At 61.9% G+C, this 57,671-nt stretch carries 48 protein-coding genes and 1 pseudogene (2 of these 49 running past the window's edge); 21 read left to right on the top strand and 28 right to left on the bottom strand.

Annotation, left to right across the window (positions count from 1 at the left end; translation table 11 throughout):
* The 6 genes from M0D64_RS18630 to M0D64_RS18605 form a co-directional block, all read right to left on the bottom strand.
* Positions 1–103 carry the start of a peptidoglycan DD-metalloendopeptidase family protein gene (locus M0D64_RS18630; protein ID WP_266258803.1) on the bottom strand. 848 nt of this gene lie to the left of the window's left edge, so the window shows 103 of its 951 coding nt (coding positions 1–103); it begins with the start codon at positions 101–103; the stop codon falls past the left edge of the window.
* Positions 104–730: 627 nt separating this feature from the next.
* Positions 731–1,147, bottom strand: coding sequence for a hypothetical protein (locus M0D64_RS18625; protein ID WP_266239175.1), 417 nt, complete (start codon positions 1,145–1,147; stop codon positions 731–733).
* A gap of 124 nt (positions 1,148–1,271) precedes the next feature.
* Positions 1,272–2,531, bottom strand: a complete 1,260-nt coding sequence (locus M0D64_RS18620; RefSeq protein WP_266258850.1) for a cytochrome c — start codon at positions 2,529–2,531, stop codon at positions 1,272–1,274.
* On the bottom strand, positions 2,531–3,322 hold the full coding sequence (locus M0D64_RS18615) for a (2Fe-2S)-binding protein (protein ID WP_266258802.1): 792 nt from the start codon (positions 3,320–3,322) through the stop codon (positions 2,531–2,533). Before M0D64_RS18615 ends, M0D64_RS18620 begins: the two co-directional genes overlap by 1 nt.
* Positions 3,319–6,147 (bottom strand): xanthine dehydrogenase family protein molybdopterin-binding subunit, encoded by a 2,829-nt coding sequence (locus tag M0D64_RS18610; RefSeq protein WP_266258801.1) that lies wholly within the window; start codon positions 6,145–6,147, stop codon positions 3,319–3,321. The genes M0D64_RS18615 and M0D64_RS18610 overlap by 4 nt, the downstream gene beginning before the upstream one ends.
* A gap of 446 nt (positions 6,148–6,593) precedes the next feature.
* A complete protein-coding gene (locus M0D64_RS18605; RefSeq protein ID WP_168435748.1) occupies positions 6,594–7,349 on the bottom strand; it encodes a DeoR/GlpR family DNA-binding transcription regulator in 756 nt (251 codons plus the stop codon).
* 123 nt (positions 7,350–7,472) lie between these two features.
* Here M0D64_RS18605 and M0D64_RS18600 point away from each other — a divergent pair, with 123 nt between their 5' ends.
* Both M0D64_RS18600 and M0D64_RS18595 read left to right on the top strand, forming a co-directional pair.
* Positions 7,473–8,060, top strand: coding sequence for an NUDIX domain-containing protein (locus M0D64_RS18600; protein ID WP_266258800.1), 588 nt, complete (start codon positions 7,473–7,475; stop codon positions 8,058–8,060).
* A 357-nt stretch (positions 8,061–8,417) separates the two neighbouring features.
* A complete protein-coding gene (locus M0D64_RS18595) occupies positions 8,418–8,717 on the top strand; it encodes a hypothetical protein (RefSeq protein ID WP_154561476.1) in 300 nt (99 codons plus the stop codon).
* Between the two features lie 85 nt (positions 8,718–8,802).
* Here M0D64_RS18595 and M0D64_RS18590 read toward each other — a convergent pair whose 3' ends face one another.
* Positions 8,803–9,975, bottom strand: coding sequence for a porin (locus tag M0D64_RS18590; RefSeq protein ID WP_154561478.1), 1,173 nt, complete (start codon positions 9,973–9,975; stop codon positions 8,803–8,805).
* Between the two features lie 578 nt (positions 9,976–10,553).
* Here M0D64_RS18590 and M0D64_RS18585 point away from each other — a divergent pair.
* Positions 10,554–11,663, top strand: coding sequence for an OpgC domain-containing protein (locus M0D64_RS18585; protein WP_266258799.1), 1,110 nt, complete (start codon positions 10,554–10,556; stop codon positions 11,661–11,663).
* Positions 11,664–11,736: 73 nt separating this feature from the next.
* Complete coding sequence (locus tag M0D64_RS18580; protein ID WP_266258798.1) at positions 11,737–12,597, top strand: alpha/beta hydrolase family protein; 861 nt, start codon at positions 11,737–11,739, stop codon at positions 12,595–12,597.
* Positions 12,598–12,668: 71 nt separating this feature from the next.
* Here the strand turns inward: M0D64_RS18580 and M0D64_RS18575 are convergent, their stop codons facing one another.
* A complete protein-coding gene (locus M0D64_RS18575; RefSeq protein ID WP_171927002.1) occupies positions 12,669–13,751 on the bottom strand; it encodes an AI-2E family transporter in 1,083 nt (360 codons plus the stop codon).
* Positions 13,752–14,096: 345 nt separating this feature from the next.
* Here M0D64_RS18575 and M0D64_RS18570 point away from each other — a divergent pair, with 345 nt between their 5' ends.
* Both M0D64_RS18570 and M0D64_RS18565 read left to right on the top strand, forming a co-directional pair.
* Positions 14,097–14,381, top strand: coding sequence for a DUF3331 domain-containing protein (locus M0D64_RS18570; protein WP_028197253.1), 285 nt, complete (start codon positions 14,097–14,099; stop codon positions 14,379–14,381).
* Positions 14,382–14,751: 370 nt separating this feature from the next.
* On the top strand, positions 14,752–17,316 hold the full coding sequence (locus M0D64_RS18565) for an adenosylcobalamin-dependent ribonucleoside-diphosphate reductase (protein WP_266258796.1): 2,565 nt from the start codon (positions 14,752–14,754) through the stop codon (positions 17,314–17,316).
* Between the two features lie 62 nt (positions 17,317–17,378).
* Here M0D64_RS18565 and M0D64_RS18560 read toward each other — a convergent pair whose 3' ends face one another.
* The 4 genes from M0D64_RS18560 to M0D64_RS18545 all read right to left on the bottom strand — a co-directional run bounded on the left by M0D64_RS18560 (position 17,379) and on the right by M0D64_RS18545 (position 23,188).
* Positions 17,379–18,329: a DmsC/YnfH family molybdoenzyme membrane anchor subunit gene (locus M0D64_RS18560; protein ID WP_171927004.1), complete on the bottom strand. Its 951-nt coding sequence runs from the start codon at positions 18,327–18,329 to the stop codon at positions 17,379–17,381.
* A gap of 11 nt (positions 18,330–18,340) precedes the next feature.
* On the bottom strand, positions 18,341–19,087 hold the full coding sequence (locus M0D64_RS18555) for a 4Fe-4S dicluster domain-containing protein (protein ID WP_171927005.1): 747 nt from the start codon (positions 19,085–19,087) through the stop codon (positions 18,341–18,343).
* A gap of 101 nt (positions 19,088–19,188) precedes the next feature.
* Positions 19,189–22,110 (bottom strand): molybdopterin-dependent oxidoreductase, encoded by a 2,922-nt coding sequence (locus M0D64_RS18550; RefSeq protein ID WP_266258795.1) that lies wholly within the window; start codon positions 22,108–22,110, stop codon positions 19,189–19,191.
* Between the two features lie 145 nt (positions 22,111–22,255).
* Positions 22,256–23,188, bottom strand: a complete 933-nt coding sequence (locus tag M0D64_RS18545) for a 2-hydroxyacid dehydrogenase (protein WP_266258794.1) — start codon at positions 23,186–23,188, stop codon at positions 22,256–22,258.
* A gap of 269 nt (positions 23,189–23,457) precedes the next feature.
* Between M0D64_RS18545 and M0D64_RS18540 the strand changes: the two genes are divergently transcribed.
* Entirely contained in the window at positions 23,458–24,963 is a 1,506-nt protein-coding gene (locus M0D64_RS18540) for a sensor domain-containing diguanylate cyclase (RefSeq protein ID WP_266258793.1), read from the top strand.
* Between the two features lie 80 nt (positions 24,964–25,043).
* Here the strand turns inward: M0D64_RS18540 and M0D64_RS18535 are convergent, their stop codons facing one another.
* Together M0D64_RS18535 and M0D64_RS18530 are read right to left on the bottom strand one after the other, a co-directional pair.
* Positions 25,044–25,346, bottom strand: coding sequence for a putative quinol monooxygenase (locus M0D64_RS18535; protein WP_093638511.1), 303 nt, complete (start codon positions 25,344–25,346; stop codon positions 25,044–25,046).
* A gap of 204 nt (positions 25,347–25,550) precedes the next feature.
* The gene (locus M0D64_RS18530) at positions 25,551–25,874 is read right to left on the bottom strand and encodes a hypothetical protein (RefSeq protein WP_266258849.1); all 324 of its coding nucleotides are present in this window, start codon (positions 25,872–25,874) and stop codon (positions 25,551–25,553) included.
* 207 nt (positions 25,875–26,081) lie between these two features.
* Between M0D64_RS18530 and M0D64_RS18525 the strand changes: the two genes are divergently transcribed.
* Together M0D64_RS18525 and M0D64_RS18520 are read left to right on the top strand one after the other, a co-directional pair.
* Complete coding sequence (locus M0D64_RS18525; protein ID WP_266258792.1) at positions 26,082–26,423, top strand: zinc ribbon domain-containing protein YjdM; 342 nt, start codon at positions 26,082–26,084, stop codon at positions 26,421–26,423.
* A 52-nt stretch (positions 26,424–26,475) separates the two neighbouring features.
* On the top strand, positions 26,476–26,649 hold the full coding sequence (locus tag M0D64_RS18520) for a hypothetical protein (protein ID WP_266258791.1): 174 nt from the start codon (positions 26,476–26,478) through the stop codon (positions 26,647–26,649).
* Here the strand turns inward: M0D64_RS18520 and M0D64_RS18515 are convergent.
* A complete protein-coding gene (locus M0D64_RS18515; protein WP_266258790.1) occupies positions 26,646–28,046 on the bottom strand; it encodes a heavy metal sensor histidine kinase in 1,401 nt (466 codons plus the stop codon). The two genes, M0D64_RS18520 and M0D64_RS18515, sit on opposite strands and share 4 nt — an antisense overlap.
* Positions 28,043–28,714, bottom strand: a complete 672-nt coding sequence (locus tag M0D64_RS18510) for a heavy metal response regulator transcription factor (RefSeq protein WP_093638501.1) — start codon at positions 28,712–28,714, stop codon at positions 28,043–28,045. The genes M0D64_RS18515 and M0D64_RS18510 overlap by 4 nt, the downstream gene beginning before the upstream one ends.
* 184 nt (positions 28,715–28,898) lie before the next feature.
* On the opposite strand from M0D64_RS18510, the gene M0D64_RS18505 reads away from it, so the two are divergent.
* The 3 genes from M0D64_RS18505 to M0D64_RS18495 all read left to right on the top strand — a co-directional run bounded on the left by M0D64_RS18505 (position 28,899) and on the right by M0D64_RS18495 (position 31,035).
* Entirely contained in the window at positions 28,899–29,531 is a 633-nt protein-coding gene (locus tag M0D64_RS18505; protein ID WP_154561502.1) for a hypothetical protein, read from the top strand.
* A gap of 101 nt (positions 29,532–29,632) precedes the next feature.
* Entirely contained in the window at positions 29,633–30,265 is a 633-nt protein-coding gene (locus M0D64_RS18500) for a cytochrome b/b6 domain-containing protein (RefSeq protein WP_266258789.1), read from the top strand.
* Complete coding sequence (locus M0D64_RS18495) at positions 30,262–31,035, top strand: molybdopterin-dependent oxidoreductase (RefSeq protein ID WP_266258788.1); 774 nt, start codon at positions 30,262–30,264, stop codon at positions 31,033–31,035. Before M0D64_RS18500 ends, M0D64_RS18495 begins: the two co-directional genes overlap by 4 nt.
* A gap of 20 nt (positions 31,036–31,055) precedes the next feature.
* Here M0D64_RS18495 and M0D64_RS18490 read toward each other — a convergent pair whose 3' ends face one another.
* Complete coding sequence (locus tag M0D64_RS18490) at positions 31,056–32,042, bottom strand: AraC family transcriptional regulator (protein WP_266258787.1); 987 nt, start codon at positions 32,040–32,042, stop codon at positions 31,056–31,058.
* A gap of 320 nt (positions 32,043–32,362) precedes the next feature.
* Here M0D64_RS18490 and M0D64_RS18485 point away from each other — a divergent pair, with 320 nt between their 5' ends.
* Both M0D64_RS18485 and M0D64_RS18480 read left to right on the top strand, forming a co-directional pair.
* A complete protein-coding gene (locus M0D64_RS18485) occupies positions 32,363–33,415 on the top strand; it encodes an NAD(P)-dependent alcohol dehydrogenase (protein ID WP_266258786.1) in 1,053 nt (350 codons plus the stop codon).
* A gap of 843 nt (positions 33,416–34,258) precedes the next feature.
* The gene (locus M0D64_RS18480; RefSeq protein WP_266258785.1) at positions 34,259–35,215 is read left to right on the top strand and encodes a LysR family transcriptional regulator; all 957 of its coding nucleotides are present in this window, start codon (positions 34,259–34,261) and stop codon (positions 35,213–35,215) included.
* A 31-nt stretch (positions 35,216–35,246) separates the two neighbouring features.
* Here the strand turns inward: M0D64_RS18480 and M0D64_RS18475 are convergent.
* Together M0D64_RS18475 and M0D64_RS18470 are read right to left on the bottom strand one after the other, a co-directional pair.
* A pseudogene (locus M0D64_RS18475) lies at positions 35,247–35,477 on the bottom strand (nucleoside hydrolase); the annotation flags it as partial.
* A 68-nt stretch (positions 35,478–35,545) separates the two neighbouring features.
* Positions 35,546–36,490 (bottom strand): hypothetical protein, encoded by a 945-nt coding sequence (locus M0D64_RS18470; protein ID WP_266258784.1) that lies wholly within the window; start codon positions 36,488–36,490, stop codon positions 35,546–35,548.
* 125 nt (positions 36,491–36,615) lie between these two features.
* Between M0D64_RS18470 and M0D64_RS18465 the strand changes: the two genes are divergently transcribed.
* The 4 genes from M0D64_RS18465 to M0D64_RS18450 all read left to right on the top strand — a co-directional run bounded on the left by M0D64_RS18465 (position 36,616) and on the right by M0D64_RS18450 (position 43,582).
* The gene (locus tag M0D64_RS18465; RefSeq protein WP_054036462.1) at positions 36,616–37,461 is read left to right on the top strand and encodes a M15 family metallopeptidase; all 846 of its coding nucleotides are present in this window, start codon (positions 36,616–36,618) and stop codon (positions 37,459–37,461) included.
* Positions 37,462–37,729: 268 nt separating this feature from the next.
* Positions 37,730–41,632 carry a type VI secretion system membrane subunit TssM gene (gene tssM, locus M0D64_RS18460; RefSeq protein WP_266258783.1) on the top strand — a complete coding sequence of 1,301 codons (3,903 nt, stop codon included), beginning with the start codon at positions 37,730–37,732 and terminating at the stop codon, positions 41,630–41,632.
* Positions 41,629–42,621 carry a type VI secretion system-associated protein TagF gene (gene tagF, locus M0D64_RS18455; RefSeq protein WP_054036464.1) on the top strand — a complete coding sequence of 331 codons (993 nt, stop codon included), beginning with the start codon at positions 41,629–41,631 and terminating at the stop codon, positions 42,619–42,621. The genes tssM and tagF overlap by 4 nt, the downstream gene beginning before the upstream one ends.
* 4 nt (positions 42,622–42,625) lie before the next feature.
* Positions 42,626–43,582, top strand: a complete 957-nt coding sequence (locus tag M0D64_RS18450; protein ID WP_154561518.1) for an OmpA family protein — start codon at positions 42,626–42,628, stop codon at positions 43,580–43,582.
* A gap of 84 nt (positions 43,583–43,666) precedes the next feature.
* Here the strand turns inward: M0D64_RS18450 and tssA are convergent, their stop codons facing one another.
* From tssA to M0D64_RS18405, 9 genes are all read right to left on the bottom strand, one after another.
* Positions 43,667–44,776, bottom strand: coding sequence for a type VI secretion system protein TssA (gene tssA / locus M0D64_RS18445; RefSeq protein ID WP_154561520.1), 1,110 nt, complete (start codon positions 44,774–44,776; stop codon positions 43,667–43,669).
* Between the two features lie 67 nt (positions 44,777–44,843).
* On the bottom strand, positions 44,844–47,519 hold the full coding sequence (tssH, locus tag M0D64_RS18440) for a type VI secretion system ATPase TssH (RefSeq protein ID WP_266258782.1): 2,676 nt from the start codon (positions 47,517–47,519) through the stop codon (positions 44,844–44,846).
* Between the two features lie 35 nt (positions 47,520–47,554).
* On the bottom strand, positions 47,555–48,649 hold the full coding sequence (gene tssG, locus M0D64_RS18435) for a type VI secretion system baseplate subunit TssG (RefSeq protein ID WP_266258781.1): 1,095 nt from the start codon (positions 48,647–48,649) through the stop codon (positions 47,555–47,557).
* A complete protein-coding gene (gene tssF / locus M0D64_RS18430) occupies positions 48,613–50,451 on the bottom strand; it encodes a type VI secretion system baseplate subunit TssF (protein ID WP_266258780.1) in 1,839 nt (612 codons plus the stop codon). The genes tssG and tssF overlap by 37 nt, the downstream gene beginning before the upstream one ends.
* 98 nt (positions 50,452–50,549) lie before the next feature.
* Positions 50,550–51,029 (bottom strand): type VI secretion system baseplate subunit TssE, encoded by a 480-nt coding sequence (tssE, locus tag M0D64_RS18425; protein WP_054036473.1) that lies wholly within the window; start codon positions 51,027–51,029, stop codon positions 50,550–50,552.
* Positions 51,030–51,111: 82 nt separating this feature from the next.
* Positions 51,112–51,615, bottom strand: coding sequence for a type VI secretion system tube protein Hcp (locus tag M0D64_RS18420; RefSeq protein ID WP_054036475.1), 504 nt, complete (start codon positions 51,613–51,615; stop codon positions 51,112–51,114).
* A 72-nt stretch (positions 51,616–51,687) separates the two neighbouring features.
* Complete coding sequence (gene tssC, locus M0D64_RS18415) at positions 51,688–53,178, bottom strand: type VI secretion system contractile sheath large subunit (protein ID WP_093638439.1); 1,491 nt, start codon at positions 53,176–53,178, stop codon at positions 51,688–51,690.
* Between the two features lie 18 nt (positions 53,179–53,196).
* Complete coding sequence (tssB, locus tag M0D64_RS18410) at positions 53,197–53,745, bottom strand: type VI secretion system contractile sheath small subunit (protein WP_154561528.1); 549 nt, start codon at positions 53,743–53,745, stop codon at positions 53,197–53,199.
* Positions 53,746–53,782: 37 nt separating this feature from the next.
* Positions 53,783–54,475: a tetratricopeptide repeat protein gene (locus tag M0D64_RS18405; protein WP_154561530.1), complete on the bottom strand. Its 693-nt coding sequence runs from the start codon at positions 54,473–54,475 to the stop codon at positions 53,783–53,785.
* 363 nt (positions 54,476–54,838) lie between these two features.
* Here M0D64_RS18405 and tssJ point away from each other — a divergent pair, with 363 nt between their 5' ends.
* From tssJ to icmH, 3 genes are all read left to right on the top strand, one after another.
* Positions 54,839–55,465 (top strand): type VI secretion system lipoprotein TssJ, encoded by a 627-nt coding sequence (gene tssJ, locus M0D64_RS18400; RefSeq protein ID WP_266258847.1) that lies wholly within the window; start codon positions 54,839–54,841, stop codon positions 55,463–55,465.
* 108 nt (positions 55,466–55,573) lie between these two features.
* Positions 55,574–56,920 (top strand): type VI secretion system baseplate subunit TssK, encoded by a 1,347-nt coding sequence (gene tssK, locus M0D64_RS18395; RefSeq protein WP_266258778.1) that lies wholly within the window; start codon positions 55,574–55,576, stop codon positions 56,918–56,920.
* A protein-coding gene (gene icmH, locus M0D64_RS18390; RefSeq protein WP_093638426.1) for a type IVB secretion system protein IcmH/DotU crosses the window boundary here: on the top strand, positions 56,917–57,671 show its 5' portion. Its footprint extends 25 nt past the window's final position; only the first 755 of its 780 coding nucleotides appear in the window; it begins with the start codon at positions 56,917–56,919; its stop codon lies off the right edge, out of view. The genes tssK and icmH overlap by 4 nt, the downstream gene beginning before the upstream one ends.

The following is a 57,671-nucleotide window of genomic DNA, read 5'->3' as shown; positions in this document are numbered from 1 at the left end:
GCGCACCCTGCTGCCCCACATTCGCACAACCGCTGACCGCCAGCGCGACCCACACGCCGGCCAGACTGGCCATCATTGTTCTGTCGAAACGCTTTCCCAACATGTTCGACTCCTGCTTTTTATTGGCGAGCCGGATGCGGCCCTGTCGCGTGCGATGCGCGCGTTCTGACGAAGCGCTGCTTTCTGTCGCGACACAGCGAGGCCGCCTCGTGCGGCGCCCATCCGTGCCCTGCCGTCCAACCCAAGCCCTTTCGCTTCACCGGATGCCGGATGCCCGGACGCCCAAAAACAGCCGATCTTCCGCGAAAAGGGCCAGATTGCCGATTAAAATTCACGCGGAATTGTAAAGTGCATTTTGCAAAAAACGTCCCGGCTCACACAAACAGATACAAACCTTACTCACGGTGTTGCAGACACGGTTGCATCCGCAACCAGTCCGGCGCCGCATGTCCTGGAGCCTCCGCTGCTCGGTGCTGGTCCAGTGGCATCAGCCGGCACATCAGGTCCGTCCGCGCCGCACGCGCGGTGTCGGCCTGGTGTCTCTACGCGCATGATCGCGAAGACCCGCAAACGGCTGCGTCGCCCGACGACCGGACGATAACGTTTGCTTATCGGCAGAACACTGCGAAAACTTGAATTGCCGGTACGCGAGACGAGGAGCCAAGGGGAAATGCGCAGGCGAGCGGACGGACAGGCGTGCGCCCGCCCGGCTCGCAGCGACTGGCCTGGCCTAGCTGTAGGTATGACCTTGATACAGCACGTAGCCGACCGGATGATGCGTGAAGTGCAGCACCGGCAGAACAGGGTTGTTGTTGTCGGCGGTGGGATAGGCGCTGGCTTCGGCGATGTATTCGCCTTGCGCCTCGATTGGCTGCCCGGCCTGCAGACCGGGGATTGCCTGCGCGAGCCCTTCGCTGTCGCCGTAGCGCACGGCAACGAATACTTCGGTACCGACCAGGTTCTGCGTGCCGCCTTCGAACTTCACGACCTTGTCGATCCTGATGACGAATTGCTGGTGATCGGCGGCGTGGTGGAATTCCGGGCTGAGGAACACCTTGCTGATCGTACCCTGTACGCAAGCCAGCGGTGCACCCACCGAATGAGGGTCACTATGATGAGGAAGAATCTGCGTGGCGAGATGACTCATGAAGTCTCCGTGAAGGACATCGGACCGGTCTACGGCGAAACGTACGGCGCGCCGCCGGACGGCAACGGCGCGATACCGTTTGAGCAGACCATTACGCGTGAGTTCATTGCGCGCCGTTCACGCTTCAACGCAACGCCTTCACCGCATCGGCCGTTACGTCGGCGGGTTGGCCGCCGTACGTCGCGCGCAGATAATTCGCGAGCTGCGCGAGTTCCGTGTCGCTGAGTTGCGTGGCGAAGCCCGGCATCTCCTGCATCCGCTCGAGGCCCGGGAAATCCTGAGCGCCGATGCCGTCGAGCATCGCCACGATCAGGTTGTGCGCATCGCCTTGACGCACTGTCGAGTTGCCGTGCATCGGCACCGCGACGTGCGGCTTGCCTTCGCCGCTCAGCCCGTGACAGCCCGCACACACCGCGAGATACACATTGCGCCCGGCCTCGAGTTGCGCGGCATCGGCGGAGACCGATTGCAATGGTTGCGGCGCCAGCGCCTGGTCACCAAGCAGATAGGTCGACATCGCGCGCAGATCGTCATGCGTCATGTACTGACTGCTCAGATGCACGACCGGATACATCTCGCCGAAAGCCGAGCCTTGCGGCGAGATGCCCGTCGCGAAGAACGTCTGCAGGTCCGCGGCCGTCCAGCCGCGCGCCGCCAAACCATGCGGCGTGATGTCCGGTGCGGCGATCCTGCCGAGCGCCGCGCCCGTCAGCGGCCTGGCGCCGTCGAGCTGACCGAACTTGCCGCGCGGTGTATGACATTCGGCGCAATGGCCGAGTGCGCTCGCCAGATAGCGTCCGCGATTCCAGTCGGCGGACTGCCCTTTAGATGCGTCCGGCAACGTGTCCTTCAGGAACACCCAGTTCCAGAAACGCACGCCAAAACGCATGTTGAACGGGAACGACAACTCGGGCTCGTGGTTCGCCACGGCCGCCGGCTTCTGCGCCATTAGATACGCGTAGATCGCATCGCTATCCGCGCGCGACAGTTGGCGGTAGGACGTGTACGGCATGGCCGGATACAACTGCTTCGTCGGCGTGACGCCATCGTGCAGCGCCCTGTACAGATCGTCCGCGCTCCAGTTGCCGATGCCGTGGTCCTTGTCCGGCGTGATGTTGGTGCCATAGAAGGTGCCGAATGGCGAGGCCAGCTTCACGCCACCGGCGAACGGCGCGCCATCCGACGTGGTGTGGCAGGCGGCGCAATCTGCGGCTTTCACGAGGTAACGGCCGCGCGCGAGCGGATCGGCCGCGGTGGATTGCGGTCCCATTGCGGCAGCGGCCCGCATCGCTGCGGCGGAGTCGTCGTGTTTACCGCAGGCACTTAGCAAAGCTGCCGTGCCGAGCAGCAGCAACGCGCGGCGCACGTTCATCAAGGGAGTCATCATGCCGCGTCCTTTACAAGGCCTGGCGTGGTCATCACAACCTCCTTCACGGCTTCGTAATAGCGCACGTAGCCCGTGCAACGGCAGATATGGTCGTTCAGCGCCTCGGTGATGGTTTGCTCGACCTTGTCTTTAGCAATCGGCTGACGCTTCAGACGTTCGATCAGCACGGTCGCCGCATTGACGAAACCGGGCGTACAGTAGCCGCACTGAAAACTGAAGTGTTCGAGAAACTTCTGCTGGATCGGCGACAGTTCGACGACCTCGCCTGCTTCGTTGCGCTTCGCGTGGCCTTCGATCGTGCGGATGGTTTTGCCGTGGAAAAAATTCGCGCCCGTGATGCAGGTGCGCACTTCTTCGCTGGTGCCGTCCGGCTTGTCGACGATCACGACGCACGCGTGGCAGATGCCCTGGCCGCAGCCGAGGCGCGAGCCGGTCAGGTGCAGAGACTCGTGCAGGAAGTCGATCATCATCAGACCGGCGGGCACGTCGGTCGGGCCGACGATCTCGCTGTTCACCTTGACCGACAGCGGCAGCGTGCGGAAATGCGTCAACGGACGCTCGACCACCGTTGCGGCCGGCGCGCCGGCCGCAACGCCCGAGGCACCGGAAGCACCGGAAGCACCTGAAGCACCTGAAGCACCTGAAGCACCTGAAGCAGTGTGCGCGGCAGCAGCGCCCGAGGGACCGGAGACCGCAGTAGCAGCGGCGGAAGCGGAAGCGCCAGAAACGGTGCCCGAGGCAACGGCGGCGCTCGCAGCATTAGCGGGAGTTTGAGTGGGGGCCGTCATGCGAGCACCTCCTGAATACGTTGCGGGGTGACCGGCAGGTCGGTAAAGCGATGGCCGATCGCGTGCGCGATACCGTTCACGATGGCGCCGACCACCGGAATCATCACCACTTCGGCGATGCCCTTCGGCGGATCGGTCTCAGTGAGGGGTGGCAACACTTCACCGGTCTGGGTCCAGACGGCGACATCCGTCGCACGCGGCAAGTGGTAGCGATTGAAGTTCCAGGTGCCGTTGCCAGGACCGTCTTCATAGAGCGGCAGATACTCGTGCAATGCGTGACCGATGCCCATCGCAAGGCCTCCTTGCAACTGGCCCGACACAAGTTGCGGCGAGATCTGATTGCCGCACTCCATGATCGAGTGATGGGCAAGCAAGTCCACTTTGCCGCTCGCTTCATGCACCGACAACTCGACCAGCGTGCCGACCGCGCTGTAATACGTCACGGCCGCGTTGTTACGCTGAACCGGCGGAATGAACACGCGCTGACGATCAAGCACGCGATAGTGGTTCGGCGTGATTTGCAGTTTCTTTTTATCGGCCGAAGCGTTGTCGCCATATCGAAGCGCAAGCCCATCGAGCGGCAGACGCTCGACAGTGCCGTCGATCTCGAAGTCCGACTCGGTCCATTGCCAGCGATTGAACACGTGCACGGTCGCACCGGTGACCAGACCCAATTCGTGTGCCTTCTTCGCGAGCTGTTCGAACGGCAGTGCTTCGAGCCCCGCCGCCGAAAGCTTGCCGTCGACCCAACGCGCGTCCTCGATGCGCACCACCAGCGGCGCGGCTTGACCACCGCCGCCACCCTGGCTCCAGATCGCCATGGCCGCCGGCCACAAGCCGTGCGCGAAGACGACGCGTGCCGCTTCGCGCGTGCTGTGCGTGAAATAGAACGCCGAATTCGTCGCACTCGACGGCGACGCATAACCCGGCGACCAACGGGGATTCGCGGCCAGCTTGTCCTGGTCCGCTTGCGACATCATGTACGGATCGCCGCTCGTGACGACCGGCAGATCGGGCCAATCGGTGATCGCGACATGCACGTCGGTGGCCGGCTTGCCGAGCCACTTCGCGACCGCGATCGCCTGCGAGGTCGACATGCCGGTACCGATTTCGGCCGCCGTGTGTTGCAGGCCGATCTTGCCGTCGGCGCTGAACTCGACCTTGGCGAACGAGGTTTCCGCGCCCGTGCCGAAGTCCTTTTGCACACACGCAAAGCCAACGCCATAACGCTTGCCCGGATGAGCGGCTTCGAACTCGGCCTTGCGCTTTGCGCGATTCACCCACAGCGGATGAGCCTTCGCTTTCTGCAATACGTCGTCGACACGAATCGCGCCGGCGGGCACCGCGCCCTGGGTGTTCTTCATGCCCGAACGCAGCGCGTTCTTCAGGCGGAAATCGATCGGATCGAGATTCAGTTGCGCGGCGATTTCGTCGACCATCATCTCCGTCGCGGCCATGCTTTGCAGCGTGCCGTAACCGCGTGCCGAACCGGCGTCGATCGCGCGCGAGGCGATCGCCACCGCCGAGAGATCGTTCTTCGGGAAGTAGTAGATCGATTGCGCAGCCGTCGCGCCGACCATCGCCACCGACGGCGAGAAATTGCAGCGACCGCCTCCATCGGCTTCCATCGCGGCCTTGAACGATTGCATCATGCCGGTGTTCTTATCGACGGCGATCCGGTAGTTCATCTTGAACGCATGGCGTTTCAACGACGTCTGGAACTGCTCGTAGCGATCGTTCGCAAGACGCACCGGGCGGCCGTCCGCATACATCGCGCAGACGAGGCCGTAGAACGGCACGTTGAAGTGATCCTTCGAACCGTAGCCCACCGTGTAGCACGGGTGAATGAACAGATTCTTCACCGGGAACGCGCACTTCGCGACCATGCCGGCGGCGCTGTCGGCGACTTCAGACGGCGCCTGGGTCGGCACGACCATGTGCAGCGATTGCGTCGCCGCGTCGTACCAGCAGTTCGCGTTGTCCGGTTCGAGCGCGGCGGTGTCGATCGACTGCGTGTTGTACTCGCGCTCCATGACGAGCCAGTCCGCCGACGGATGATCCAGCTCCTGCTGGATCTGGCCGGCGTGGAACATGCCCTGCTCGTCGAGCTTGCCGTGTTCGACGCCGTCCGGCCACACCGGCTTGTGCTTGCGCATCATGCTCGGGAACACCGGTGCGTCTTTCAGGCTGGAGAAGATATCGTCGTCATACGGCGTCTTGCCGCCGACGCGTACGAAGCGGAACGTGCCCCACGGATCGCGCTCGAGCGGCCCGGTTTTCGCGCCGTAACGGATGATCTGATCCTGGAACTTGAGCTTGTCTTTCGCGAAGCGAAAGCGCGCGAAGTCGTGATAAATCAGGATCGCGACCGCCTGGCCGAGATATGCGGGCGTCTTGCCCGGCGGCAGCAACATGTCGTCGCCGTAGAAGGCCGGGAAGATCAGGCCGTCGCGCGTCAGATCGGCCGCCGTGACCACACGGTCGGGCTTCAGTTCGTCGCCGAGCAGCGTCAGGTCGAAGCCTTCGTAGCTGCGGTCGGCTTGCGTCGTGCGCAGGATGAAGGCGTGCGATTGCTGCTGCGGCCAGTGCGGCATGTCGGTGGCGCGGATGTCTCGCGCGAACACTTTCGAGCCCGTCACTTTGGCGATACCGTCGATGCGGAATTTCGCCTGCCCATTGGCGGCGTCCCACTGAACCGGCGTCAGAATTTTGTCTTCGAATAACGCAGCAAATGCGCGGCTGCCCATCGGCGCGATATACACCGACACACCCGCCAACACGCTGGCCTTCAGAAAACTACGACGCGAAAGGTCGAGTTTCCCCATGGACATCTCCTTAAGTGAAAACAGCGGCAACTCGTGAGCAGGACGACCGTGAAAACGTCAGGTCTCGCGCGAAACGACGCGTGTGCTCGCGCGCGGCGAACCTACGCTGGACGGCGATAACCACGAGGGAGGTGTTCGAACCGCGGGCGCTTGCTTGAGCCCGGGCGTACCGGCGATGTGCAGTAGCCATCACTTCGGCTGCCGCAGTCGATCTGATTGACCTTGAACTACCGTGAGTTGCCTTTTCCCTGCCCTGCAGAGGGCCAAGGGCCGGGATTATCTCGCTGTTTAGACGCACGGTGCGTCATTTTTTGTCAGCTATCTCACAAATAACGTATTGGGTATGAATCGTTATAACAGTGGGTTTATTGCGCTGTTTGTTATCTGTCGAGGATCGGCGATGGCCGCTGTTTTGTCGCGAGCGTAACTTACTAAAACGTATTTAACTAAGCGCGCAAGATCGTGATCCCCAATGCTTCGAACGGCGCGGTAAGCACCTCTGGCGTATTCCGCTCGACGACGATCGTGCTGGCCGCCGACACGTCCGCGATCTTGTACGCCGATGCCGCATTGAGTTTTTCCGCCGACGCCAGCACCACGGTTTCCGCTGCATGTTCCGCGAGCGCGCGCTTCACGTAGGCCTCCTCCATATCGCCGGTGCTCAGGCCCGCTTGCGGATGCACACCCGTGACGCCCATGAAGTAGAAGTCGGCGCGAATGTGGCTGAGCGATTCGATAGCCGCCGCACCCACGTTGACCATTGAATGCCGGAACAGACGCCCACCGATCATGATGACCTCGAGCTCCGCGTGCTCGGCCAGTTCGACGGCGATGCTCGGGCTGTGCGTGACGATCGTCGCCCGCAAATCGCGCGGCAAGTGGCGCGCCAGTTGCACGGCAGTCGTGCCGCCGTCGATGAAGGCAATCTGCCCGCGCGCGATCATGCCCGCCGCCGCCCGGCCGATCGCCGCCTTCGATGCCGATTCGATGCGCTCGCGCCCGGCAAAATCCACTGCCGCCGGCGACGCCGGCAATGCGCCGCCATGCACGCGCTGGAGCTGCCCCTCGGCGGCGAGCTCGCGCAGATCGCGGCGGATCGTGTCCTCCGAGACGTCGAACTCGACGCTCAAGGTCCTGGCGATCACCTGGCCGTCACGCTTGAGCGCTTCAAGGATCAACTGTTTTCTTTGCGATGTGAGCACGGCGGGCGTCCCGAAAGCATTTTGGCAATTTGCACGAAATTTCTTGTTTTTGCACGATATTGCACGATACCATAAATTGCATGCGGTGCAGACCGCGTTTCCCAACGGAACAGGATACGAGCCATGAACGAAATCGCCGGGCGGGTGCGGATCGTCGACGTGAAAGTGCTATCGGACGACTGGTACGTGCTGAAGAAAACCACCTTCGACTACCAACGCGCGGACGGCAGCTGGCAGCGCCAGAGCCGCGAAACCTACGATCGCGGCAACGGCGCGACGCTATTGCTGTACGACCCGCGCCGCCGCACGGTGGTGCTGACGCGGCAATTCCGCCTGCCGGCGTTCGTCAACGGTCATCACGGTATGCTGATCGAGGCGCCAGCGGGCCTGCTGGAGGCCGCCTCACCCGAAGAGCGGATTCGCGCTGAAGTCGAAGAGGAAACCGGCTACCGCGTACGCGACGTGCGCAAGGTATTCGAAGCCTTCATGAGCCCGGGTTCGGTGACGGAAAAGCTGCACTTTTTCGTCGCTGAATATGATGCGGTGGTGAAAGTCGGCGCGGGCGGCGGCATTGCCGACGAAGGTGAAGATATCGAGGTGCTGGAACTGGCGGTGGACGAAGCGCTGGCAATGGTCGAACGCGGCGAGATCGCCGACGGGAAGACGATCATGCTGTTGCAGTACGCAAAGTTGAATCTGTTCGGCGCGTAAGTGTTGGCTCGCAGGTCGTTCGGCGAGATCGACGGCGGCGGCGGTGCGCATGGGCACTTACTCGCAATGTGGCGAGCGCCTCGCTCCCGCTACGGCCGTTCTGTCCGCGGCCTCGCCACAAATCCCGGCATTTCAGACTAATCCCACGCGACTTTGGGAAAAGGATGATATGTCGATGAACGTCAAAAAAATATCCTTACGGGTCCTTTTAAAGCTTGCCTGCCGCGCGGTCATTGCGAGGCAGGTCTTTAAACGGGAAAACCATTTCCGTCAGTATATTTTTTACTTCGTCAGCGTCATAAAGCCGGCGAATGATTTGAGGTTTAAGTGGATTCTCTTAATTCAGCGAACAGATTCATGGCCGGTTTCTTTTTCGGCATCGTGGTCGCCGCAGTCGTAATGGTATTGCTGTGCAATGCCGGTGAATTTTCACCGTTTATCGCGAAACTGCATGCTTTGGAACAGGTCATCCTGACCGTGCTCATTTCGATCGTCATCGTCGACGCAAAACCATTGGCTTATAAGACCGTCTGGCGTGACCGCCGCTGCAGCTTCATACTCGACGAAGATCTAACCGCGACAATTCGCGGCAGAACCTTCGGCATTCCCGCCGGCGTGGTAGTCGGGATTCTGATTCAGAACTACGTGATGAACTGATCTCCCGCCGCACGGGAAAGCGATATCCATCACACCCGGCCCTGCAGTCATCATGCAGCCCACCGCCGGCACGTCCTGCCACCCTCTAGAATTTATGCCGTATCGCCGCGCGCACCACGACCTGCTTCGACGTCGACGACGGCGACTGGGTGCCGGGCGTGAAGGCATCGTCCAGAATTGAGAACGTGGCGTCGCCGGTCACCTGCTGATATTCGCCCTGAATGTACACGTCGGTGCGTTTGGACAGGTTGTAGTCCGCCATCAAACCAAACGAATGAATCTTCGGCTTCACGCCGCCGTTCGAGGCGTCGTAGGTTTCGATCGTGTACACATACTGCGCGCCGACAAACAATATCGGCGAAATCTGATACTTGCCGTTCACCTCGAAGTTCTGATACTTGAGCGAGTTCAACAACACGCCCGGCGGCACGAGCGGCGTCACGCCGAGAAAGCCGTTGCCGGTCGGGTCGAGATAGTTCGAGTTGGTGTACACGAAGCCGGCAGTGGCCGGGCCAAAGGTGTAGGTGATGCCGCCGCCGAACACGCGCATGCGAGCCGCGATAAAACTGGCGTCGTTCGCGGTGATCGCGCCGTTTGAGCCGTTGCCGGGGTTGTCGGCCTGCAGATAAGCCGCGGCCACCAGCAGTCCGCCGTAGGTGTACTGGCCGCCGAAACTGTACGCGCGATTGTTGGCGAAGCCGGTGTCGTTGCTGAAGCTGTAGACGCCGCCGAACTGGAAGCCCGAGATCGACGGGCTGGTGTACTTGACGCTGTTGTCGAGACGGAACGAGTTGTCGGTGTTGTCGTTATCGTACGGGTGCGAGAACAGTGAACCGGCCCAGTTGCCGTTGGCCGTGGTCTGCGCCAGAAAGTCGACCACCGAGTCGTACTGGCGGCCGAACGTCAAGGTGCCGTATGGCTCCGAACTCAAGCCGACGAACGCCTGGCGGCCGAACATCCGGCCGCCCTGGTTAAGCCGCCCGGAACTGACGTCGAAGCCGTTTTCGAGCTGGAAGATCGCCTTCAGGCCGCCGCCCAGTTCCTCGGCGCCCTTCAAGCCCCAACGGCTGCCTTGCGCAAAACCGCTCGCGAGTTCATAGACATGGCCGTGGCCGACATTGTTGGTGTAGTTGATGCCTTCATCGAGCACGCCGTACAGCGTCACGCTCGTCTGGGCAAAAGCAGGCAGGGAGAAAACCGCCAACGAAGTGGCGGACAAAGCGGTGGAGACAGCCAGCGCGAACACTTGCTTGTTCATGATGATCTCCCTGAGCTCGAGCAATGGGACAACTCGATCCGACCGCTTTCTTTTTGACGCTAGTCGAGGCGTTTATCGACCCCGACGCGCTTTAAGGAAATCCTCACACGCCGTTACGTCGCCGTCCATCGGGTGTCGCGCGCATATCTCAAAACGTTGCGAAATCTCCACTGCCTAGGGCAGCCCCTTTTTTCGCAGCGCTTATTCAGGTAAACGGCGCCGCGCCGCCGGGGCTTAAGCTGGCTGTCGCATTGGCCGCGCCGGCGCTGCGCGTTTCGACGCGGTTTTGTCATCGAAGGAAATATAATCGAAAGCTTTTGCGGCGCTGCAGCGGAACTCTGCGCCCTCAAACGGGTCATTTTTACTGGCCTCTGCAGCCGCGCCTCGCGTGGCTGGTTCAAGCGGCTACGCGGTTGGTCACCCCACGGGTCGTGCATCCTCGGGGCGGCCACCTGCGGGGCGGCCATCCGCGGGGCGGCCATCCGCCGCAACACCTAATCCAATTTCAAAAGCTTTGTGAGACGCCTGCCGCGCTGGACTAGCGCGCCGTCGCACGGGGCTGCTTTTGGCACCACATAATGCAAAAGTCGCAATCCCGCTTGATCGAGCTCGATTTTTTTCGCGGGCTGGTCCTCCTGATCATCGTCGTCGATCACATCGGCGGCAGCATTCTGTCGCGCGTCACGCTGCATGCCTATGCGCTGTGCGATGCGGCTGAAGTCTTCGTGTTCCTCGGCGGCTTCGCCACCGCGACGGCCTACGCGGCGCTCGCCGAACGGCGTAACGAGGCGACCGCGCGCAGCCGCTTCCTGCGCCGCTCGCTCGAAATCTATCGCGCCTTCCTCATCACTGCCGGCTTGATGCTGCTGGTCAGCGCGGTGCTGACCGCGTTCAGTATCGACGGCCCGAATCTCGCCACCACCGACCTCGACGATCTGATGGACACGCCCGTGGCCGCCCTGCGCGACATTCTGCTGTTCCGCCGTCAGCCGTATCTCGCTTCCGTGTTGCCGATGTACGCGTTCTTCGCACTGCTGGTCCCGATGATCCTGCCGCTCGCGCGCAGCAAGCCATGGCTGCTGCTGGCCGGCAGCGTTGCGCTGTGGGCAGGCGCACCGGCGATCGACGCCTACCTGCCCGCCGCGCCGGACATGCACTGGGATTTCAACCCGTTTGCCTGGCAGTTGCTGTTCGTGCTCGGCGTGCTGGCACGTTGCCAGCCGGTTTATCAGCGGATCAGCGCGCACCGTCTCGGCTGGCTGGTCAGCGTGCTGGCGTTCGCCGTGGTCGCCGCCGCGGCCTACTACAAGCTCTTTATTGAGCGCGAGCCGCTCGATGCCGGCTTCAAGCAAAATCTCTCCTATCTGCGCGCCGTCAATTTTCTGGCGATTGCCTGGCTCGTCGCGAACCTGATCCAGCTCGGCTGGGCAAGGAAGCTCGCTCAATGGATGCCGTGGGTCGGCATGATCGGCCGCAAAGGGCTGCTGTGCTTTATCGCGGGCGCCGTGATTTCGCTGGTCGTCGATTCGCTGCTGTATGCCGCGACTGACGGCTATCTGAACTATCCCCTCGGGCTGGTAGCGGATGCATGTGCTGTCGGCGCGCTGTTCGCCATCGCGAGAGCATCTGAGCCGCTCAAGCGCTTCGCGACGCACCTCTGGAGCTTGCGTCTCAGAACGTCGCCCTGAGTGAGCGCTTTCACTGCCGATCCTGATAGCATGACGGCCGCGCGCGACCTGCGCGGCGGCCTCTTACTCTGACATGCGTCTACTCCTACATTCCGCGCTCCTCGCGCTGTGCGCCGCTGTCGGCGCGCCGGCGAGCGCCAGCACCGTCATCAGCCGAAGCTTCCATTCCGAAGCGCTCGGCCGCGACTGGGCGTACACGATCTATCTGCCCACCGGCTATCGCCACGACACCGCACGCATTCCCGTGCTCTACCTCCTGCACGGCAACAACGGCGACGCCAACGACTGGCTCACGCAAGGCCACCTGCAAACCGCCGCCGACGCACTGATCGAGCACAAGGAGATGCCACCGGTTGCGATCGTGATGCCGCAAGGCGGCACGGACTGGTATGTCGATCGCAAGGAGAAGATGGAAACCGCGTTCTTCGGCGATCTGCTGCCCGAGATCGAAACACGCTACGCGGTTGCAACGCAGCGTAGCGGGCGGATGATCGGCGGCGTTTCGATGGGCGGTTTCGGCGCGTTGCGCTACGCCATGACGCAACCCGAGCTGTTTTGCGGTGCGCTCCTGCTCAGCCCCGCGATCTATGCGAACGGGCCGCCGCTCGCTTCGGCGGCGCGCCGCGTCGGCGTGTTCGGCGACCGGCAGTTCGATCCGCACGTCTGGCATGCGCTCAACTATCCGGCGCAATGGGAGCGGTACATGAGCCAGCCGTATCGCCTGCCGATGTTCATCGCCGCTGGCGACGACGACCTGGCGATCCAGGCCGATGCGTCATCGCTTTACACGCACCTTCGGCTGGCGGGGAATCCGGCGGCGCTGCGCATCATCGACGGCGGCCACACCTGGGATGTCTGGAGCGCGCTGCTGCCCGCCGCGCTGAAATACACGCTGGGCTGCGTCAAACAGTCGGCGCGCGATCAGGAAAAGTAATCAGGAAAAATAAGCCGGCAAATCAGCAATCCTGATTGCGCCGGTAAAGTGTGTGCAACAAGTGCGTGCAACTATTGCACGAGGTCGGTCCACAGCACCACTAGAACGGTCATGAGCGCGGGCCCGATGAAGAGGCCAAGCAAACCGAACGTCTCCGCCCCGCCGAGAATACCGAACAGCACGAGCAGGAAAGGCAATCGCGTCGAGTTGCCGATCAGCACCGGCCGCACGAAATGTTCGGCGACGAACACCACAACCGAGCCGAACACAGCAAGCGCGACGGCCGCGGCAACCGAGCCTTGCGAGAACAGCCACAAGGCCGCGAGGCCGAACGTGAGCGGTGCGCAGAACGGCAGCATCGCGGCGATCGCCGTGACGAACGCGAGCAGCGCGACGTGCGGCAAGCCGGTCACGAAATAGGCGACGCCCAACAACACCCCTTCGCCGAGCCCGACCACCACCAGCCCCGACACCGTGCCGCGTACTGCCGCGGCCATGCGCGCGAGCAACTGCGCGCCGTCGTCGCCGAAGCCGCGCCGCACGCCTTTCATCAGCGAGCCGGACAGACGCGGCCCCGCCTGAAAGATCACGAACAGCGTGATTAGCATGAAAGCGAACACCATCACGCCGTGCGCCGCGCGCGCGCCGAAGTGGCGGCCGAGCGTCATCACCGTGGTGCTGTGCAGCCCCTTCATTGCCGCCGAGTCGCGCAGCGGCTGGGCGAGATTGGCCTGCCACCAGGCTGAAACCTGTTGCACGCCGAACGGCAAGCGCTGGATGACGTCCGGCATCGGAATACCATTTTCCTGCGCGGCCTGGAACCACTCATTCATGTCATGGGCTTCGCGCAGCGCCTGGGCAATGCCGACACCCACCGGCAGGACCACCAGCAATGCGATCGCAAGGGTTAGCGCCGTGGCGATCAGCGTCGTGCGGCCTGCAAGCCAGCGGTTGCCTGCCGCCTTTTGCAAAAGCGGCCACAGCGCGATCGCAATGACACCCGCCCAGGCCGCCACCGCAATGAAATCGCGCACGACCCACAGCGCCAGCAACACGAGTGCGATATACAGGACGAGTGAAGCCGCTTTCTGCTTTTTCAGGCAATCAGGCGGTGTCGGCAATTCGGGCGGCGCTACGGGGGGGCGTGAAATCATGTGGGCTCTTGAGTTCTTATGGATATGCGCGCGTGACGACCGGAAAAATGCAAACCCGCTACACTTGCGTCGCACGGTTGCTCATCAATAACCACATCTTAAAGGAAGCACCGGCGCCCTTCGCAGGCAGCATGCTCGTCGCACTGGGTACAACACTGCGTTGCAAAAATCCACGCTATCGCAAATTCACCTCGCATATATCCCGCAAAGGCCCGTCGTTTCGGGTAAGCGTGAATGTCAAGTTTCATTGTTGCTGTTTAGAGAACACTGTTTCAACCGCGGCACAATGGCTATCCGCCTCGCACGGGACTACATTCGGCACACCACAATACGGAGCCGACGATGATGACCTTAGAGTCCATCCCCCTTGACGGAACCAATGGCGTACGCATCGAAATTCTCGAGCGCTCCGACACCACGCTGGTGATCCGCTGGGTCGAACCGGGGCGCTGTCATTACGGCGAGCAGCGTTGGCGGCGGCGCTCGGCGCATACGTCGGGAACGTGCGCGGTGACACGACGCAAGATCCGCCGCGGCGACGCGGTGTTCAAACCGGCTGAACGGCCGGCTCCTTCGAATGCTTCTGCAATGATTTGTGCTGAGGTGTTGGGCGAACTGGTTGAAGCCTGAGGTTCTGCCTCGACGATATGTGGCTGCCGTGAGCTTACGGCCCCTGCTGTCGTAGGTCCCCTTCGTGAATTATTGGCGCAGGCTCTCCGCCGCGCTGCCCGCTTTTCCAGCCGCTCTCCGATACGCCCGGCGCCGCTCCTCAACTTACTGCCTATATGTCAACGGCTGCTGCGAAAGGCCGCTGGCATAGGCGGGCAGCCACTCTGCTGCCCCGCCTCCCAAAGCCTGATTGCGGTGCTTGGCCACGTGCGTTAAGGTGAACCCCGATGCGCCAGGCCACCACGCCTGTCAGACGCGCAGCGTTAAATGAATGCACCGCATCCCATTCGAACGCGCCGCAGCCGTCTCGCGGCAAACGAGAGGCGACACCATGGCAGAAGACACGCACGAACCCCGCGCCGCAGCGGTTTCTCCCGCCCCGCTAGTTGCACCGCAACAATTCTCTCTGGACGTCCTGCTCGAGAAATACGCCAAAGGCGACGAGCAATCTGCCGACGACGTGTTCAAACGCGTCGCCCGCGGCGTCGCTCAGGCGGAACCGGAAGCCCTGCGCGAGTCGGTGGAAGCGCTCTTTGCCGATAACCTGCGGCACGGCGCGCTCGGCGCCGGGCGCATCATGAGCGCGGCGGGCACGGGCATCGCCGCCACGCTCATCAACTGCTTCGTGCAACCGGTCGGCGACGCGATTCAGGGTGTCGACGAACAAGGCCTGCCCGGCATCTACGTGGCGCTGTTGCAAGCCGCCGAAACGATGCGCCGCGGCGGTGGCGTCGGCTACAACTTCTCCGCGATCCGGCCCAAGGGCGCCCGCGTTCATACCACCAGTTCGTCGGCATCCGGACCGTGCAGTTATATGGACGTGTTCGACGCCTCGTGCCGGACGGTCGAAAGCGCCGGCTCGCGGCGTGGCGCGCAAATGGCTGTGCTCGACTGCAATCACCCCGATCTGATCGAGTTCATCGAGGCGAAGCATTCGAAAGGCCGTTGGAACAACTTCAATGTGTCGGTAGGCGTCACCGACGAATTCATGCGCGCCGTCGAAGAAGATCAGCCCTGGCCGCTCGTGCACCGTGCCGAGCCGTCGCCTGCGCTGCGCGCGGCCGGCGATGTGCGGCAACGCGAGGACGGCCTGTGGGTCTATAGCGAAAAGCCGGCGCGCGAGATCTGGGACCGCGTCATGCGCTCCACGTACGACGTCGCCGAGCCCGGCATCGTGTTCATCTCGCGCATGAACGAGGACAACAATCTACGCGCCGTCGAAACCATCCGCGCCACCAATCCGTGCGGCGAACAACCGCTGCCGGCCTACGGCTGCTGCAACCTCGGACCGTTGAACCTCACGCGCTTCGTGGTCGATCCGTTCGCGCAAATGAAAGGCCGCAAGCCTTCGTTCGACTGGGACGGTCTCGCCAAACGCACTCGCATCCAGGTGCGTTTTCTCGACGACGTGCTCGACGTCACGCTATGGCCGCTGCAACAGCAATATGACGAGTCGCGCGCCAAGCGGCGCATCGGCGTGGGCTTCACCGGCTTGGGCGATACGCTGGTGATGCTCGGCCTGCGCTACAACTCGCAGGAAGGCCGCGACTTCGCGGTGCGCATCGCCCAGTTGATGCGCGACGAGGCCTATCGGGCGTCGGTGGAACTGGCGTGCGAGCGCGGCGCGTTTGAGTTGTTCGACGCCGCACGCTATCTGGAAGCAGGTACGTTCGCCTCGCGCCTGCCCGACGACATCAAGGATGCGATACGCCAGGACGGCATCCGCAACAGTCATCTGCTGTCGATCGCGCCGACGGGCACCGTCAGCCTCGCGTTCGCCGACAACGCGTCGAACGGCATCGAGCCGGCCTTCTCGTGGACCTACACGCGCATGAAGGTGATGGCCGACGGCGGCCGCGAGTCGTTCGATGTCGAAGACTACGCGTATCGCCTTTATCGCGAGCTCGGCGGCGACGTGAAAAACCTGCCGGACTACTTCGTCAGCGCACTCGAAATGTCGGCACGCGATCACCTCGACATGATGGCCGCCGTGCAGCCGTACGTGGACACGTCGATCTCGAAGACGGTGAACGTGCCGGCGGACTATCCGTTCGAAGCGTTCGAAAGCCTGTACTTCGACGCGTGGAAAAACGGTTTGAAAGGGCTCGCCACGTACCGCCCGAATGAAACGCTCGGCGCGGTGCTGAGCGTCAGCCCGCCGCCGCAAGCAGACGATACGCTGACCGAGACCGATCAGGATCCGCTGCGCATCGCGATCGATCATCGGCCCAAAGGTGAATTGCCGGCGATCATCGAAAAGGTCGAGTACCTAACGCAAGCCGGCAAGAAGTCGCTTTACGTGGCGGTGTCGTTCATCGAAGTGACGGGACGGCTGGGCGGTGAAGAAGTCACGATCGAACGCCCCATCGAGTTCTTCATTCCGACCGGGCAGCGCGACGAATCGCAACAGTGGATCACGGCGACGATGCGTTCGCTGTCGCTCGCGGCACGCGGCGGTTTTGTCGCGCGCAACCTGCAGGATATGCGCAAGGTGTCGTGGGATCGCGGGCAGGTGCGGCTCGGCGAGGTGCAGCGTCTCGACGGCCATCGCACGCCGCGCTGGCACGATTCCGAAGTGGCGGCGCTCGCGTTTGCGATCCAGCAGATTCTGCACCGCCGCGGCTTTCTCGATGCCGAAGGCAATCAGGTGCCGTCGCGGATGCTGACGCGTTTGCCGCGTGGGCAGATGAAGGCCGAGACGGCGTTGCCGGCGGATTTCGGTATCCGTCCGCCTCCTGGCGAGGCTGACGAAGCAGCCTTGACGCAACCCGGCGGTATGCAAGGCTTGCACACCATGCTCGGCCGCAAATGCGGCTCGTGTGGAGCGAATGCGGTAATTCGCAAGGATGGGTGCGACTTCTGTACGGCGTGTGGCGAGGTCGGTGCGTGCGGGTGAGTGACAGCTAGCCGCAAGGCAGACGCGGCCGCCGATATCGAACGGCCGCGCCAACCCACGCGTCAACCGACTCGCGCGTAATAGAGATTCTGCGGATGCTTCGCTTCGGCGAAAAAGAACCAGCGTTCCGCCACGAGGCCCGCGTATTGCACGAGACACGCCGCGGCCAGCAAGCCGAGCGAGACGCCGATCGGATGCAGGCCCGCGCCCAGCGCCATCAGCACAACTGGCACGGCAAACGCGGCCGCGAGGAACCCCCACTTGACGCCGCGCAGCGTCCCCGCTGATTTGCCGTGAAAGAACTCGCGCAGATTGAACGCACCAGCGGTGAAGCCGCGCGAGATCTGCACAAGCTTCGGATTCTGGATGCCGGTCGCACTCTGCACGGTGGACTTCGGCCGTAAGCGCGCATTGCGCACGAGCGATGCCGAGCGGCTCGCACAGCCCGCGAGTGTCAGCACGCAGGCACAGATCGCGAGCCCCACTGTCAACGCGGGCGCGAACCACGCGGTCAGCGCCGTCGCCAGTGTGAAGCCGGACGCGCAACCGAGCAGCACGAAGTTGACCAGCGTGAGCGGCGTGGCCCATTCCTGCAGGAAGCGCAGGCATGCGTAGATCATCGCCGAGCAGACGAACAGCGCGGCGCTCGCCAGTACGCCGAGCCAGCCTATCGCGAGTGACCACGGTGAGCCGAACCCGTGCGCGACGCCGTAGAAAAACGCGCAGGCGAGAAACGCCGGCAGGCACAGACATTCGCGCGACAACCACGACGTACGCCACATCGCGACCGCGCGCCATGCGCGCTCCGGATGCCCGAGATGGAAGAACGAAGCGATCAGCCCGAGGCCACCCAACACGACCGACAGGCCCGCGCCGGTGACATAGAACCCATCCGCGGGCGCGGTGACGAGTCCCAGATGCGCAGCCGTCTCCACACCGACGAGCGCGATCAGCAGGCCCTGTGCCGCGCCGCTCAGCGTCGTGAGAAAAACCACTGAAAAAGCCGGATTCATCGCGAGGTCCTTTAGATACGCGTCGCCATCGACGCAAGATGCAGTTGGCCGTGTTCGAGTTGCGCATCAAGTGATTCGGGCGCCTCAAGGGCCACACCTGTGTCTTTGCACGAGCAGGCGCCGCTGCCGCAACCCGATGCCGACGTCGTGATGCGCGGCAAATAGTGGTTCGCCGGTTTGGTGTTCCACTCAGGCATCAGTTGATAACCGCCCCGTTCTTTGATTGCCTTCGACACCACCGACTCCGGATCGTGGATATCGCCGAACAGTCGCGCTGAAGTCGGGCACGCGAGCACGCACGCGGGTTGCCGGTCGCGCTCGGAAAGGTTTTCATCGTGAATGCGATCGACGCACAGCGTGCACTTGGTCATCTCCTTGCGCGCTTCGTCGAGTTCGCGCGCACCATATGGACACGCCCACGCGCAGTATTTGCAGCCGATGCATTTGTCGAAATCGACCAGCACGAGACCGTCTTCCTTGCGCTTGTAGCTGGCGCCGGTCGGACACACCGGCACGCACGGCGGGTCCTCGCAGTGCAGGCACGACTTCGGGAAGTGGATCGTGTCGGCGTTCGGGAAGCTGCCGGCTTCGAAGCTCTGCACGCGATTGAAGAAAGTGCCGGACGGATCCGCGTCGTAGGGATTCAGGTCGGCGAGGCTGCCCGATTCGCCCGACGTGTTCCACTCCTTGCAACTCGTCACGCAAGCCTGGCACCCCACGCACACGTTCAGGTCGATCACTAACGCCATCTGAGTCATTAAAGGCTCCTTGCTGCTTTACTGCACTATTCGCGCGCTGCCCGCCGTTCTGCGGTGCCCGGGTTTCGCATTGCTCGCGGGCGAATCCTGCGAATCCTGCATCACTTGCGCCCCACCGCACCACGCAGCCGTGCCGCGAATTCGCCGCGCCCCGCGAAATAGGTCTGCACGACCCGCGATATCACCCCGTTCGATCCCGGCAACGCGGGCATCGCACTGAACTGCGGCAGCGTATGACGCGCGTCCGCTTCCGCCGGATAGATACGCACGCGCACGTCGTACCACGCGGCCTGGCCTGTCACCGGGTCCGAATTCGAGAGACGCGCGGCGGCTTCGTCGCGACCGGGCAACTCGTCGGTGATGAGGTGATTGAGCAAGAAGCCGCGCTGCGATTCGTTCGCGTCCGCGCCGAGGTTCCATGCGCCCGACGCCTTGCCGATCGCATTCCAGGTCCACACTGTCCCCGGCTCGACGGTCTCGCTAAAACGCGCCATGCAGCGCACCCGGCCCCATTGCGATTCGGCATAGATCCAGCTGCCGTCGGCAATGCCGTTTTCGGCCGCCATCAGCGGATTCATGTAGAGATAGTTCTCGCCATGAATCTGCCGCAGCCACGCGTTCTGCGAATCCCACGAGTGATACATCGCCATGGGCCGTTGCGTCACCGCGGCCAGCGGAAAACGCGTGAGATCGGTGGAATCGCTTTCGAGCGGCGCATACCAGAACGGCAGCGGATCGAAATACTTTTCGACCCGCGCCCGCAGGTGCTCGGGTGGTTGCCTGCCGCTCCTGCGGCCTTGCGCGGCGAGCCTGAACTTCTGCATGACGTCTGAGTACAACTGGATCAGGATCGGCTCGTTGAATTTACGGAAGCCGTTTTTCACCGCCCAGTCGAGATACGGTCCGTTGCAGTTGCGCATGTATTGGAGCGTCTCCGGCAAGCGGTAATGGAACACGCAGTTGTTCTTTGCATACTGTTCCCACTGCTGCGGATTCGGCTCGCCCACCAACGCCTTGTCGCCGTCCTTGCCACGCCAGCCGATCAGAAAACCCACGCCGGAAGCGGGCGTCGTCGTGTGATTGACGATGAAGTCGGGATAGTCCCGAAAGCGGCGCGTGCCTTCAGCCGTCGTGAAGGCGGGAAACTTGAGGCGCGAAGCGAGTTCGATCAGCACTTCCTGAAACGGCCTGCATTGACCCGTCGGCGGCACGACCGGCACGCGCACGGAATCCACCGGACCGTCGAATTCGGAGATCGGCCGGTCGAGCATCGACATCGCGTCATGCCGCTCGAGATAGGTCGTGTCCGGCAGGATCAGATCGGCGAATGCGGTCATCTCCGACTGGAACGCGTCGCACACCACGAGAAACGGAATCTTGTACTCGCCGTTCGCGTGCTTGTCGGCGAGCATCTCGCGCACCTTCATCGTGTTCATCGACGAATTCCAGGCCATGTTAGCCATGAAAATCAGCAGCGTGTCGATGGGATAGGGATCGCCACGCCAGGCATTGGTGATCACGCTATGCATCACGCCGTGCACGGCGAGCGGATATTCCCAGGAAAAGGCCTTGTCGATGCGAACCGGGCCGCCCTGTTCGTCGATGAACAGGTCTTCGGGCGCGGCAGGCCAGCCGAGCGGACCGGTGGCAAGCGGCGTGTTCGGCTTGACGGCATCGGGGCTGTTGGGTGGTTTCGCCGATGGCGGCACCGCGCGAGGAAATGGCGACTTATGACGAAAGCCACCTGGGCAGTCGATCGTGCCCATTAGCGACATCAGCACAGCAAGCGCGCGGATCGACTGGAAGCCGTTGGAATGCGCGGCCAGCCCGCGCATCGCGTGAAAAGCGACCGGATTGCCGGTGACGGTCTCGTGCGTCTCGCCCCACGCGTCGGTCCATTGGATCGGCAGCGTGATCCGGTGGTCGCGGCTGGTCTGGATCATTTCACCGGCGAGGCGGCGAATTGTGTCCGCGGCAATGCCGGTGATCTCGGCGGCCCACTCCGGCGTGCAGTCGGCCACGCGTTCGCGCAGCAAGGCGAACGACGGCGTGACCGGCGTGCCGTCCGCGAGCGCATAGCGGCCGTCGAGCGCGGGCGTCACACCGGGTGCATGGTGCGGCACGGCGCGCGCGGCTGCGGCGTCCCACCAGAGATGGTTCTGCGGAAACAGAGGATTGCCAACCGGTCTATCCGGATCGCGCACGAACAGGCCGAAGTTTTCGCTGGTTTCGTCGAGATCGACAAGCTCCGCCGCATTCGTATAACGCTGCACGAACTCGTGATCCCAGGCATCGGCCGCAATCAGTTCGTGCAGAAAGGCCATGAACAGCGCGCCATCGGTGCCGGGTTTGATGGGTACCCATTCGTCGGCAATCGCCGCATAGCCGGTACGGATCGGATTGATCGCGATGAAGCGCCCACCCGCGCGCTTGAACTTCGAAATGGCGATCTTGAGCGGATTCGAATGATGATCTTCCGCCGTGCCGATCATAAAGAAGAGTTTGGCGCTGTCGAGATCGGGGCCGCCGAACTCCCAGAACGAGCCGCCGATCGTATAGATCATTCCGGCGGCCATGTTGGCCGAGCAGAAGCCGCCATGCGCCGCGTAATTAGGCGTGCCGAACTGTTTGGCGAAGAGGCCGGTAAGCGCCTGCATCTGGTCGCGTCCGGTGAACAGCGCGAATTTTTTCGGATCGGTGGCGCGAATCGCGGCGAGGCGCTTTTCGAGCACGTCGAACGCGACCTCCCACGACACCGGCTCGAACTGCGCACTGCCCCGCTCCGCGCCTGCCTTGCGCATCAACGGCTGGGTCAGGCGCGCGGGCGAGTACTGCTTCATGATGCCCGAGGCGCCCTTCGCACAGATCACCCCCTGGTTCAGCGGATGCTCGGGGTTGCCGTCGATATAGCGCACCTCGCCTTCGCGCAGATGCACGCGGATGCCGCAGCGGCAGGCGCACATGTAGCAGGTGGTCGTCTTGATCTCGAGCCGTTCGTCCTGCGTGCGGGCGTGGTGTTCCATGCGGGATCTCCGTCGCGGCTCCGGTTGTGTCGAAGCGATGTGGATTCGATACCGACCATCCTATTCGCCACGGGCCCACAAGGGAAATCGCGATTTTCGAGTGAAACTATCCGCTGGGCTGATGGTTTCAGTTTGCCTTCAAATGTCAGATCGGCGTCAACACCGCGTCGCCCGCAAAATGGCGTCTGGCGTTGGTCAGGAAATTGTCGACCGAAGCCGCGATCGCCTCCGGCGAGCGGCCGCCCACATGCGGCGTCAGGACTACGTTGCGCAGCGTCAGCAAGGCTTCGGGCGGATGCGGCTCGCCCTCGTAGACGTCGAGACCCGCGCCGGCGATCGTGCCGGCGGCAAGCGCATCCGCTAAAGCAGCGGTATCCACCACACTGCCGCGAGAGACGTTGACCACGAAACCGTCCGGCCCGAGTGCGTCCAGCACCGCCTTGTTAATCAGATGACGCGTACCGCCGCCGCCGGGCGTCGCCACCACCAGAAAGTCGCACCAGTGCGCCAGACCCTGCACGTTGTCGAAATAGCGCAGCGGCGAGCCTTCGCGCGGTTTGCGGTTGTGGTAGCCGATTTCCATATCGAACCCGCCGCCACGCCGCGCGACCTTCTCGCCGATATTGCCGAGCCCGACGATGCCGAGCCGCTTGCCGGAAACGTTCGGGTGCATCGGCAACGTGTCGCGCCAGGCGCCCTTGCGGGTGGCCTGATCGAGTTGCGGCACGTCGCGCACCACCGCAAGCAGTAAGGCGAACGCGTGATCGGCCACACAGTGATCGTTGGTGCCCGCGCCGTTGACCAGCACGATGTCGCGCGAACGGGCGTGGTCGACAGCGAGGTTTTCGTAGCCGGCGCCGAGCGCGCTGACAAACTCGAGTTGTGGCATCCGGTCGATTTCCGCGGCGGTCAGCCCGGTCGTGCCGTTGGTCAGCACGGCACGGATCGTCTCGCCGTGCGTGGCGATCGCGGCGGCCCGTTGGCTGGCATCGGGTGCATAGACGACGTGGAAAGCGGTCTCGACGTTGGCGCGGCTTGCGTCTTTCAAGGGGATCAGAACCAGCAGGGATGGCTTCATGGCGGACGTTTTTTCTTAAGGCGGTGACGGACGGAGGATGCGACGAGTGAGTGTAACAAGCCTCCCGTGGCCCTGCTGGCGTGCGATCACGGGCGGTCTCAATCAAAAGACCCGGGTGCAAACCTGCTGCCGTGCAACCTAAAGTCTCATCCGAATTACGCCGTTATCTTCGTGAATGGACCGGCGCGGACAGGATGCGTCATGTGTCTTTCTTTTGAGCCGAACCGAAGCCGCTTTAGAATAGCCGGAACTCCGACCACGGGAATCTCATGCTGGACACCCTGCCACGCGGCTCAGCGCCCGCCAACGACGCCCCGCAGGAAGTCCCCTCGGGGGACGATTCCGAAATGTTCGAACTCGCGCCCGTCTCGCTCTGGCTCGAAGACTTCAGCGGCGTGCGGGCGCTATTCGACGCCTGGCGGGCCCAAGGGGTGACGGATCTGCGCGCCCATTTCGCCGAACATCCGGCCCTTGTCGCCGAATGCGCGCACAGCATCCGCGTCATCAAGGTCAATCAGAAGACGCTGGCGCAATTCGAGGCCGCCGACTTCGAGGCGCTCACCAGCAATCTCGCTTCCGTGTTCCGCGACGACATGCTCAAGACTCACCTCGAGGAGCTATGCCAACTGTGGGCCGGCCAGGCGCATTTCACGAGCCAGACGGTCAACTACACGCTCGGCGGACGCCGCCTCGACGTGCTGCTCAAGGGCGCCGTGCTGCCGGGTCATGAAGAACGCTGGGACCGCGTGCTCGTATCCGTCGAAGACATTACCGAACTCGAAGGCGCGCGGCATCGCGTGACGCTTGCGGAACAGTATGTGCGCGGCCTGTTCGAATATTCGCCGGTCTCGTTGTGGGTGGAAGATTTCAGCGCGGTCAAGCGTCTGCTCGACGACGCGCGCTCTGCCGGCATCAGCGATTTCCGCGTGTTTACTGACGTGCATCCCGAGTTTGTCGAGCGCTGCATGCAGGAAATCCACGTGCTCGACGTGAACCAGCACACGCTCGACATGTTCGTGGCAGAAGACAAAAAAACGCTGCTGGCGCGCCTGCCCGACGTCTTCCGCGACGATATGCGGCCGCATTTCCGCGAGCAGTTAATCGATCTATGGGACGGCAAGCTGTTCCAGCAGCGCGAGGTGCTCAACTATTCGCTCGACGGCAACGAGGTGCACGTGCACCTGCAGTTCTCCATACTGCCGGGTCATGAAAAGAATTGGGACCTGGTGCTGGTGGCCCTCACCGACATTACGGCGCGCAAAAAGGCCGAAGCTTACCTGGAGTTCCTCGGCAAGCATGACGTGCTGACCAAGCTGCGCAACCGCTCCTTTTACGTGGATGAACTGAACCGGCTCGAGCGCAAAGGTCCGTGGCCGGTGACGATCATCATGGCCGATCTGAACGGCCTCAAACGCGTGAACGACCAGCTCGGCCACGCGGCCGGTGACGCGCTGTTACGGCGCGCCGGCGAAGTTCTCGCCAAAGCGACGGACGCGCCGTTTCACGCGGCGCGCATCGGCGGCGACGAATTCGCGATCCTGATGCCGGACACCGACGAACGCGGCGGCGCCGCGATGGTCGATGCGATCCGCCAGTTGGTCGATCTGAACAACCAGTTTTATCCGGGCTCTCCGCTGAGTCTTTCGATGGGTGCGGCGACGTGCCAGCGCGGCGACCGTCTCGAAGCCGGTGTGCAACGCGCCGATCTGCTGATGTATGAGGAAAAGCACGCGCACTACGCGAACCGTCCGTCTGCGGACGCGTCGAGCGACTGACGCCCGACCGCCTCGCACGTTGGTACGGTGTAATTCGATTGTTGAAAAGGCCGCGCCGTGTCAGCGGATTGGCAGCTCAATCAGCCTGGCAGTTTGGATGCCAGCACATCGAGTTTGTGGATGCTGGGCGGCGTGGCGAATAGCTCGCCGGCCTTCGCCATTAGCGCAGCGGCCACCTTGCCGTTCAGATGCGCCTCGCGGCCAGCTTCGTCGGGGAAAGCGTCGAAAATGGCATAGGTGGTCGGTCCAAGCTTGAGACCGAACCAGGCGCTGGTAGCAGGCTCCTCCTCGACGAGCGGCAAGCCGCTCAGCAGAAAGGCCTCGACATCCTGTTCCTTGCCGGGTTTGGCTTCAAGACGAACGTACAGAGCGAGTTTGACCATGGCGCAACTCCCTGGGTGAAGTGAGGACAATGGATCCGCTTTGCCAGGCCGGCAAAGCGCTGTGAAAGGCATCGGCTCGTCAAGCACCTTAGCAAGTATAGGGCGGCGGTCGTGAAGCTGTGCCGAAGAGCATGGGGGCACATCGGGTCGCGCCAGGCAGCATCAGGCACAGGCATTCAGGTTGCATCCGCGCAGAAAAGCATGTCAGCCTTTGTCGGTTCGTACCGCCTCGCCGTAAGTGCTGACGATCCGCCGATCCTGCTCTTCCACCGAAAACAGCTCCCATTCGAGGCCGTTTACATCCTTGCTGCTCGAGTAACCTTCTACTGAATCGTCCTCGAAGCCGACGTGCCGAAGCTGCCCACCGTTATCCGGCATCTCGTTGATCGAAAAGTTGAGCAGCTCGGTTCGCCACATCGCGTAACGGCCCGGCACCACGGCCCTGGGCGGCTGGCCAAGACGGGCGCTGTAATCGTCGATGGAAGCCTCGAGGCTCGTAACGGCCAAAGCAATGTGGAAGCGTTTCATAGCGGTTTTCCCGACGGTTAAAATGAGGTGTTTCATCGTATCCGGCGCGCGCCGCCGCAACCAGTTGCGCGATCATCCCGGTATCGCTATTACCGGTTTGCGCTGCAACAGTATCCGGCGTGCCGGATGCAGGCGGCCCGGTGCGCGTCCGCTATACTCCCCGGCCCTGAAGTTTTCCGCGCCAAGTCGCGGTCTGGAAAGAAAATCATGTCGACAATTCCCGCCTGCCCACAATGTGCAATGGAAAATACTTACCCGGATGGCGAGAATTATGTCTGCCCGGATTGCGCACACGAGTGGCCGATGAGCGCTACCCAAAGGGCTGACGAGGCCAACGAACGCGTCGTCAAGGACGCCAACGGCAACCCGCTCGCCGACGGCGACGCCGTGGTGCTGATCAAGGACCTGAAAGTGAAAGGCTCGTCGATCACGCTGAAAATGGGCACCAAGGTGAAAAGCATTCGTCTGGTCGGCGGCGATCACGAAGTGGACTGCAAGATGGACGCAGGCAACTTCATGCTGAAGGCTGAGTATCTGAAGAAAGTTTGATGCATCCGGCCCGGCCTGGATCGGCCGGCAATGCAAACGAGGAGCGACACTGATGCTTTCCCACGCATTCGTCGGCATTACGGATTTCGAGCGCGCGTTCGGCTTTTATGACGTGCTGATGGAAACGCCAGGAGTGCGGCTTAAGTTTCGCGATCCCGATGGCAACAAGCTTTGCGTGTGCTGCCATACGCCGGACACGACCTCCGCCACGCAAACAACCAGTTAAGCGCCCGGAAAGCGCAATTCGAAGCGCACCACGCCCGGCACCGGACACACCACGCGCGCCGTGCCGCCGTGCAGATGCATGATCGCCTTGACGATCGCGAGCCCCAGCCCGCTCGATTCGGTGAACTCGCTGCGCGCCGCATCCCCGCGGTAGAAGCGATCGAACAGGCGGTCCAGTTGCTCGCCAGGAATCGGCGCACCGTCGTTTTCCACCACCACAGTCGCGCCCTGCTCGTCCTGCGTGCCGCTCAAGCGCACCACCGTATCGCTCGCGCCGTATCGCACCGCATTGACGACGAGATTGTTGATTGCTCGCCGGCATAGCATCGGATTGGCCGACGCCACGCCCTGAGCCTCGACGGTAAAGCGCATGCCGCGTTCGTCGGCGAGGCCTTCGAAATAGTCTGCGATCCTGACGAGTTCATCGCGCAGATCGACCGGCTCACGGTCGATGGACAGCGCCGCATGATCCGCGTGCGCGAGAAACAGAATGTTCTCCGCGATGTGGCTCAAGCGGCCCAGCTCCTCGAGATTCGATTCGAGCAATTGCTGATACTCCTCGGTATCGCGCGGTTTCGCGAGCGTCACCTGGGTCTGGCCGATCAAGGCGCCCACTGGTGTGCGAATTTCATGCGCCAGATCGGCGGAGAACTGCGAGAGGCGCTGGTAGCCATCGGCAAGGCGGTCGAGCATGGCGTTGAAGGCATGCGTGAGCTGGCGTAATTCGACCGGCGCGGCCTCGCTGTCGAGCCGCACCGACAGACTCGCCGGACTGATCTGCGCCGCCCGCGTGGCGATCTCGCGCACCGGCCGCAACGCGCGGCGCAGCACGTAATAGGCGAGCAACGTGGCAGCCAGCATGCCGGTCAGCGTGGCCAGCACGATGCGATTGCGATAGGCAGCCAGCATCCGCACTTCCTGGGTCATCGGATGCGCGGCAATCACTTCGACTTCGCTGCCATCCTCACGCGCTTTGACGGTAGCGATCGCCCAATGAACCGGCACGCCGTCCGGCAGCATGGTCTGGCGAATGTCCGAGAGCGTCGGCAAGTGGTCCGCAGTGCCGGCCTGCAGCGCGGGCACCGCGACATTGCCGGGGTTCACGTCGATAAACGGCGCTTCGCCCGGACGGCGAAACAGCAGCACGTCCTGCTCCGCGCCGAGCATGCTTTCGAACAGCAACGGCCGACCCTTCAATTCGCTGACCGAATAGAGATCGTGCACGATGCGGCTGAAATGCTCGACACGGCCGGTGAGCACCACGTCCGCGCGGCGCTGCAATGACAGCTCGGCGGAGTGGTAGAAATACATGCCCAACGTGCCGATCACCACGCACGCAATCGAGGCGAACAGCACCGTGGTGCGAGCCGTCAACGAACGTTCGGTCCACAGTTTCATGCGCCGTCGCCGAAGGTGTAGCCGATGCTGCGCACCGTATGAATCAGCTTCTTCTCAAACGGATGATCGATCTTCGCGCGCAGCCGCTTGATCGCCACGTCGACCACATTGGTGTCGCTGTCGAAGTTCATATCCCACACTTCCGAGGCGATCTGCGTACGCGATAACGCCTCGCCCTGCCGGCGCACCAGCAGATGCAACAGCATGAATTCCTTATTGGTCAGCGGAATCTCGACACCTTCGCGCGTCACCTTGCGGCGCAGCACGTCGAGCTTGAGGTCGGCGATCTCGAACACATCGCTCTCGCGGATCACGCCGCGGCGCAGAAGCGTGCGGATGCGCAGCACCAACTCCGTGAACGAGAAAGGCTTAACGAGGTAATCGTCGGCGCCGAGTTCTAGGCCGCGAATGCGGTCGCTGACGTGATCGCGTGCAGTCAGAAAAATGACCGGCAGATCGCGCCGCGCCCGCAACGCACGCATGATCTCCCAACCATCGATACCGGGCAGCATCACGTCCAGCACCACGAGGTCATACGCGTGCTCGAGCGCCATGTGCAGCCCATCGGTGCCGGTACGCGCAAGGTCGACCGCGTAGCCGCTTTCGCGCAGGCCTTTCTTCAGGTAGTCGCCGGTTTTCGGGTCGTCTTCGATGACGAGGATGCTCATGATGCCTGGTTTCCGACCCCGAGCGCCGCCGTGGACGTGGGTCATGAATGTGGACGTGGATATGGCGGCCATTCTACGTGGCCGCGGCGCGCCGTTCATGACGTTTTTGTCATCCGTCTGTCACTTGGCGGAGCCGATCGCGCGCCTAACCTGACGCTATCTTTCACCCACCCAGAGCAGACTCATGAAGATTGTCTCCGCTAATGCGATGCGCGCCTTCGTTGCCCCCGCGCTCGTCGCCGCCTCATTGTTCGCAGCAGGATCCGTCGCGCAAGCTCAGAGCGCCGCGCCCACCGGCGTGCGTGGCACCGTGACCGCGCTCTCGGGCGACGTGCTGAAAGTCCACACGCGCGACGGCAAAGACGTCGACGTGAAACTCGCCAAAGACACGCCGATTCGCGGCGTGACGATTGCCGACGTGAACGACATCAAGCCGGACAGCTATGTCGGCACCGCCGCGATCCCGCAGCCCGACGGCTCGCTGAAGGCGCTCGAAGTGCACGTATTCCCGGCCAGCATGCGTGGCTCCGGCGAAGGTCACCGCCCGTGGGACCTCGGCTCGAACAGCACGATGACCAACGGCACGGTGGGCTCGCTCGTGGTCAGCAACGGCCGCACGATCACGGTCAAATACAAGGACGGTGAAAAGAAAATCGTGATTCCGCAAGACGTGCCTATCGTCGCGCTCGAACCGGGTGACCGCGCACTGTTGGTGCCGGGCGCGAAGGTCGTGCTGTTCGCCCATAAGGAAGCCGATGGCTCGATGGCGGCGAATTTCATCTCCGCAGGTGAGCACGGCGTAACGCCGCCGATGTAATACGGCGTTTCTTCAACCGTTCGCCCTTTTTAGCTGCTCGAACAGCCGCGTGCCTCAATGACGCGGCTTTCAGATTTTTCCTTGTTTCATCACCGCTCACCATGCCCAAACCGCAAGCGCGCTTCATCGTCCACCCATTCGTCGCACGAATTACGCACTGGATCAACGCGTTTGCCATGGTCTGCATGGTGATGAGCGGCTCGGCGATCTATAACGCGTCGCCCTTCTTTCCGTTCAAGTTTCCGGTGTGGGCGACCGTCGGTGGCTGGCTGGGCGGCTCGATTGCATGGCACTTTTCGGCCATGTGGCTGCTGTGCGCGAACGGCCTGCTGTATCTGGCGTATGGCATCGGGCGTGGGCATTTTCGTCGCAAGCTATTGCCTGTCTATCTACGCGACGTCGTACACGATGCCGCATTAGCGATGCGGTTCAAGCTGCCGCACGATACGGGCAAATACAACGCGGTGCAGCGCGCGCTCTATCTCTTCGTATTGTTCCTTGGCGTGCTGCTGGTCGCGTCGGGGCTTTCGATCTGGAAGCCGGTGCAGTTCTCGTGGCTTACCGCACTGTTCGGTGGTTTCGATTTCGCACGTCGCGTGCATTTTGTCGCGATGGCCGGCGTGGTGGGTTTTGTCGTCGTGCATCTGGCGCTGGTGCTATTGGTGCCGCGCACGTTGCTGCCGATGTTGACCGGCCGCGCCCGACCGTCCACGCACGAAAGGAGCGAAGCATGAGCGACGCAGAACGCAAAGACGCGCGCGGCACGTGCATTGTCCTCGCCGACCACAAACCGCAAATCGAACGATTGCAACGGCGCTTGTTCCTGCGCTCGTCGCTTTCGATCGGTGCGCTGGCGATGCTCTCGGGTTGCAACATGCAGGACGGAGATTCGGTCGACAAGGTGTTGTGGGCCATGTCGCGCTGGAACGATCGCGTGCAGGGGTGGCTGTTCGATCGCAACAAGCTCGCGCCGACCTACTCGGCGAAAGAAATCACCGACCCGTTCCCCTTCAACGCGTTCTATCCGGAGTTCGACGCGCCGGATATCGATGGCTCGACGTATCAACTGGAAGTGTCCGGTCTGGTGTCGGACAAGCGCACGTGGAATCTCGATCAACTGCGCGCCTTGCCCCAGGTTTCACAGATTACGCGGCACATCTGCATCGAAGGATGGAGCGCGATCGGGCAATGGCGTGGCGTGCCATTTCGCACGTTCCTCGAACGCATCGGCGCCGATCTGAGCGCCCGCTACGTCGGCTTCAAATGTGCGGACCGTTATTACTCGAGCCTCGACATGGCGACCGCTTTGCATCCGCAAACCCAGCTCACGCTCGACTTCCGCGATGCGCCGCTGCCGGCCAAATACGGCTACCCGCTGAAGCTGCGCGTACCGACCAAACTGGGCTTCAAGAATCCGAAGCACATCGCGGCGATTTTCGTGACCAACACGAACCCTGGCGGCTATTGGGAAGACCAGGGGTACAACTGGTTTAGCGGGCTATAACGCTTCCCGGGAACGCGCGCTTATACCGCGGTCACATAACGCGGGACCGGCCTGACCACGCGCGGCGGCGGCGGTGCATCGTACACGGTGCGCATGCGCTTGACTTCATCGACCGGGCTCAGGCCGAACAGACGCTTGAACTCGCGGCTGAATTGCGACGCGCTTTCGTAACCGACGCGTGCCGCTGCCGCACCGGCATTCAAACCGTCGTGCGCCATCAGCAAACGCGCGTGATGCAAACGCGTGGTCTTCACGTATTGCATCGGCGAGGTTGCCGTCACGGCCTTGAATTGCGCATGAAAGACGGCGAGGCTCATGCCGGCTTCAGAGGCGAGCGTATCGACGTCGAGTTGCCCCTGATAGTCGGCGTGGATGCGCCTTAACGCCTTGGCGATGCGGCCGAAATGATTCTGATGCGTGAGCGCCGCGCGAATCGCATCGCCCTGCTCGCCCGTCAACACGCGATAACAGATTTCGCGGACCACGCCTGGCGCCAGAATCCGCGCATCGAGCGGTGAGGCCAACGCGTCCATCAAACGCTGCACGGCGTTGGACAGGGCCGGGTCCAGCGGCGTCGAATAGATGCCGAGCGGCTCGTTCTGTGTAGCGCCCTGCGTTTCGTTCAGCGCCATCAGCAACTCGGCCACCATGGTCAGATCGACACGCACCGAGATCGCGAGGAACGGCTCTTCCGGACTCGCTTCGGTTTCGCATTCGAACGGCAGCGGCACCGACAGCACCAGGTATTGCTGTGCGTCGTACTGGAACACCTGATCGCCGAGAAAACCGCGCTTGCGGCCCTGACAGACGATCACGATGCTCGGCTCGTACATCACGGGCATACGCGGCATCGGACTATTGGCGCGCAACAGGTTGACACCTTCGAAACTCGAACGCGTCACGCCCGGTTTGGGCGCGAGCAAATCGAACAAATCGACCAGACGCTGCTGGGCAGGATCGGTGGGGCCGCCAGCGGCCGGGACGGGTTCAACGGAACGGGTTGACATGACGGTATAGTGACGCGCAAGAGAATAATGCTTGAAATTTAGCACCAAACGACCTACTGCGCTCACCGCCAGGAGTTTTAGGCAAATCTTCAAGACATTCAGGTATTCCCCGGTTCGCTCCCGGCCCCTACTATGGGAACCCTGCCGGATCATCTATTTCCACGCTGCGCCGGGCTCGGTTACCTGCTCACCGTTTCGGTGAATACGTCGACCACCGCCTGCGCCCTGATCCCGGTTCATGACAAGGTTTGGCCGCATCGGCGACGCGCGTCGCCCATCGCCGGCGCCTTGCGACATCACCCTCTTTGCTGGAGTTACCCATGAGCACGACTTACGCCTATGCAGCGACCGACGCTACCGCGCCGCTCGCTCCGTTCGAAATTCAGCGCCGCGAACTGCGCGCCCATGACGTGCAGATGGAAGTCCTGTTTTGCGGCGTGTGCCATTCCGACTTGCATCAGGCACGCAACGAATGGAAGAACACGATTTTTCCGGTGGTGCCGGGCCATGAAATTGTCGGTCGTGTGACGGCGGTTGGCCCGGACGTGACGAAGTACAAGGCAGGCGATCTGGTGGGCGTGGGATGCCTGGTCGATTCGTGCCGTACGTGTGCGAGTTGCGAGGAAGGTCTCGAGCAGTATTGCGAAAACGGTTTTGTCGGCACGTACAACGGTGTGGACCGGGTTGACGGTCAGATCACTTACGGCGGCTATTCGACGCAACTGGTGGTGGACGAGGCATTTACGCTGCGCGTGCCGGAGAATCTCGACCCGGCGGGTGTGGCGCCGTTGCTGTGCGCGGGTATCACGACGTATTCGCCGCTGCGCACTTGGGGTGCCGGTCCCGGCAAGAAGGTCGGGATTGTCGGCCTGGGCGGCCTCGGTCACATGGGCGTGAAGCTGGCCCGTGCAATGGGCGCGCATGTCGTGTTGTTTACGACGTCGCCGTCGAAGATTGAAGATGCCAAGCGGCTTGGTGCGCATGAGGTTGTCATTTCGAAGAATGCTGAAGAGATGGGCGCGCATGCTAACAGTTTCGATTTCATTCTGAATACTGTGGCTGCGCAGCATGATTTGAATCCGTTTTTGAATTTGCTGAAGCGTGATGGGACGATGACGCTGGTTGGGGCGCCGGAGCATGACCATCCGTCGCCGCAGGTGTTCAATCTGATCTTTAAGCGTCGCAGGCTGGCTGGGTCGTTGATTGGTGGGATTGCTGAGACGCAGGAAATGCTCGATTTTTGCGGCGAACATGGGATTACTTCGGATATTGAGGTGATTGCTATGCAGGGGATTAATGAGGCTTATGAACGGATGCTTAAGAGTGATGTTAAGTATCGGTTTGTGGTTGATCTGGATTCCTTAAGGAAGTGATTTTGGTTTTTTGCCTTTAGCGGCGGCATTGGCCGTGTTCTTAGGGCTTTGGCCTTTCCTTGAATTGTTAGTGGTCTATTAGTGTTGCCCCTGTGCGGGGCGGCACCTACTTCTCTTTGCCGGCTGCAAAGAGAAGTAGGCAAGAGAAAGCAGCTCAAACCGCTCATGCTAAGTGGGCACCGTGGTCTGCTGCGGGTAGTGGTGCATCTGGAATCCGTGTTCTCGCACATTCCGCGTTAGTGACAAAGGTGTCATCAGCTCCCACTCCGCACTGCGTGCGTCGCGGACGGGTTTGCATGGGAAACCGGCGGCTTCGGTTGAGGTTTGTGGGGGCCGTCGGCTTCGCCTTGGCGAGGCGCCGTCGCACTCATGGGCGAACCCCACTTCAAATAAAGATCGATCACTCGCGGTGGCAGTGGCGATGCAATAACGAGTCATGGTGCCGGAAAAACACGAGAGCCCAAACCCAAAGGCTTAAACGCGAGAGCGCCAACGCAAGGACCAACGTAGCTGGCGGTTTTAAGAAGTACTCTTCGGCGCGCGCAGCGCCGCCGGAAGTATGAGTCCCTTGTCACAAGCGCATGCCGGTGCACGAACCCAGATTCCAGATGCACCACTACCCGCAGCAGACCACGGGACCCGCTTAGCAGGAGTGGTTTGAGCTGCTTTCTCTTGCCTACTTCTCTTTGCAGCCGGCAAAGAGAAGTAGGTGCCGCCCCGCACAGGGGCAACGCTAATAGACCACTAACAATTCAAGGAAAGGCCAACGCCCTAAGAACACTGACAAACAAGCGCCGCGCAGGCAAAACCCACACCTTTATTTCACCAACAGGAGTTTGCATCGTGATTGACAGAATAACTGCAATGCGGACATTCATCCGAATCGTGGACACCAACAGCTTCACCCGCGCAGCGGAGTCCCTCAACATCCCCCGCGCGACAGCGACAACCATCGTCCAGAATCTGGAAGCCCTACTAGGCACCGCCCTCCTAACCCGCACGACGCGGCGCCTGAGCATCACCCCTGAAGGCGCAGCCTACTACGAACGCTGCGCGCAGATCCTCGCCGACATCGACGAAATGGAGGCGAGCCTCCGTCACGCAACGGATAACCTGACCGGCCGCCTGCGCATAGAAATGCCCGGCGCGGTAGCAAGCACCATCGTCCTTCCAGCACTGGAAGACTTCCACGCCCGCTATCCGAATCTCGATCTCGCCATCGGCATCAGCAACCGCACGGTTGACCTGATCTCGGAAGCCATCGACTGCAGTATCCAGCTAGGCGAATTGCCAGACTCGAATCTGATCGCGCGGCAATTGGGCACCCTCGAGCACGTGACATGCGCAAGCCCGGCTTATCTGGCCCGACATGGCACGCCCGTCGATCTCGACGATCTGCGCGGACACGTCGCCGTCAATTGCATGTCGCCGCATAACGGCCGCGAAGTCGATTTCGACTTCGAAGTGGACGGCGAAGCGCAAAACGTCAAGGTCAGAGGCTTCGTTAAAGTCAGCGACGAGCAGGCTTATCTCACCTGCGGATTGCAAGGCCTGGGGTTGATCCAGCCCGCGCGAATCGCGGCACAGCCCTACCTCGATTCAGGACTGTTGCGCGAAGTACTGCCGCAATGGAAACCCGTGCCGATGCCGGTCTCGGTCGCGTATGTGAAGAACCGCCGGGTGTCCCCACGCGTGCGGGCCTTCGTCGACTGGCTCGCGGAGTTATTCGAGCAGACCGAACACGTCGATCAGGACCTGTCGCGAGTCCGTCAGTTGTTGCGCGGTCTGCATCCCGCTTGAGGCGGGTTTCATGCAGGCCCGCAACACCACGTCAGTTCGGTAGTGTCACCGGCACCGGACGTGTCAGCAGATCAACGTAGAAATTGAAAAAGCTCGGATTGTCGAAGCGTTTCACCACCGTCATCTTCTGCAAACCCGCCGGCGGGGAACTGGTGTAACCGGTCGACTTGCCGTCATTGGCGCCGAAGCTCATATCCACATCCACCCATTCATCCACCGTCTGCGTCGCGAACGACGGATGCATCAGATACGCCAGCGTCAGCGGTCAGCCGCGCGGACCATGGACCTGGTAGCCGCGAGTCACGAAGACAAGCGGCGCATTACGCGAACTTACGGCTGACGTGCCTGCGGCGCAGCCCCCGGACAAGCCGGGTCTTTACCCCAATGTCCATCGCACACGCGCCAGCGGCACAACTGGTCTTCGAAGAAGCCGCGTTGCCCGCACTCTTTCACGCGTTCGGCCAGCTTGGCGTTCCCAGGCGCAGCCAATGCGCTGACCTTGGTGGCCGTGCTCCCGTCTGCCGCTTTCGCGTCGGCCGGTTTGGTGCGCGCCACGAGCGCAGCCAATAGATCGGCATCCGAATCATCTTTCGAAGCATTACCAGTCGGACGCGATTTCTTCGTTTGAGCGACCGCGGTCGGCGCGCTCGCGTGATGATTGCTTGCGCTCGCGCTTTCCTTCTTGCTGTGTGCCGTCGCGTCGTGTTTCGCATTGCTGGCGACAGCCGTTGAGCTCTTAGCGTGCTTTGCCGCCGGCACCGTGACCGCCGACGCGGCCGCTGCGGACGCAACCGGCGTAGACGCGTTGCTCGGCTCAGCGCCATCGGCAAGCGCGCGCGATAAGCGGCTTTCATCGCCACTTGCAGGCGCACTCGCGGAGGCCGCTGGCGCCTTGCTGTCGCTGTCGTCAGCAACGATCGTGGCCGCTTGCGACGACGCTGCAGCCGGCGCCTCCGCTTTCGCAGTGACCTGCGCAGCACCGCTCGCGGCAGACGCCGGCACAGCAGCTTTCCCTGGGTTGGCGGGCGTGGCCGACGCCAACGACTCCGTCTGCACACGCTGCTGCATATGCCACGCGCCCCAACCGCCGGCCGCGATCACCAGCAAGGCGACCAGCAGGAGCGGCGTTTTCGACCGGCGTGGTTTATCGGCAGGCGGCTCGACACGGCCTTCCAGATTCGCGAGGATTCGCGAACCATTGCCATCGGCGCCCTTCGCCTTATCGGATAACAGGCTAGGTGGGGCTTTGGAATTCGAACTTTCCGGCGCACTCATTCACTGTCTCATTGAATCCTGGATTATTTCGCCGTGATAATACCGTTCCGGCTCCTCTCCGAGCAGGCCTGATTCTAAGAGCAAGCATTACAAAATACAATTGTTTCCAATTTCCGGGGTCGACTTTGATTGCCGTAGTACTTCTCGCCTATTTCGCCTTCGCCGTTGTGATCGCCGCAATGCTGCTATTGCCGGCGGTACGCGCCTCTTTATTAGGCGCCGCACTCGCCATTCATGGCCGCGTTATGCGCGGAGCATCTCAAGGTGCTTCACGTGCTCGCGGTCAATTAGTGCGTTCGGCAAAAATTTCGCAATCGACTGCAGTCGATATGCAAAAGTTACTGGCAAAGCGGCGCTTGCTGATTTTTACCACCACAGGTATTCTTGCGACGCCGCCATTGGTGGCATTGGCTTTACGCGGTCGGCAATTATTCCAATTCGATGACACTGCACGGGTACCGGACGAGAAAATTGCCGCGTTATTGAATGGCGAACAGCTCGTGCCCCCGCCGCCGCTGCCGCCCGAGGTATTTGCAACGCAGGAAGTGGAGCAGATTCGGCCCGCGCTGAAAGACGCGAGCCGCGACTGGAATTTGCTCGACGCCGATTTCAGAACGCGTTTATTGCTCGTTTACAAAATCATGCACGAGCAGTACGGGTATGAAATGGCATTGCTGGAAGGTTATCGCAGTCCGGAGCGGCAAAACCGCCTGGCGCAAATGGGGGGCAACGTCACCAATGCCGCAGCGTTTCAAAGCTATCACCAATACGGTCTTGCCGCGGACAATGCGTTTTTGCGCGACGGCAAGCTCGTCATTTCAGAAAAAGATCCCTGGGCCATGCGAGGCTATCAGTTATACGGACAGACGGCCGAACAGGTCGGCCTGACGTGGGGTGGCCGTTGGAAATTGATGGATCTCGGGCACGTTGAATATCACAAACCCGGCTTCGTCCTGGGCCGTGGTCATTAAGGCGAAGTGGGCAATAAAGAGGTTGGCAATGGGGCGTTCAAGCAAATTTTCTGGCAAAAATCGGCAATGCCGCATGCATAACGGCATTCGCCCCATCGCCATCGGCGAAACATTCCATGGCGGATTTAACAATCCGGCCGCATTCACCTTCGCCTGAATATGCTTTCGATTTGTTTCAAACGCGGCGCAGGCAGACTTTGCCCGCGCTCGCGCCATGCTGTTTGCCACACACGCGCCACAACACACATCACCAAGACCTGAACGGCTTATGCGACGCATTCTTAACGTGTTGACCCATACACGCACGCTCTCGATCATCGGCTTGCTCGCGCTCGCTGCTGTTTTGTTCATCGGTGCCGATACCTTGCAGATCGACCTCATGTGGCCTGCCATCGTGCTCGGCGCGGTGATCGCGCTATGGCTGCTGGTCTGGGTGGTGCGCCGCCTGCGCGCACGGCGCGCGAACAACAAGCTCGGCGAAATGCTCGAGCAGCAAGCCGAAAAACAGACCGAAACCGGCCCCGCCCCAACGCCCGCGCGCCAGGCCGAACTCGACGTGCTGCGCACGCGCCTCGTCGACGCGGTGAAAACGATCAAGACCTCGAAGATCGGTCAGATGTCCGGCGGCTCGGCACTGTACGAATTGCCCTGGTACATCGTGATCGGCAACCCGGCGGCGGGCAAGAGCAGCGCCGTGCTGAATTCCGGTCTGCAATTTCCTTTCGCCGACAAGAACAACGCCGTGATTCACGGCATCGGCGGTACGCGCAATTGCGACTGGTTCTTCACAACCGAAGGCATTCTGCTCGACACCGCCGGCCGCTATTCCGTGCACGAAGAAGACCGCACCGAATGGATCGGCTTCCTTGGCCTGCTCAAGCGCTTCCGGCCAAAGGCGCCGATCAACGGCATCATCGTCACGGCGAGCATCGCCGAGTTGACCAGCAGCAAGCCCGAGTTCGCGATCAATCTCGCGAAGAATCTGCGCCAACGGGTGCAGGAACTGACCGAGAAGCTCGAAGTGTTCGCGCCGGTGTATGTGATGTTCACCAAGGCTGACCTGATCACGGGCTTCACCGAATTTTTCAGCGGCAGCGACCGCCACGAATACGACCGCGTGTGGGGCGCCACCCTGCCCTACGAGCCAGACGAAAAGCGCGACGTGGTGGGTCTGTTCGACGAGCACTTTGAAGAGCTCTACGACGGCCTGAAAGAAATCAGCGTCGCGCAGATGTCGATCAACCGCGGCAACAAGCTCTCGCCGGGCCAGTTGAGCTTCCCGCTCGAATTCTCGGCGATCAAGCCCGCGTTGCGCGCGTTCCTCGCCACGCTGTTCGAAACCAACCCGTTCCAGCACAAGCCGATTTTCCGCGGCTTCTACTTCACCAGCGCGTTGCAGGAAGGCGAAACCAACAGCGCCGCCGCCACGCGCATCGCCAACCGCTTCGGCCTCTCCGCGGACAGTCTGCCCAAGCCGCATAGCGCGTTCTCGAAGAACGGCTTCTTCCTGCGCGACCTGTTCTCCAAGGTGATCTTCGCCGACCGGCAGACCGTCAAGCAGTTCGCCAGTCCCGCCAAGACGCGCATGCGTTATGCCACGTTTTTCGGCTTTGTCGCGGTGCTCGCGTTGGCGCTCGGGGGCTGGACGTGGTCGACGATCGGCAATGAGCAGCTCGCCGACAACGTCAAGGCCGACCTCGACAATGTGGTGCGCCTGCAGCAGAACCGCAACGACCTGCAATCGCGCCTGCAAGCCATGGACATCCTAGAAGACCGCATCGACCAGCTCGAACAATTCCGCCGCGACAAGCCGCTGGCCGTGTCGCTCGGGTTGTATCAGGGCGACCGCCTCGAGCAGCACTTGCTCACCGAGTATTACAACGGCGTGCGCCAGATCCTGCTCGACCCGGTCTCGCAGAATCTCGCGTCGTTCCTGAAGGACGTCAATGCGCACCCCGATCAGCTCGCGCCGCTGAACCGCACGCCGGACGCCGCCGCGATTCCGGTGTCCGCGCACACGGCGATGGCGGCGAACAGCCAGGGTGGCCTGTATAGCGACGCGTCGCCGACCAACGTCGAAGACGCGTACAACGCGCTCAAGACCTACCTGATGCTGAGCGACAAGCGTCACGTGGAAACCGCTCACCTGACCGATCAGGTCGCCCGCTTCTGGCGCGGCTGGCTCGAAACGAATCGCGGCAACATGCCCCGCGACGAGATGATCCGCAGCGCCGAGCGCATGATCACCTTCTATCTGTCGCGCGTGTCCGACAACGACTGGCCGATGATCGACCAGAACCTCGGCCTCGTCGACCAGACCCGTGAAAACCTGCGCCGCGTGGTGCGCGGCATGCCGGCTCGTCAGCGTGTCTACGAAGAAATCAAGGCGCGTGCGTCGACCCGCTTCGCGCCGATGACGATCGCGCGCATCGTCGGCGAAAACAATACGGCGCTGGTGGCCGGCAGCTACGCGATTCCCGGCACCTTCACGCGTGAAGCGTGGTTCCAGTACGTGCAGCCGGCGATTCGCGATGCCGCCACCAAGGAATTGCAGGCCAAGGACTGGGTGCTCAATACATCCGCGCACGACGACCTGACGCTCGAAGGCAGCCCCGAGCAGATCCAGAAAGCACTCGTGGCGATGTACAAGACGGAGTACGCGATGCACTGGCAGAAGTTCATGCAAGGCATTGCCGTGCAGAGCTTCGGCAGCTTCGGTCAGGCGGTGGATGCGATGAACCGTCTCGGCGACCCGCAGGATTCGCCGATCCGCAAGGTCCTCGAAACCGCGTATGACCAGACTTCGTGGGACAACCCGTCGCTCTTCAACGCGAACCTGAAGCGCGCGCAAACCGGCATGACGAGCTGGTTCAAGAACTGGTTCTCGCGTGCGCCGACCGGCCAGTTGAACGCCAATATCGACATCAACGGCAATCCGGTCGAAGTGCCGATGGGTCCGATCGGCCAGGAGTTCTCGGCATTGGGCCGCATCGTCGTCTCCGGCGACAACGGCTCGATGTTGAAGGGTTATATGGACACGCTCTCGAAGGTCCGTACGCGCTTCAACGTGATCAAGAACCAGGGCGATCCGGGACCGGGCGCGCGTCAGCTGATGCAGCAGACGCTCGACGGCAGCGGCTCTGAATTGGCCGATTCGCTGAAGTACGTCGACGAACAGATGCTGACGGGCCTCACCGATTCGCAACGCAAGGCACTGCGCCCGCTGCTGGTGCGTCCGCTGATGGCGGCGTATGCGGTGGTGATCCAGCCGGCCAGCGTCGAAGTCAACAAGGTGTGGAACGCACAGGTCTACCAGACCTTCCAAGGGTCGCTGGCGAACAAATATCCGTTTGCAGGCGATGCGAAGGTCGAAGCCGGCGCCGGCGAAATCGCCCAGGTGTTCGGGCCGGACGGCGCGATCGCCAAGTTCGTCGGCACCACCCTCGGGCCGCTCGCGGTGCGCCGCGGCGACACGCTGACCTCGCGCACATGGGGCGACATGGGTCTCGCGCTGACGCCCGACTTCACCAGCGGTTTCGCGCGCTGGGTGGCACCGCTTGCCGGTGGCGCGGCGACCTCGGGTGGTCAAAGCTCGGCCGAACCGCAGACCGTGTTCCAGATCCTGCCGCAGCCGAGCAGCGGCACCACGGAATACACGCTCGCGATCGACGGCCAGCAAATGCGTTACCGCAATACGCCGCCGCAGTGGACCAACTTCGTGTGGCCGAATCCGTCGGGCTCGCCGGGCGCCACGCTGAATGCCACGACCTTCGACGGCCGCACGCTGCAACTGGTCAACGAGCCGGGCCGCTACGGTCTGGAGAAACTGATCAACTCGGCGCAACGCAAACGCCGTCCGGATGGCACCTTCGATCTGTCGTGGACGCAAGGCAATGTCACGGTGGCGGTCAGCATGCGCATCATCAGCACGTCGCAGGCCTCGGGCGGCGCCAGCAGCGATGCACCGCAACAGCAAAGCCTGCGCGGCTTGCGGCTGCCGTCGTCGGTAGCGGACGTGAGCGCCGCGGCGAATTCAGTCAATGCGACAGCCGCGGGTGCGCCAGGACCAACAGGAACAGCGGGCACCGTGCCCGCTGTCGCACCGGCCTCACCAGCGGCACGGCCGGCCACGGCCGCCGCCGCGGTTTCGAACACAGGAGGTGCGCAATGACGCAAACCGTGCAGGCGCAAATCGCCTACTTCGGCAAGATCCCGTCGCGCGGCGACTTCGTCAAAAGCGCGCATAACCCGCAATTGCTGGCCACGCTCGACCGCTGGATCGCCGAGGCCATGGAGTTGCTCACTGACGATCCGCGCTGGAAGATCGTCTACGAAAACGCCAAGCCGATGCACTTCGCGTTCCTCGGCTCGCGCAGCAAGCTAGCGATCGCCGGGCATATGGTGGCGAGCCAGGATCAATCGTCGCGCCGCTTTCCGTTTCTTGCCGCCACCGCGCTGGAAGTTGAAAAGCCGCTGACGTTCCTCGCGCACAGTCCGCTGGCCTTCGCGCGCCTGTGGTCGCGTATCGCCTCGCAGATGAAGCCGTTGCTCGGCGTGAGCGAGCCAGCCGGCGCGTTGCACGCGCTCGGCGAAACGCAAGTGCCGATCGAAATCGGCGGCGGTCCGGGCAATCCGCACGACGGCACCTTCAACGACTTCGTCGAGCATCAGACCCTCTCCGGCCTCGAACAGATGCTGCTTGCGAGCGGCCATCCGGTGCGCTTGCGTGGCGCGATGCTGGCGCTCGGTTCGCTGCTGCGTCCGGTGATGCAAAGCGGTTCGTCGCATCTCGAACGCGGGCTCACACTGCCGCTGCCGAACGATCCGTTCTATCGCTCGCTCGTCGCCGCTTTCTGGCTCGAACTGATCGCACCGTTCGTCTCGCAGGCCGATTTCGAACTGGCGATTTTTATCGGCACGATTGCCGAGCGCGAACGGCTCATCATCGGCTTTAACGGTGCCTCGGCCAAAACGCTGCACAGCGTGGTCGATCCGCAGGCGTACGCGGCACACAACATCGATATCGACGATCCCGAGTGGATCGACGAACACGCACAAAACGACCATGGCATCAGCAAGCTCGTCAGCTACCTCGACCAACCGCAACTATCGTTGCGTGTCAGCATCGACACGTTCCGCGAAGCATTCACGGGAGCGTGACACGATGTTGAGCAAACACACGCGCATTGCCTCGCTGCTGGCGGGCCTTCTCGTCTGCGCACTCGCCCATGCCGACAACGACGGCCCGGCACGCGTCACGCCGGTCGACAACAGCGGCATGGCGATTCGCACGACAGTTCTGCCCGCGCCTTCTTCGGCTCAGCAGGGCACTGCAGGTCCTGCTGTCAGCACGGCCGGCCTCGCCAGCGGTACGACGGGCGGCGGCACCGGTGCGATCAGCGCAGCGCCGCCGCCCGCCAATGCAACGCCGGGCCAGGTGGTGGTGGGCGGAAAGGTGCCGGATGAAGCGACCAAAGCGGCCGTGCTCGCACGTCTGCGCGACACCTACGGCGCGGCCAACGTGGTCGATCAGATCGAAGTCGCCGACGTCGCGACGCCGCCGAACTGGTCCGCCAACGTGCAAAAGCTGATCGGCCCGCAGTTGAAGCAGATCAGCAAAGGCCAGTTGAAGATCGACGGCACGCAGATCGACGTGAAGGGCGAGGTGCATAACGAATCGCAGCGCCAGCAACTCGCAAGCGATATGGCGAACGCGCTGAATCCGACCTACACGATCAAGAACGGCCTGCGCGTGAGCGCATCGGAACAGGGCCTGCTCGACCAGACGCTGGCGAACCGCACAATCGAGTTCGAGACGGGCAGCGCGACACTTACGCCGCAAGGCCGCGCGATTCTCGATCAGATGGCGGCCGTGTTGTCGAAGATGCAGACGAAGACGGTGGCGATCATCGGCCATACCGACAACTCGGGCAATCGCACCTCGAATATCGCGCTGAGCCAGGCGCGTGCGGATGCGGTGAAGGGTTATCTGGTCGCGAGAGGCATTCCGCCCGAGCAGATGACGACCACAGGGGTTGGTCCGGATCAGCCGATCGCATCGAACGATACGACCGACGGGCGGGCGCGTAATCGGCGTATTGAGTTTCGCGCGGGGTCTTGAGTTGCTGCTTGCTTGACCTTATGAATTGAAAAAGCCTGGCACCGATTTCGATGCCAGGCTTTTTTGCTTGTGTTCAAGGAAGTTCTAGCTGTTTTCCTCGGGCTTCACGCCCAACAACTCGCGAATATGCGCGAGCGACCCATCGTCCTTCACCACCGACGACAACCACTGATGCAAAGGCATATCCGCGCACTCCGCCGCCTTGTCCGCAAGGTAGGCAGCCGGATTATGCGGCTCGGTGCTGCGAAAGAACTTGGCCACGGCACGCAACTGCGCGACGGCTTGCGCACGGCTCTGGATTCCTGCAATCGGGCTGATCGTGGTCGGCATGGTCGTCAACACGGGTTCCTCGCGTTGCGGTGAAGTCTTGAAGGTAGGCTCGGCGCGTTCGTGTTCTTCCGGCTTCGGCGCTTTCGGCGGCGACGCTTCAGCGCTGACGCCCAGTTCGCGTGCAAAGCGTTCCGCCAACCGGTAGACGCTCTCGTACGCATCTTTCGCCTGACGGAAACTCGGTGCTGAATCGGCCGCGCGCTGGTCCAGTTGCTGTTCGAGTGCGAGCATTGCCGCTTCGAATGCTTTCAGATCCACCAGCAGGGTCGAATAGAACGCCGGCGGCGTGGCGCGTTTCGACGCCTCGATCTGCTCGATGGAAGGCTTGCCGCGCGCGATGTCGTCGGCGTGATCCGGATCGCGCTTGACCGCTTGCGCGACGTGCGTGGCCACGTCCCAATCGATCGTACTGTACGAGCTGCCTTGCGACGACGTGAGCGGCATCGCCCGCAGCAGATCACCGGTGCGGCCCATCAGCCACGCGACGTTGCCGAGGCGATACTCGGTGTCGTCGCCTTCCGGCAACGGATGCACGTGATCCCAGTACTTTTCGCACAACCCCGTCAGCAGTGCATACCCTTGCGTGAGACCGGTCACGCCCTCTTCGATGGCCAACGCCTCGGTGAGCCAGACAGCGAGGCGCAGGTCCTTGGTCTGCGTCTGCAGCAGGTTGCTGGAGCGTTCGACCACGAATGGCCAGTCGGCCTCCTTGATATCCGTGACCCATTCGCCTTGATCCAGCGACGGGTCTTCGAATCGGCGCGCGTGCTGAATCGCGTCGAAATCCGCCGAAAACAGCAGGTCGTCGCCACAAGGCGAGGCTTCGCTGATCGGCGCCAGCAGCGTGTTCAGATTAGTCGGCATGACAGAAAGCAATAAGGTTCCGGTACGGCATTAAAACAGATTGGCAGGCAGGCGGGGACTTGCCTGTTCACGCAACCGTGTATTCGAACTCGCCCGCCTCGCTCGCACGGACCGCGATCCGTTCGATCGCGGTGCCGTTGGCAATACGCTCGAGCATCTGCTGCGCGACTTCGGGCAATAGCGTGCCGTTCAGAATGTGGTCCACATTGCGCGCGCCGGAATCCACTTCGGTGCAGCGCGCCAGCACAGCGTCGACGAGCGACTCGTCCCACTCGAACACCGCTTTGTGATTCGATTCGATGCGGCGGCGAATCCGCTCCAGCTTCAAGTCGATGATTTCGGCCAGCACGTCGTCGGAGATCGGGTAGTACGGCACCACTTTCATACGACCGAGGAACGCCGGCTTGAACGTCTTGTACAGTTGCGGGCGCAACGTCTCCGCGAGTTCGTCCGGATCGGGCAGTTCTTCGGCGCTCTTGTTCAGGCATGCCTGCATCACCGCCTGCGAGCCGACGTTCGAGGTCAGAATGATCAGCGTGTTGCGGAAATCGATCTCGCGCCCTTCGGCGTCGTCCATCGTGCCCTTGTCGAACACCTGGAAGAACATTTCCAGCACGTCGGGGTGTGCCTTTTCCACTTCGTCGAGCAGCACGACCGAATACGGATTGCGACGCACCGCTTCGGTCAGCACACCGCCCTCGCCGTAACCAACGTAGCCCGGCGGCGAACCCTTCAGGCCCGACACGCTGTGCGCCTCCTGATACTCGCTCATGTTGATCGTGACCATCTTGCGTTCGCCGCCGTACAGCACGTCGGCGAGTGCCAGCGCGGTTTCGGTCTTGCCGACACCCGACGGTCCGACGAACATGAACACGCCACGCGGTTTGTTCGGATCTTCGAGACTCGCGCTGGCGGTGCGCACGCGCTGCGCGATCGCATCGAGCGCATGGTCCTGCCCGATCACGCGAGCGGCCAGCAACGGCTGCAGATTCAGCACGGTCTGGATTTCGTCCTTGATCATGCGGCCGAGCGGAATGCCGGTCCATGAAGCGACGATTTCGGCGACCACGTGGCCGTCGACCTGCAATGGGACCATCGGCTGGCCGCCCTGCAATGCATGCAATTCCGCAACACGCGTGGCCAGCGTTTCGCGCGCCTGCTGAGCCTTGTCGGCCTGCGCGGCGTCTGCACTACTTACGCGCGCGGCGTCGATTTCCGCACGCAAGCCGACGATCTCCGTCACCAATGCGCGCTCCTTGTCGTAGCGCGCGTCGTCAACGGCCAGGTCTTTCACGTCTTCTTCACGCAGGCTGCGCAGTTCCGCGAGCCGCTCGTCGTGCAACGCACCGCTCGCCACTTCGCGCTCCAGCGCCGCGATTTCGGCGTCGATGCGTTCGAGGCGTTTCTTCGTGTCGTCGATCGCGGCGGGTGTCGAGCTATGTGCGAGCGCGACTTTGGCGCAGGCGGTGTCGAGCACGCTGATCGCTTTGTCCGGCAGTTGACGGCCGCTGATGTAGCGATGCGACAGACGCACTGCTTCGGTGATCGCATCGTCCAGCACGCGAACGTTGAAATGCTTTTCCATCAACGCGGCCATGCCGCGCAACATCGCTGCAGCGAGCGTCTCGCTCGGTTCTTCGATCTTCACGACCTGGAAACGCCGCGCCAGCGCCGCATCTTTCTCGAAGTACTTCTTGTATTCGCTCCACGTAGTCGCCGCGATGGTGCGCAATTCGCCGCGCGCCAAAGCGGGCTTCAGCAGATTCGCCGCGTCGTTCTGCCCGGCCTGGCCGCCGGCGCCGATGATCGTATGCGCTTCGTCGATAAACAGAATGATCGGATGCGGGCTCTTCTTCACCTCGTCGATCACGTTCTTCAGGCGGTTCTCGAACTCGCCTTTGACGCTTGCGCCGGCTTGCAGCAGCCCCATATCGAGCACGTGCAACGCGACTCCTTTCAGCGGTGCGGGCACGTCGTCGGCCGCGATGCGCAGCGCGAGGCCTTCGACCACCGCCGTTTTACCGACGCCCGCCTCGCCCGTCATGATCGGATTGTTCTGCCGGCGGCGCATCAGGATGTCGATCGTTTGGCGAATCTCGCCCTCACGGCCGATCACCGGATCGATCTTGCCTTCACGCGCACGCTGCGTCAGATTGCTGGTGTAGGTATCCAGCGCGGGGGTTTTAGAAGGCGCACCGGGTGCGGAGTCGGCCGCAGCTGCATCGCTTACGGCTTCTGCGGCGTTCTCTGCCGCATTGCTACGTTCGACTTCACGCGACCCCGCGGTCATTTCGTCGAACTTGTGCTTCAGATCCGTCACCCGCACGTCGCGCAGCAGCGGCGACATGCGCTCAGCAAATTGCGCAAGGTCCGGCGCCGTCAGCAACGCGAGCAGCAAATGCCCCGAGCGAATCCGTCCGATCTGCGAATCGAGCGACGCGATCAGCCACGCCTGTTCGAGCAAATCGATCAGATGCTTCGAAAACACAGGCGTGCGCGTATTGCCGGTTTTCAATCGCTGCAATTCGCGCTCGATATCAGCACGCAAGGCATGTGCGTCGACCCTGCATGCGCGCAGTACCAGCGTGACGTCGCTCGCCGGTTCATCCAGCAGCGCCAGCAACAGATGTTCAAGGTCGACCTCATAGTGACCGCGCGCGAGACAGTTGTTCGCCGCGAGCAAAGCCGCCTGCCGGCAGGTCGGATTCAGTTTGGCGATCAGAGTATTGAGGGACGTGCTCATGTCGTGCGATCCGGGTCCAGGTTCTATCGTTGTAGTCAGTGAATCACATGCAATTCGTAGCGGGCATCCGCACGGTCACGGTCGGCTTCTCTCGTGCACAGGAATGCGTCCCAGCCGAGGCGCGCACCGCCGCTCAGCATGCTGGGTCCCACCTCCTTGCGGCGCAGTACCAGCGAGACCTCATATTCGAGGGTCACGCCGGCGAGCAGCGTCAGCATGCGTTCGAGCGCCACGGCGCGGTCGGCGCCAGGCAAAAACGCTTCGTAGTCGGCCTTGTCGAGTGGCCCGATCACGAGCCGCGCGCGCATGTCGCGTTGCCAGACCCGTTCACCCGCCAGCGCGGTAGCGCCGAGCGTCGCGTTGACACCGCCGAGCACGGTCAATTGATCGCGCGGCACGTCGTACCATTTGCCGACGAACTGCTCGACGCGCACCCGCACCTTGAAGTACTCGGACAGCGTACGTTGCAGATAGGCCGCAGAAACCGGCCGGTGCCTTGCGGCCAATGCATAGCCGGCAATCGCTTCGTCGAATAGCGCGCCGTCGCCGCTTTGCAGACTGTTGCGCGTGTCGTCGTCGGCGACGCCTGCCAACGCGAGCAACAACGGTAGATAGCGTTCGTCGCGATCCAGTTCGTAATGAAACGGCAACCGGTACTTCTTCCACGCCGCGTAGAACAGCGCAGTCGCGCGATTCGAAAACACGTCGAAGAATTCGCGCGCGGCCCGGTCGCGCTTGATCTGCTCACGCGCGATGATCTGCTCGGTGTAATGCAGCGGCAACGCGCCCTGCCCGCCGAGCAAACCGAAAAACGCCGGCGTGATATCGACCTTGTGGAGCGAGCCTGCTTCGAGCGCGGCGGTGCGTTGCGGCTTCTCTTTCAGCGCCGTGCCTTCATCGTCGTAAGACTGTGCGCTGTGAATTTCGCTAGGCGGAAACGACATCGACAGCGAATTGCGAAAGGCAATCCGCTGCGCGACGATTTCACCGGGGCGTCCATGACTCGACGGCGTTTGTTGCGCGAACCACTTCTCGAGAATCCGCACCGCCTGAAAAAATTCGAAGCGATGCGGTTCGTCGAGAAGTTGCTCGACTACGCCAGGATCGATTCGCCGCTGCGCGGTTTGCATCGCAGAATCTCCTCGCCGGTGCGCTTCGACACGACGACCAGTTGCACAAAGCTGTTCAGATGCACGTACAGCCCAAAAAACGTATCGATCACCCGCACGAACGAAGCGAGACTCGTGCCGACGAAATGCTCTTCGTCGATCGTCAAACGAATCTCGATGCCGCGCACGAATGTTGCAAACGGCTTGCCCGGCAACCATTGCACCGCTGCGCGCTGTTCGATGCCGACCAGACCGTCGATATGCCGCGCCGACACCGCCGTGCGCCGCAAATCGTAAAGCACCAGCATTTCCTTCAGCGCCGACAGGCCGCTATTGGCGAGCGACACATGATTCAGCGCCAGATGCGAAATCAGCCGCCAGTGCGAGGCGCGCCCGCGTTCGAAACGCACGCTAGGTGTCGGCCTGCGCAGCATTGTGATGCTGCCGGTCAGCGAGCCGCCTTCCAGAAACAGATCGCCGCCTTCGAGGCCCACGGCGAGGCCGGCAGGCAGGTCGCGATTGGTACACGTCAGATCGAGACTCAGCGTATCGGTCTGCGGCGCGGCCGGTTCGAAGTCGATATCGACGATCGAGATTTCGGTCTCGTAGCCAGGGCTTTTCTGCGCAACCCAGTCGTTGCGTCGCGCGAACCAGTAGTGTCCCGCACGCGCCGCTTCGCCGTGATGCAGCGAATAGAACGGCCGGAATTCGATCACCGATTCTTCATGCGCCTGTTGCCGGACGAGTTTCACCGAGTCAATCGAATAGACTTCGTACGCGAATGCCCGGCGCGCTTCGGCGATCACCGGGTACGAAATCGCCTGGTGACTGATGCGGATCGGCTCGCCATGCTGTTCGAACAGATTCACGACCGGCGTGCAGAACAACCGGAAATGATGCGCGGACAACGAATCCAGCAAGCGCGCGACGTGAGAATCGCTGCGCACTTCCTTGAGTACGATGTGCAGCGTCAGACGCTGGCAGCGGCCGCTCGCGCGCGTCATCGCCGCCAGATCGAAATCGGTGAAGTTGAATTTTTCGGGGAAAGCAAAGTATTCGGTCAGCAACCGGTACGCCGGATGCGATTTGGCCGGATAGTCGATCAGCGCATCGTCTTCATCGAAACCGGCTTGCACCACTGGCGATTCACGCAGTTGGGTCCACACACCGCGGCGGTCGGCTTCCACATAAGTGGCCATCGCATTGACGAACAGACAATCCGCCAGCGCCGCGATAAACGATTGTTCGCCGTGCAGGTGCGTGCGCAACGTGCCGACTTTCAATGCGGAGAGATCGAGTTGCGCAGCCGTCGATTCGAACGTAATCGACACGATCGCCGTAGCGTTGCCCGGCAGGACGGTCGCACTCGGCGCCATTGCCACCGACGTGTATTTCGCCTCCGAGATCCGGATCGGTGCCAGCGTCACATCGTAGGCGGTCCGGAAACGGCATTGCACGCCGCGAATCGGGCGCGACTTGAGTTCGGTGCCACGCTCGACCTGCACCGGTTCGGTCAGATGACTGAGCGCGGCCGAGGTGCCCAACTGCGCGATCGAGCACGACGGAAACGGCCGCAGGTAGTGCGGATACAGCACTTCCAGCAGCGCTTCGGTGAATTCGGGGTAATCGTCGTCGAGTTTCTTGTTGATACGCGCACCCAACAGCGCGAACGATTCGATCATCCGCTCGACGTGCGGATCTTCGCAGTGCTCGCCCGACATCGCGAGGCGCGCTGCGATCTTCGGATAGCGCTCGGCGAAATCGCGCGAATAGCGCCGCAGAAATGATAATTCGCGCTCGTAATACGGCAGCAATTCTTCCATCGATCTATCCCCGAACCTGAACCATCGCCGCCCAATCTATCGCCACCGTTGCGCGTTAACGGCGGCAAAGCGGTACTCAAGATACTAAAACGCAGGTACTAAAGCTTCGCGCGTGCGCGCGTCACCGAATATTGCAGCGTAGAAGGCTGCAGCATCGCATCGAAACTCACCGGTTCTTCCGCCGGGTGCACGACCAGCAGCGCCTGAATCGCAAAGTTCAGCGCGTTGGTGGATTGTTCGTTCAATTCGAGCGTGACCGCCACCTGCTGCAAGCGCGGCTCATGCCGTGCGATTGCCTGTTGAATCGATTTGCAGATAAACGTGCGGTCGTAGTGGCTCGCCAAGCTCAAGCCCGCGAAATCGTTCAGGCCGTACGTCAGCACCGAGCGCTGGCATTCCGGCAGCGCCGCCAGCTCGTGCTCGGTCAGGGCAATCCGGGTGTTCAGGATTGCCTCAACGTCGCGTGCGACAGTGGCCTTCAACTCGTCCAACGACAATTGCCGCATCGCCGGGGAAGCCGGCAGATGCGGTTCGTCGTCGAACAGCTTGTCGAGAAAGCTGGGTTCGAAGCGTTTCATCAGCGTCCGAAAAACCGGTTCGATGCGAGGCGCGCGCGGCGGGCGTCAGCCTTTTCAGGCGCGCGCCGCATGCGCCCCGGCATCAGACCGCGTACGTCTTGTCGTTCTTCGTCAGGCTCCACGCGCCTTGCGCGTTGCCGCCCTGGTTGCCGCCGATCTTCTGCTGCGTGTACTTCCACTGCACGGCAGCGTACTTCAGCGAGAACTGTTCGGTCGGCAGGCCTTCGCCCACCACGCTCGGCGTGGCGCTCGAGATGATCACGTACTTGAGCTTCACTTCCAGGTACTTGATGCGGTTGCCTTCGCCGTCCGAACGCATGAAGTCGATCGTCACTTCGTCGAACGTCGTGCCGCCCGATGCGTGTTGATAGATCAGCGGGCTGACCACGTCAATGTCTTTCGTGAACTGCATGTCAGCGTGCTCGCAACGCTCGGACGTGTGACCGCCCGCCGTTGAAGCCGTTGCCGAACGCGGTTGCGTAATCGAGTGGCTCCACGAATCGATTTCGATCCAGCCAGCATGATCTTTATCGGCAGACTCGCCTTTGATCGCCGGATTGCCGAATTTTAAATAGATGTCCTTCATAACTCATCGACTCCCCAAAGAGGTGGTTTTAACAGCCTGCCCGTGCGGCCGGCACGGGCTTTCTGACTTCGTTTATGAATTTGCCGGTTTCGGCAGGTCAGCGACAAGCCGCAAAGAGATCGACAGCTCATCCAGTTGAAAGTGCGGACGCAGGAATGCGACCGAACGATACGCACCAGGTTTGCCCGGAATCTCCGAGACCTGTATCGATGCCTCGCGCAGCGGAAACTGCGCTTTCTGCTCCTGAGTCGCGTTGTCGTCCAGCAGCACGTACTGCGAGATCCAACGGTTCAGGAATACTTCGACGTTCTGCGCCGATGCGAAGCTGCCGATCTTGTCGCGCATCATCGCCTTCAGGTAGTGCGCGACGCGCGATACCGAGAAGATGTACTGTAGCTGCGCGGACAGCACGGCGTTCGCATTCGCGCTATCGGTGCTGTATTTCTTTGGCTTCTGCACCGATTGCGCGGCGAAGAACGCGGCGTAATCCGAGTTCTTGCAGTGCACGAGCGGAATGAAACCGAGGTCGCTCAGTTCCTTTTCGCGGCGGTCGGTAATCGCAATTTCGGTCGGGCATTTCAGCGCCACTTCGCCGTCGTCGGTCTTGAACGTGTGGGTGGGCAGGTCTTCAACCAGACCGCCGCCTTCCACGCCGCGAATCGCCGCGCACCAGCCAAAGTCGTCGAATGCAGCCGTCAGGCGGGCGGCAAATGCCCACGCTGCGTTACACCACAGATATTTGCTGTGATCGGTGCCGTCCACGTCTTCGACGAAGTTGAAGCCTTCTGCCGTAGCGCCGTCTTTCGGATTGAAAGGCAAGCGGCCGAGGAAACGCGGCAAGGTCAGGCCGACATAGCGCGAGTCTTCGGAGTCGCGGAACGACTTCCACTTCGCGTATTCGACGGTATCGAACACCTTGCCGAGATCGCGCGGCTTGCCGAGATCGGCAAACGTTTCGAGACCCATCAGTTCAGGCGATGCCGATGCGATGAACGGTGCGTGCGCCGCGGCCGCGACATGCGCCATCTGTTCGATGAAGTACACGTCTTCCGGCTGACGCGTCACTTCGAAGTCGCCGATGATCGTGCCGAACGGCGCGCCACCGAACGTGCCGAACTCTTCTTCATATACCTTCTTGAAGAGTGCGCTCTGGTCGAATTCGATGGCGTTCTTGAAGTCGCGCACGAGGTCGCGCTTCGGCGCGTGCAGCGCCTTGATTTTGACCGTCGAGCCCGTATTGCTTTCCTTGCACAGGTAGTCGAGGCCGCGCCACGTACTCTCCATGCGCTGGAATTGCGGTGCATGCATCACCGCGCTCAGTTGCGCGGAGATCAGGCGGTCGAGTTCCGCGACGCGCGCGTCGATGGTGGCCGACAGGTTGTCGGACATGACCACCGTGCCGTCGAGCACCTGGTGGACGAGCTCGCCGATCAGGTCTTTCGCACGTGCGTGTTCGGAATCGGACTTCGCCACGCGGCTTTTCTCGACGATTTCGTCGAGCAGCGTGGATTCCGTGCCGCTCTGCACGCTGGCGAGTTGGGCTGCTGCCGTTTGCTGGTTCATCTCACACCCCGTACGTACTTATTCGCCCTGCTTGTCGTGATCCGGCGCGCCGGCGTGCTGGTCTGCTGCGTTGCCCTGATCTTTCGCCAGCGTCTGCAACTGCTGCGTGTTGTTGAGCACTTCGCTCAGCAGGTCCTCGAGCTTGTCGTTGCCGGCCAGCTTGTTGCGCAGGTCGGCCAGCTTCGAACGCGCATCGAGCAGACGGCGCAGCGGTTCGATCTGCGCGACCACCTCATCCGGATTGAAATCGGCCATCGACTTGAAACGCAAGTCGACTGCAAATTTGCCGCCCGCCTCACTCAGGCGGTTTTCCACCTGAAACGCAGCGCGCGGCTCGATCGCTTTCATCACGTCGTCAAAATTGTCGCGGTCGATATTGACGAACTTACGATCGCGCAACTTCGGCTGCTCGACTTCGGACTGCCCTGCCAGATCGGCAACCACGCCGACGACAAACGGCAGTTCCTTTATCTCGATCGCATCGCCGCGCTCAACTTCGTACGTCAGTTGAACGCGCGGAGGCCGCACTTTTTGCAAACGCTTCTGAATACTTTCTTTCTTCGCCATCGTCGGCTCCCGGATGCAGATAGGTCAGGCGTGTGGATCAGCGCAGCGCGCTGAACGGGTCGGACGCGCCGCCGCTTTGTGCGGCTTTGGCGGGTGCTGCAGGCGCAGCCGGGGCGGCAGGCGCCGCGGGAGCCGCCGGCGTAGCGGCCGGAGCCGCTGCGCTGGTGGTGGCATCCGGCGTATCCCCGGCCTTGCCCTTGGCAACGACGTGGCGAACGATGCGTTTCTTCTTCACGGCCGGCTTGTCGTTCGGGTCAGGCGGGAACAACGTGGCTTCGCCGAGCGTGTCGCGCAACTGCTTGGCGAGCGCTTGCGCGTCCGACTTCGCATCGCCCGCGAGCGACGCATCCTGACGCAGTTCGCCGAGCGATTGCGTGGCCACGCGCAGGCCGGCTACCGCCAGCACGCTCTTGGCCTGACGATCCGTCTGGTCGCGCTGCAGCGCTTCTTGCGCGGCGACGATGGCCTGACCGTAGTGACCCTGAGTAAACTGGATCTGCGCAATGCGCGACCACGGTTCTTCACGGGTCGGATCGGATTTTGACAATTGCTGATAAAGCGCGATGGCGCGATCCTGATCACCGCCCTTGGCGACGGTATCCGCGTCCGCGAGTTGCTTATTAAAAGCCTCCGGTGTGGTCGCTGTGTTGTTGCCCTGTGTCGCGCAACCGGCAATCACGCCGCATGCCAACACTACCCCAGATAGTTTTACTAACAGACGCTCATTCATCGTTTTTCACCGACGTGCGATTTTTTTAATTCAAGGAGAAACCGGAGTTTTGCTTTGCTTCAACTGCGCGGGTATAGTACAGGCCAATTTTCGATAATTCAACTTTCGTGTGAAGAAGCATTGCACAAAAAAAATGCATGTGGATGATTTAAACGAAACATGCAGAAATTGTTTCCTGGCGCAATAGCCGCATTGCGGGGAGCGGAAAAAATTTCCGCATACCGACCTGCGAACACGCGAGTGTCATAGAACAATGCACTTTGCATAAAGCGGCATTACGCGGCATAGCGTTGCTGCAAATTTGCCGGATTGAATTCGTTATTGATGTTTTGACGGGGGACGGCGCCGAGCCGGTCGATGTATATGAATTCGCGTCTTGTTCGCCATGCATCGCTATTGATTTCCAGCGCCGCGGTGTGCGCGCTGCTGGGCGGCTGCGCGGCCGCCGTGCCGGCGCTGGGAGCCGCTGCCAACGCGGTTTTGCAGGCGAGCGGCCTCGGTAAGCCCGACGTACCTGATGCGCAAAAGCCACCACGTAATGTCGGCCTCACGTTATACGCCGCGTCGAATCTGAATGCCGCCAATGACAACCGCCCATTGGCGCTGGTCGTGCGGCTTTACGTACTGAAAGACCCCACTTCATTCCAGCAGGCGCCATTCGACGCCTTTACCGATCCGGCCAAGGAAAAGACCATTCTCGGCGGCGATCTGCTGGGCGTGCGCGAAGTGACATTGATCCCCGGTCAACGTTACGTCGTCACCGAAAAAGTCTCGCGTGAAGCGCAGGCATTCGGTATCGTCGCTCTATTCCGCGATCCGGCCATGCAACGCTGGAAATTCGCCTTCGACCCGGCGAAGTCGGAGAAATCCGGCATAATGATCGGCCTGCATAACTGTGCAATGACGGTGACCAACGGCACTGTGATCCCGCCAGAACAGGGATTGCCCGCCCAGCCGTTGAATATGCTTTCTTCGGTAAGCTGCGGCTAAAGATGCCGTGCAAATACGATTTAACAGTTTTTAGAGAATTAACAATGTGGCGTTCGAATCGTTTATCTCCGGACGCGTCACACGCTGAACGCATATAACAGGTTTGAGATGAGTTATTCAGCAAAAGTGCTCTGGGGGGAAGGCCTGTTTCTGAGGCCGCAGCATTTTCAGCGTCAGGACGCCTATCACGAGGCGCGCCTGTTCGAATCGATCCAGGCGATCCAGCCGTACAACTGGGGCGTGCGTTCGGCGCGCTTCGACCGCGATGCGCTCGGCAGCAACGTGCTGCGCGTGAGCGAACTCTCGCTGGTGTTTCCGGATGGCGCGCTCTACTCCGCGCCGCAAGCCGACGGCCTGCCACCGCCGATCGCGCTCGACACGCTGCCAGACGGCATCAACGAATTTACCTTCTATCTCGCGCTGCATCCGTTGCGCGAAGCCGGCGCGAACTATTCACAAGACAGCAATGCGGGCTTCGTATCGCGTTACGTCAGCGAGCAAACACCGGTGGCCGATCATTTCACCGACGCCGCCGAAGCCGACATCACCTTCCTGAAGACCAGCGTCAAACTCATTGCGCATAGCGAGCCGCGCGACCAGTTGCTGTCGGTGCCGCTCGTGCGCGTTCGCCGCACCGCCACCTCGGGTTTTGAAATCGACGACACGTTCGTGCCGCCCTGCCTCGCGATCGATGCGTCGCCGATCCTGCATCAACGGCTGCGTCAACTGATCGACGCGCTGCAGGCCAAGGTCAACGCACTGTTTGGTTTTCACCGCGAGCCGACCAAGAACATCATCGAGTTCCGCTCCGGCGACATCGCGTCGTTCTGGCTGCTGCACACCGCGAGCGCCGCGTTTGCCTCGCTCGCGCATCTTTATCAGCATTCAGCGCTGCATCCTGAACGCCTGTTCCAGGAGTTGCTGCGTCTGGCCGGCCAGTTGATGACGTTTTCGAAGGGCTATGCGCTGTCCGACCTGCCGGCTTACCGGCATGACGATCCCGGCCCCGGCTTTGCGCGTCTCGACACGATCCTGCGCGATCTGCTCGAAACCGTGATCTCCACGCGCTACTTCGCGATCGCACTCGAAGAAGTGCGCCCCTCGTTCCATGCGGGCCGCCTCGACTCGGGCAAGATCGACGACAAAACGATGTTCTACATCGCGGTGTCCGCGGACATGCCGACCGCCGAACTCGTCGAAGCCGTACCCGCCCGCTTCAAGGTCGGCGCGCCGGACGACGTCGACAAGCTGGTGCTCTCGGCCATGCCGGGCGTGCGCCTCGTCTACACGCCGCAAGTACCGCCCGCCATTCCGGTGCGGCCGGGCGCATGTTACTTCTCTTGCGAATCGCGCGGCGCATTGTATGACCGCATGTTGCAGGCCCAATCGGCAATGATCTACGCGCCGTCGGGCATCAACGATCTTCAACTCGAACTGATCGCCGTCACATCATGAGCTACGCGCCTTCCCTGTTTGGCGGCAGCACGCCTGCCGCGACGCCCGCCCCCATGACCGAGCCGAGCTATCAGGTCCGCTCGCTGCTCGATCTGCTGTACGACGGCTTCTTCATGCTGTTTCTGTTGAAGAACGGCCGCGAGCCCGGCGACGCGCACGAATTCAGCCAGCGCATCCAGCAGTTTCTCGGCGACTTCGAGCGCGGCGCGAAAAAGCTCAATGCGTCGGCGGAAGACGTCTACGCGTCCAAGTTTGCGTTCTGCGCCGCGATCGACGAATCGGTGTTGTCGTCGACCTTCAAGATCCGCACGGAATGGGAGCGTCGGCCGTTGCAACTGGTGCTGTTCGGCGAGCAGCTGGCAGGCGAGAAATTCTTTCAGTATCTCGAGGAATGCCGTGCACAGGGCGCCGCGCGTTTGCAGTCGCTCGAAGTGTTCCACATGTGCCTGCTGCTCGGCTTCCAGGGCAAGTATCTGCTCGAAGGACCGGAGAAGCTCGCCTATCTGACCGCACGCATCGGCGACGAAATCGCGCATATGAAGGGCAAACGCGCGCCGTTCGCGCCGCATTGGCCACTGCCGGATCAGGTGGCGCACCGGCTCAAGCGCGAGGTGCCGTTGTGGTCGATCGGCGCGGTGTTCGCGCTGGTTGGGCTGCTCGCGTATCTCGGGCTGAATACCTACCTGAAAGATCAGACGTTGCGCACGCTCGCTCCGTATTCGCAGGTGGTCAAGCTCGGCCCGCAATCGGC

The organism is Paraburkholderia sp. WS6, assembly GCF_030464835.1.
GTDB lineage: Bacteria > Pseudomonadota > Gammaproteobacteria > Burkholderiales > Burkholderiaceae > Paraburkholderia > Paraburkholderia madseniana.
This window is presented reverse-complemented; position numbering and strand designations above follow the sequence as displayed.

Excerpts from the sequence above, each read along its gene's own strand:
- M0D64_RS18450 (WP_154561518.1), top strand. The coding sequence starts at position 42,626 with ATGTTGAGCAAACACACGCGCATTGCCTCGCTGCTGGCGGGCCTTCTC.
- M0D64_RS18505 (WP_154561502.1), top strand. The coding sequence starts at position 28,899 with ATGAAGATTGTCTCCGCTAATGCGATGCGCGCCTTCGTTGCCCCCGCG.
- M0D64_RS18520 (WP_266258791.1), top strand. The coding sequence starts at position 26,476 with ATGCTTTCCCACGCATTCGTCGGCATTACGGATTTCGAGCGCGCGTTC.
- M0D64_RS18555 (WP_171927005.1), bottom strand. The coding sequence starts at position 19,087 with ATGACTCAGATGGCGTTAGTGATCGACCTGAACGTGTGCGTGGGGTGC.
- M0D64_RS18575 (WP_171927002.1), bottom strand. The coding sequence starts at position 13,751 with ATGATTTCACGCCCCCCCGTAGCGCCGCCCGAATTGCCGACACCGCCT.
- M0D64_RS18420 (WP_054036475.1), bottom strand. The coding sequence starts at position 51,615 with ATGAAGGACATCTATTTAAAATTCGGCAATCCGGCGATCAAAGGCGAG.
- M0D64_RS18550 (WP_266258795.1), bottom strand. The coding sequence starts at position 22,110 with ATGGAACACCACGCCCGCACGCAGGACGAACGGCTCGAGATCAAGACG.
- tssK (WP_266258778.1), top strand. The coding sequence starts at position 55,574 with ATGAGTTATTCAGCAAAAGTGCTCTGGGGGGAAGGCCTGTTTCTGAGG.
- M0D64_RS18545 (WP_266258794.1), bottom strand. The coding sequence starts at position 23,188 with ATGAAGCCATCCCTGCTGGTTCTGATCCCCTTGAAAGACGCAAGCCGC.
- M0D64_RS18470 (WP_266258784.1), bottom strand. The coding sequence starts at position 36,490 with ATGAGTGCGCCGGAAAGTTCGAATTCCAAAGCCCCACCTAGCCTGTTA.
- tssF (WP_266258780.1), bottom strand. The coding sequence starts at position 50,451 with ATGGAAGAATTGCTGCCGTATTACGAGCGCGAATTATCATTTCTGCGG.
- M0D64_RS18485 (WP_266258786.1), top strand. The coding sequence starts at position 32,363 with ATGAGCACGACTTACGCCTATGCAGCGACCGACGCTACCGCGCCGCTC.
- tssM (WP_266258783.1), top strand. The coding sequence starts at position 37,730 with ATGCGACGCATTCTTAACGTGTTGACCCATACACGCACGCTCTCGATC.
- M0D64_RS18565 (WP_266258796.1), top strand. The coding sequence starts at position 14,752 with ATGGCAGAAGACACGCACGAACCCCGCGCCGCAGCGGTTTCTCCCGCC.
- M0D64_RS18595 (WP_154561476.1), top strand. The coding sequence starts at position 8,418 with ATGGCCGGTTTCTTTTTCGGCATCGTGGTCGCCGCAGTCGTAATGGTA.
- tssH (WP_266258782.1), bottom strand. The coding sequence starts at position 47,519 with ATGAGCACGTCCCTCAATACTCTGATCGCCAAACTGAATCCGACCTGC.
- M0D64_RS18600 (WP_266258800.1), top strand. The coding sequence starts at position 7,473 with ATGAACGAAATCGCCGGGCGGGTGCGGATCGTCGACGTGAAAGTGCTA.
- tssE (WP_054036473.1), bottom strand. The coding sequence starts at position 51,029 with ATGAAACGCTTCGAACCCAGCTTTCTCGACAAGCTGTTCGACGACGAA.
- M0D64_RS18540 (WP_266258793.1), top strand. The coding sequence starts at position 23,458 with ATGCTGGACACCCTGCCACGCGGCTCAGCGCCCGCCAACGACGCCCCG.
- tssC (WP_093638439.1), bottom strand. The coding sequence starts at position 53,178 with ATGAACCAGCAAACGGCAGCAGCCCAACTCGCCAGCGTGCAGAGCGGC.
- M0D64_RS18495 (WP_266258788.1), top strand. The coding sequence starts at position 30,262 with ATGAGCGACGCAGAACGCAAAGACGCGCGCGGCACGTGCATTGTCCTC.
- M0D64_RS18535 (WP_093638511.1), bottom strand. The coding sequence starts at position 25,346 with ATGGTCAAACTCGCTCTGTACGTTCGTCTTGAAGCCAAACCCGGCAAG.
- tssA (WP_154561520.1), bottom strand. The coding sequence starts at position 44,776 with ATGCCGACTAATCTGAACACGCTGCTGGCGCCGATCAGCGAAGCCTCG.
- M0D64_RS18615 (WP_266258802.1), bottom strand. The coding sequence starts at position 3,322 with ATGACGGCCCCCACTCAAACTCCCGCTAATGCTGCGAGCGCCGCCGTT.
- M0D64_RS18570 (WP_028197253.1), top strand. The coding sequence starts at position 14,097 with ATGACCTTAGAGTCCATCCCCCTTGACGGAACCAATGGCGTACGCATC.
- M0D64_RS18510 (WP_093638501.1), bottom strand. The coding sequence starts at position 28,714 with ATGAGCATCCTCGTCATCGAAGACGACCCGAAAACCGGCGACTACCTG.
- M0D64_RS18585 (WP_266258799.1), top strand. The coding sequence starts at position 10,554 with ATGCAAAAGTCGCAATCCCGCTTGATCGAGCTCGATTTTTTTCGCGGG.
- M0D64_RS18590 (WP_154561478.1), bottom strand. The coding sequence starts at position 9,975 with ATGAACAAGCAAGTGTTCGCGCTGGCTGTCTCCACCGCTTTGTCCGCC.
- M0D64_RS18500 (WP_266258789.1), top strand. The coding sequence starts at position 29,633 with ATGCCCAAACCGCAAGCGCGCTTCATCGTCCACCCATTCGTCGCACGA.
- tssJ (WP_266258847.1), top strand. The coding sequence starts at position 54,839 with ATGAATTCGCGTCTTGTTCGCCATGCATCGCTATTGATTTCCAGCGCC.
- M0D64_RS18620 (WP_266258850.1), bottom strand. The coding sequence starts at position 2,531 with ATGACTCCCTTGATGAACGTGCGCCGCGCGTTGCTGCTGCTCGGCACG.
- tssG (WP_266258781.1), bottom strand. The coding sequence starts at position 48,649 with ATGCAAACCGCGCAGCGGCGAATCGATCCTGGCGTAGTCGAGCAACTT.
- M0D64_RS18580 (WP_266258798.1), top strand. The coding sequence starts at position 11,737 with ATGCGTCTACTCCTACATTCCGCGCTCCTCGCGCTGTGCGCCGCTGTC.
- M0D64_RS18525 (WP_266258792.1), top strand. The coding sequence starts at position 26,082 with ATGTCGACAATTCCCGCCTGCCCACAATGTGCAATGGAAAATACTTAC.
- M0D64_RS18530 (WP_266258849.1), bottom strand. The coding sequence starts at position 25,874 with ATGAAACGCTTCCACATTGCTTTGGCCGTTACGAGCCTCGAGGCTTCC.
- M0D64_RS18405 (WP_154561530.1), bottom strand. The coding sequence starts at position 54,475 with ATGAATGAGCGTCTGTTAGTAAAACTATCTGGGGTAGTGTTGGCATGC.
- M0D64_RS18610 (WP_266258801.1), bottom strand. The coding sequence starts at position 6,147 with ATGGGGAAACTCGACCTTTCGCGTCGTAGTTTTCTGAAGGCCAGCGTG.
- M0D64_RS18560 (WP_171927004.1), bottom strand. The coding sequence starts at position 18,329 with ATGAATCCGGCTTTTTCAGTGGTTTTTCTCACGACGCTGAGCGGCGCG.
- tssB (WP_154561528.1), bottom strand. The coding sequence starts at position 53,745 with ATGGCGAAGAAAGAAAGTATTCAGAAGCGTTTGCAAAAAGTGCGGCCT.
- M0D64_RS18515 (WP_266258790.1), bottom strand. The coding sequence starts at position 28,046 with ATGAAACTGTGGACCGAACGTTCGTTGACGGCTCGCACCACGGTGCTG.
- M0D64_RS18490 (WP_266258787.1), bottom strand. The coding sequence starts at position 32,042 with ATGTCAACCCGTTCCGTTGAACCCGTCCCGGCCGCTGGCGGCCCCACC.
- tagF (WP_054036464.1), top strand. The coding sequence starts at position 41,629 with ATGACGCAAACCGTGCAGGCGCAAATCGCCTACTTCGGCAAGATCCCG.
- M0D64_RS18625 (WP_266239175.1), bottom strand. The coding sequence starts at position 1,147 with ATGAGTCATCTCGCCACGCAGATTCTTCCTCATCATAGTGACCCTCAT.